Below are 57671 nucleotides of genomic sequence, written 5' to 3'. Positions count from 1 at the left end.
AAAATCTGATGAAAAACCTTTCATTTCACAGGACGGATTTGTAATTGAACCTGATGCACTTTGGGCAAAAAAACAGATCATCAAATATTATTCGAAAGAAAAATTAAATGGAAATGACCTGAATAAAACCTTCCATAAATCGTGGGAGAAAATTAAAAACAGTACAAGATTTGAACTGTTAATGGAACAGATTCTTCACTATTCTTCTACGTACGGAAGTCATTTTCAGGATGAGATCTACATTCCTGATGAAGTGTTGAACGTTCCTGGAATGAAGCTTAGTTTTAAAGTAATCAAAGCCTATTCTCCTGATGAAATGACAGTAAAATGCCTGTCATTATTACAGTCAGGGATAGCTTTAACTGAAGAAACCATTGATGACCTGTTCTATATTTTAACGGAAGAACTTGAGTATGAATTTACCGGAAAAGAAAATATCAGAAACAAAGAAGCGATGGTAAGAATAGCTGATCTTTTTGAGATCTATCCTGAAAATCCTGTCGAATTTCTGAGATATGTTATTTTTAAAACAACAGATACCAGTCTTTTGATTAAAAATCAGGAACTGATTGAAAATATCAAATTAAGTAAATTTGATCCATCTGACCTGTTTGAAACATTCGGAACTGAAAAGCTTGCCGGAATTTTCAATAGATTCAAGCCCTTATTTCTGGCCTACAAAAACAGGTCGTCAAAGACGGTCAATAAGATTTCAAAACTGTCAAAAATATATCATCAGCCTTTGGTTTCAAACCCATTGAATGATGCAACAAGTACTTTATTGATAGAAAGTGATAGACACTGGCTGGAACATGCAACACCGTTTGCATTGTTTAAAGCATTATCGGCTTGTTATCAGAGAATGTATGGTCAGAATACTTTCGTCTATAGGATAAGAAACGGGAAATCATGGGTAAAAAACGGGAAAAACACGGATGTCAATGAGATGAATTATGATTTTATCCTACGGTATTTACAATCCAGATTTGATTTCTCAGGAAAGAAATTCTATTTCCCAGAAAATGTAGATTACGGACTTCCCACCTCTGAGAAAATGTTTGTAGGAAATTTCCCGACAGGAACAAGATTTACAGGGGAAAAACTGGCAGTGGGAATATACTGGGAAAATGCATGGGGAGCCTATGACCTTGACCTTTCCGGCCTGAATATCTCAGGGAAAACCGGATGGAATGCCGCCTATAATCAGGGAAACGGAAGTTTAATGTACTCGGGAGATATGACCTCCGCGCCTAAAGGTGCTGTGGAATATCTCTACGCCAACAGAGGGCTGAATACTCCTACGCTGATCATGAACAATGTTTATTCGGGAGCATCGGATTGCGGATATAAAATTGTTGTGGGAAAAGGAGATGATATTTCAAGAGACTATATGATGAATCCTGATCATCTGTTTGCTGAAGTGAAATGTAAGTCGGTACAGAGACAAACAATTCTAGGAATGCTGCTACCAAAAGGTGAAAACCAATGCTTTGTGCTGTTGAATTTCGGTTCAGGCCAGGCTCAGGTTTCCGGAAACTCTAAAGTGGCAGCTATGGCAACAGAAGCTTTGTATCAGCAATGGTATGAGCCTCTGTCTTTCAATGAGCTGATCAGAGAATTAGGAGCTACAGTGACCGCAGAAAAGTCAGAAGCCGATTTTGATTTTTCTCTTGAAAATCTTGAAAAAGATAGTTTTACTAAAATTTTCAGATAATAAATGCGCCATTTAATTTTATTGAATGGCGTTTTTATATTGATCCTTTAAACGACATAACCAACTCACAAACAATCTATCAGCATTTGTTCAGCCGGGGATATTTTTATACCTTTGCCGACCTTAAATAATAAACAAAAAAACTTTTAATCATGAAGAAAATAGTATTCGTAATGTTAGCCGTTCTCACGCTCGCGTCATGCGGATCAGACGGAGGCAGGGATAATGACAACGGGTCAAACAATACAGCCAATGCAGCTCCGAAAGTTGTCACAGGCACTCCCATCATCGCGAACGCCCAGTTCAAATTTGCAGGAACAGTAACTTCCACGGGATCTGGTTATTCAAAACGTGGGTTTTGCTGGAGCAAAAACATCAATCCGACGATCGGCAATTCAAAATACATTGAGGAATTTACCAATACTACAGGTGATTATCAGCTGATGGCTACTTATAGTACAGATTTTGATAAATCGACCACTTATTATGTAAGAGCTTATGTTCAGGCCTTTAACGGGGAGGTCATCTATGGAGATAATGTATCGTTCATGACTCCTGCAAAAATGGATATTACCTTCAAGATGGCTAAAGAGATATACACTACTTCAGCCACTTTAGTTACAGAAAAGATTTCTGTAAATTATCTTGAAAGTTTCTTTCCGAACGAAAAAGGTTTCTGCTACAGAACCAGTACCGGAGTGGATATTGCCAACGGTCAGACTGTCAAAGTTGACAATCCCGGTAATTATTCACCGTATGAGCTGGAAGTGACAGGATTGCTTCCGAACACAACCTATTATGTAAAATCCTATGTAAAAGAAGGGTCTAATGTATATTATTCAGCTGAAAAAACCTTTACCACAGCCGGAGCGATAGGAGCTTCAGGCGGATATATTTTCTATGATAAGGGAGAAGCTACGGATGGCTGGAGATATCTGGAGGCCGCACCTGCCAATCTTACTTATAACGGCTCGGTTAAAGTACAATGGGGATGTCCTTTCGACGTTGTGAATCAGACACAGTCGGTGATGGGATCAGGACCGGCTAATACGGCAAGGATTATTTCTCAATGTTCCGAAGCCAACTGTGCGGCGAGACTATGTGCCAATTATACTGTGAATGGCATCACAGGCTGGTTTTTACCATCTGTAGAAGAACTTAAAGCATTTTATAAAAGTTCAAAGAATGTTTACACGATCGCTACCATTCAATGGAATGACTATTACTGGAGTTCTACCGAAGTACCGGGCCTGAACAAAGCGACCCTGATAGACGGATTTAACGGATACCTTTCAAATTACGAAAAAGATTATAATAAAGTGATGGTAAGACCTGTCAGAAGGTTTTAAAAAATACTCTATAAAAATGAAACCGCCGGTATGGGCGGTTTTTTTATTTTAAAACATAGATGTTTCTAAACATTTATTGTGTGAATTGAAAATACCTCTCCCTCCAGTTTCACAATACCTTTTTTCCCATAATCAATTCGGATATTAAACATATTTTCCAGAGGAAACTGAAGTATCGACTGGATAACCAGACGAATAACTCCGGCATGGGTGATGATCAGAATTTTATCAATATTCTGGGTTTTTATCAGTTCACTCCAAAAATTGAGTACCCTGGCCTGCATTTCAAGCAAATTTTCTCCTTCCGGAGTTTTTATACTGACAAAATCTTTATACCAGGGATTAATTTCCTGCTCAGGAATTTCAGTCCATTTTTTCAGTTCCCAGTTTCCGAAATTCATTTCCCGGATTCTTTCATCAGTTTTATAATTAAACTTAAAATGCTCTGCCATAAGGCAACAACGCTGTGACGGACTTGAAATTACCAGATCAAAATCATGATCAAGATCAAGGCTTTTAAAGTCTTCATCATAGCTTTGTTTTAAAGGCATTTCAGCAAAACCGTAACATAGGTTGTCAGGATTGTCGACAGCTGTATGACGAATCAGATGAATTTCCATGCGATAATTGTTCCCAGATAAAATAATACTTCACAAACCTGTTGTACAGCACCCAGACAATCTCCGGTATAGCCACCGATATGTTTTTTAAAATACCATCCCATATAGATTTTACCGGTATAGGCCAGAGCAAAAGCAAAAACCAGTCTCCAGTCCGGAATTAAGGCAAAGGAAATCAAAACACTTAGAAATCCAACAGCCAACGCTACTCCATCCAAAGGCTTATTGGCCAGCGGTTTGGATTTGCTGACATCTATATCCGTTACATACTGATGCGTGTAGATCATGGTGCCAGAAATAAAACGGCTTGTCGTATGAGCCAGAATAATAATTGCTAAAATTTTACCCAAATCAGCAGTTCCCAAAGTCTGAATACTGAAAAATTTCAGGGCAAAGAGCAGAATAATCCCAATGGTTCCATAGGCTCCTACCCTGCTGTCTTTCATAATGGTAAGAATCTTTTCTTTTCCGTAGCCACCACCAAAACTGTCACACATATCTGTAAAACCGTCTTCGTGAAAGGCTCCGGTCAGCAAAACACTGATGATCATCATGAGGACAATTCCAATTTCAAGGTTAAAAAGCTGAGCTGAAAAATACAAGACTACTGCATTGATCAAGCCCACCAGCATACCCACCCACGCAAAATATTTTTGAGATTTATTCATAATCTCCTTGGAATAAGGAATTGTAAATGGCACCGGAATCCTCGTGAAAAACATCAGAGCCGTTGCAAAATAAATCAGTTCGTTTTTCAGGATCTTCATTTATTCTTTATTGGAAACATGAGCATCTTCAAAACTGGACATTTCATTCAGGAAACCAACTGCACTCCGGATAATCGGATAGGCTAATGCACAGCCGGTTCCCTCTCCCAGCCTTAAATTCAGGTTGAGTAACGCTTTCTGCCCCAACAAATCTATCAGCTGAAGATGGGCATTTTCATCACTTACATGGCAGAAAATACAATTATTGAGGACTTCAGAATTCTTTTTCCAGACAGCGGCAACGGCAACACTAGCAATAAATCCATCCACCATGATCAGCATATTCTGATCGAAAGCCTCTTCCATAGCGCCCATCATCTGTGCGATTTCAAGTCCGCCAAAAATCCGGGCAACTTCATCCGGTGTTGCTATGTCGGGATATTTTATAATGGCCGTGGAAAGAATATTGACCTTGTTGTGTAACTGGTCATCATTCAAACCGGTACCTCGTCCGATACAACTGGCAACTGGTAAACCAAACAGCTGGCTCATCATCAGTGAAGAAGCAGAAGTATTTCCAATGCCCATTTCTCCAAAACCGATGATATTACAGCCTGTTTCTGCGATCTCTTTCACGACCTGCCTTCCATTTTCAAGAGCTTTCAGGTATTCTTCAGGCGTCATTGCAGGCTCTTCCAATATATTACGGCTGGACTTCCGGACTTTTTTATCTATCAAAGCAAGGTCTTCAGGAAAATCAAAGTTTACCCCGGCATCTACAATCTTAATTGCAATACCGTTTTGCCGGCAGAAAACATTGATGGCTGCCCCGCCACCCAGAAAATTCATCACCATTTGGTAAGTAACTTCCTGCGGATAAGCACTCACACCTGCTGTAGCAATCCCATGATCAGCTGCAAAAACAACCATATGGGGAGCTATCAACTGAGGGGAAGTCGTCTTCTGGACCATACCTATTTTATGGGCTAAGTGTTCAAGATATCCTAATGCTCCTAAAGGTTTCGTTTTAAAATCAATTGTATGCTGTAATTCGTTTGATAACATGGATGTATAAACTTAGTAATATTAAAATAGAGAAAGTACAATATTAGTGAAATAGGCCGTTTTATACAATGTAATGGGAAGAAAAAGGTATAAGACAGATAGACGAAAGACGAAGAGATAAGGGACAAGCAACCAGCAAAAAACTTGGACCCGATGCAGCTTTACATCTTAAACCTGGAACTTTAAAATCCGGTTACTGCAGAATCCTGCAACTCAAAGCAATCTATTATACTTTTCTTCGTTTACAAACACTACGTAATTACACTGCGTACTTCTTTATTTACTTTGCATTATAAATCGAAAACAATGACACCGAAAATACTGAAAAAAATAAAAGAAGTTGAAACGTCGAAGGGCGTAGAAGTCCTTTTGGCTGTAGAATCAGGGAGCAGGGCATGGGGTTTTGCATCTCCTGACAGCGACTATGATATACGCTTTATATACAGGCATGAAAAAGACTGGTATCTTTCGCCCTGGGATAAAGATGAAACTATAGAATTTATGACGGAAGATGATCTCGATGGTTCCGGATGGGACCTTAGGAAAACCTTTCATCTTCTCCTGAAATCGAATGCGGCTTTGTTAAGCTGGTTCTATTCTCCTATTGTGTATATGAAAAACGAAAGATTCGTAGAACTTTTCAAACCATTGGCAGATGCCTGTTTTTCTCCGATAGCTGTTTCTTACCATTATGTAAGCATGAGTAAAAAGTATCTTGAAGGCTGCAGAAACGATGAAGTAAAGCTGAAAAGTTACTTTTATTGTCTTCGGACGGCATTAACAGGAAAGTGGATCATAGACAAAGGAACAATTCCTCCCGTATTGTTCAGTGACCTTCTTGTCTTAACAGATGATGCAACCAGACGTAAAATAGAACACCTGGTTGCTTTGAAGGCCACCAAGGGAGAGGCTTACTTTCATGCTAATGATTGGGAATTGTTTGACTTTTTAGAAAAGACCATACAAGAAAACGAGAATAAATCAAAAAGTCTGCGAGGAAGTAATGCGGATAAAGTTGAGATGGAAAGGATTTTCAGGGAGATATTAAAATAATTATCCAATAGATCAGGAGGCCGGTAAAGCTTTTTTGTTTCACCTCTCTCTGCTTTTTATTAACAATTATTTATTCCAAACCGGTAATAACAGCCATTGCGGATCAGAAATTTATCAATACCTTTAAGTAGCCTTATCAAAGAACATAAATATGGAAAACAAAAACTTTACGCCTGTAGAACAATCATTTGTAACAGATCTTTCGAAAAACAGCAGTACCCATATCGCTTATATTGCGGTCGATAATTTCCCTAATCTGGGGATGCTGACAGCCCTTAGATTTCTGGAATGGGTATCTCTAAACCCCAAAGGGGTCATCAGTTTACCAACAGGAAAAACTCCGGAATATTTCATTTTCTGGACAAAGCATATCCTTGAAAACTGGGAAAAAGAAGAGATTGCCGAGCTTAGAAAAAAGCATCGTTTAGGGAATGTTAAACCTTCACTCTCCGAGCTTCATTTTGTGCAGATCGATGAATTCTACCCTATCAGATCATCTCAGGCTAATAGTTTTTATCATTATGTCAATAAATATTACATCGAAGGCCTGGGGCTGAAAAGAGAAAATGCGATCCTGATCAATTGTGATGAAATTCCTCTGGCTGAAGGTAAAAGCTTTGAAGAAATTTTTCCTGATCATAAGGTCAATCTTGAATTAAGGTATTATGAACCGGAAACCCCCTTCGAAAAACTACAGAAAGAGTCTATTTTTCTCATCGATAATTGGTGTTCGGAATACGAACAGAAGATCCGTAACCTGGGTGGAATCGGTTTTTTCCTTGGAGGAATAGGTCCTGATGGCCATATAGCGTTCAACATCAAAGGTTCTGATCCTTTTTCGACCACCCGACTGACCTCAACGAATTTTGAAACACAAGCCGTTGCAGCAGGTGACCTTGGAGGAATTGAAATCTCCCGGGAACGGCTGGTCATCACAATAGGACTTGAAACCATTACCTATAACAAAGATGCGGTTGCCATTATTTTTGCCGCTGGAGAAGCCAAAGCTCCTATGATAAAAAATGCGTTGGAACTTCCGCCCTCCAATTTATACCCTGCATCAGTTCTTTCCAAACTGCCCAACAGCAGGTTTTATATCACGTTGGGAGCAGCGAGTATGCTGAATGATTTTATTGACGATTATTATCAATCCGGAAGCTGGTCCCAGGAAAAAACGGATAAAGCTGTCATGCAGCTGACTCAAAAACTCAACAAATATGCAGAACATCTTACCATCGGGGACCTGCGATCTGATCCCCATACCCGGCTCATTCCAGGCCTTGATGAGAGTACGGTGCAATCTGTCATCACTTCCATTGAAAATAAAATAAAAAAAGGGACGGAGCAGCTTACGCACGAAGTTTTTTATCACACAGGGCCGCATCATGATGATATTTCACTCGGGCTTTTACCTTATATCCATTACCAGTCCCGTAACGAAACCAATACCTCTCATTATTCTGTACTGACATCAGGTTTCACGGCTGTAACGAATAAATTTTTAACGGATATCCTTAGAGATACCCTCTCTTTCATTCAAAAAGGAGACGTGGAAATGATTAATTATCCAGACTTTTTTGAAGTGGGATACAAAAATAAAAGGGATAAAGATGTCTATCATTACCTCATCAATATAGCCTCTGAAAATGCAACAGAGAGGTCAAGAGCAGTATCTCACAGAATGGTAAGAAACATTGTTGAGCTTTGGAATATTACAAGTCAGCAGGAACTGGAAGAGAGAATCAATGGGATTATTTCTGTGGTCAGATCAAGCTATGACGGTCAGAATCCGGAACCGAAAATCCAGACCCTTAAAGGAATGATCCGCGAATATGAGGAAGAACTGGTATGGGCTCATTTTGGGGTAAGAACAAAAAATGTATCTCACCTGAGACTTGGTTTTTACACGGGTGCTATTTTCACTGAAAAACCCAACAGGGAAAGAGATGTATATCCCATCCTGCAGGAGTTGAGAGCCATCAATCCGACCGTTATCAGTCTGGCATTTGATCCTGAAGGAAGCGGTCCGGATACCCATTACAAAGTTTTGCAGGCTATTGCGGCGGCAGTACGGGAATGGAGTAAAGAAAAAGACCTGTCACAGCTTAAAATATGGGGGTACCGAAATGTCTGGTATCAGTTCAATGCCGCTGATGTCACTCATATTTTCCCTGTGTCACTGAATGCCATGAGCACAATGGACGAAAGCTTTACCAATAGTTACCTGAGCCAGGTGAATGCCTCTTTCCCGAGCTACCGGTATAATGGAAAGTTCAGTCACCTTTCTATACAAACATGGGTAGAACAGCTTCAGGCTTCCCAGTTGATATTGGGAAAACCATACTTCTACGACAATGACAGTCCACGGTTAAGGGCTACCCACGGATTACTTTTTTTTAAGGAAATGGATGTGGAAGAATTCCTGCAGACAGCCCGGGAACTGGAACAATCAACAGAAGGAGTATAAGTAATTCAGATCCAAACTAAAATACAATGCCGGAGAAACAAATAATATTTTGTTTCCGATATAATCATGACAATACAAGACTTAAAAAATAAAAACCTTATTCTCTTTGAAGCTATTTCCGGAAGCCGTGCTTTCGGACTGGATACTGAAACCTCGGATACCGATATCCGCGGGGTATATTATCTGCCAAAAGAAGATTTCTTCGGACTGAACTATATTCCGCAGGTTTCTAACGAGACCAATGATATCATCTATTATGAAATCGGAAGATTTGTGGAACTGTTGCAGAAAAACAATCCCAATATTCTGGAAATTCTGGCGAGCCCTGAGAATTGTATTCAATACAAAAATCCTGTAATGGATCTTTTAAAACCTGAAGATTTTTTATCCAAATTATGTAAAGATACTTTTGCCGGATATGCCATTTCTCAGATAAAAAAAGCGAAAGGTCTCAACAAAAAAATTGTAAATCCTATTGAGAAGGAAAGAAAATCTATTCTTGACTTTTGTTTTATTCTTAAGGGACAAGGCTCCGTACCGTTAAAAAACTGGCTTTCAGAACAGGGAAAAACTCAGGATCTTTGCGGATTGGTCAATATCGATCATACCAAGGGAATATTTGCTTTATTTTATGATGCTTCCCAAACATTAAACTACAAAGGAATAGTTCAAAATGAAGAGGCTAATCAGGTTTGCGTATCATCTGTTCCAAAAACTGAAAAGCCCTTAGCTTATCTCTTCTGTAATCTTGATGCCTACTCTACATACTGCAAAGATTACAGAGAATACTGGAAATGGGTGCATGAACGAAACGAAGACCGTTATCATGTAAATCAGGAACACGGACAGAATTACGACAGCAAAAACATGATGCACACCATCCGTTTATTGCAATCGTGTGAGCAAATTTTTAAAACCGGTTCGCTTAGTATTCGGGTAGACAATCGTGAAGAACTGCTCAATATTAAAGCCGGAAATCTCCCGTATGAGATGCTGATGCAAAAAGCAGAAGCTCTGATACAATCCATCGATTCCTACCATACTACATCCGATCTTCCCGATGCGCCCAATTTACAAGAAACAACTCAAATTCTGGTTCAAATAAGAGAAAAACTATACAGAGATCAATAACGAATAACAGAGTGGAGAGTCACCATGACGGCCTCCCACTCTCATATTCCAATCTAGGATATCCAAAGACTTTTCATACTTACTTCTTCTTCGAAGCTTTTGCAACCGGATTATAATCAAGGCAGATTTTTATCCAATATTCAAAATCATCAGGTTGGCGAAATCCGGCAGGCTCTACGTAGCAATAACCCGGAAGCTGCTTGCCCCTCATGATCATAGGCAGAAAACCTTTTCGTTCCGAGACCACATCTTCCAGTTCAGGGTTATAACGGCACATAAGATTTTCATGACTGATATTAATGCACATTTTACCATTAATCAAAAATGATAAACCACTGAACATTTTCTTCTCTTCCACTTCAATATCAGGAACTTTCGCCAGCCGTTCACGAACTCTGTCGGCCAACTCAATATTGTAAGCCATGGTTTTATTTTTTTATCAATTAAAATTACTTAAAAACAACGTTCAACACTGTCTTTTACCCATATTTTTTTAATACGTCTATCTTTCTGAAATAATATTTTATTTAAATTAATTATTGTTTTACGATAATTAATTATACATTTGCAATATAAATAATGATCATGACATGAACCAGACCAAAATTATTTCAAAGATTTTATTTTATATCTGCACCCTACTTTCCGTTGGATATTTAATAACATTTGTGTATTCCATTCTCTGCCTGGCTACAGACTTTTCGGTTACCCCTTACCAAGGCGGGCAATATCTTCATATCAATTATCCGTTTACAGAAAGTCCTTTTCTGAATATTGAGAACAATTATCCATATATTTTCTTTTCATTTCTCCTGGTTTTAGCTTCTTATGGCATCTTTTTCTGGCTTTCCGCTAAAGTTTTCAGGGTATTTTTTCAGGATAAGCTATTCACCAGAGAACATATACAAAAGCTCAAGAGATTTTACCTGTATAATATTTTCATTCCGCTTCCCGTAGTTATGATCGCGAGTTTCTTTGTAGAAGTGGAAATTTTTATATGGGGCCTGGTGTTTATTCACTTTATGCTTGGAATTTTCTGTCTGTTTCTTGCTAATATCTTTAAGCAAGGGCTACATTTGCAAAACGAACAAGACCTATTTATATAAAATGCCAATTATAGTCAACTTAGATGTGATGCTTGCCAAACGAAAAATGCAGAGTAAAGAATTGGCAGAAAAACTGGGAATCACCCCTGTAAACCTTTCTATCCTTAAAACCGGAAAAGCCAAAGGTGTCCGTTTTGATACGCTGGAAGCCATCTGTAAAATCCTTGAATGCCAGCCCGGAGATATTCTTGAATTTAAAGAGTAATTTACCCTGAAGGACCTTGAGATTAAATCATCTTCTCTTACCTTTTAACTTCCGGCCTTAAGTTTCAGACATCACAAGAGATCCATTAAAAATGAGCTGCCAAAAGGTGGCCGGTCATTCTATTCCCCAAACACAACCTTATGAATACATTAACCATCAACAACCTAAGCCTTACCTACAAAAATGGCTTTCAAGCTATTAAAAATATTTCTCTGGAAATCAACAATGGCATGTTCGGTTTATTGGGTCCCAACGGAGCCGGAAAGTCTTCTCTGATGAAAACCATTGTCGGGCTTCAGAAACCTACATCGGGAACACTGCTTTTCAATGAGGTAGATATTATCAAAAATCCTGATTATATCAAACAGAATCTTGGATTTCTTCCTCAGGATTTTGGAGTCTATCCAAAAGTATCAGCTTATGATCTATTGGAACATATAGCCATATTAAAAGGTATTACCGACAAAAATAATCGTAAAAATCAAATTCTGGGCCTGCTTGAGAAGGTCAATCTTTCTGATTTTGCTAAAAAAGAAGTACACACCTTCTCCGGAGGAATGAAGCAGCGTTTCGGCGTAGCTCAGGCATTATTGGGAGATCCGAAGATTATTATTGTGGATGAACCTACTGCAGGACTGGATCCTGAAGAACGAAACCGTTTTAATACATTGCTCAATGATATCAGTCAGGATGTGATCGTTATTCTGTCCACTCATCTTGTTGAGGATGTCAGAAATCTTTGCTCAGAAATGGCGGTGATGAATCACGGACAAATTCTCAGAAAAGGAAATCCTGGAAAATTAATCGCAAAGCTGGAAAATAAAATCTGGTCAAAACCGATTCACAAAACCGAACTGGAAACCTATAGTTCCAGCTATGAAATCATCAGCAGACAGCTTCTCGAAAGAGAGCTTCATATTACTGTATTTTCTGAAGAATCTCCGAAAGATTTCAGTTCCGTAACTCCTTTATTGGAACACGTTTATTTCCATACACTCACCCTAAAACCTTAATCATGAACACTATATTTTTATTTGAAGCCGGACGCTCTTCCAAGCACTGGCTCACCTATCTTGTGGCCTTACTTCTGATAGCTCTCGGTATTTTCTGCGGAAATCAGTTCAATCTTTCAGTAGGAGAAGGAATTTATTTAAACTCGCCCTATACCATCAGTTTTATGACCGGAATGCTGAGTCTTTCCATTATTTTATTTGCCACAGTCTATGCTTTGCAATTGCTTTTTAAAGATCATGATACCCGTTTTGCAGTGATTCTCTTTTCGTTTCCTGTGTCAAAGCTGACATATCTAACCGGAAGATTTACCATGTATTTTCTAAAGACCTTCATTAGTTTCTGTCTCATGATGAGCGGGTTTATTATTGGTCAGCTCCTTCGCACGGGAAGTGAAATGCAAGAAGGGTTCAGGATCATCTACTATCTCTATCCGATATTGATTTTCGGCCTTATCAACAGCCTTTTAGTCTGCAGCTTTCTTTTTCTGATTGCCCTTAGTGTTCGTAAAAAGTTATTCGTCGTTATATCCGGTTTATTTCTATACATACTTTATATGATTGTTTTACTATTTTCCAATTCACCTTTTATGACCGGAAGTATTCCACAATCATTGGAAGCGCAGCAATTTTCTGCGGTAGCAGATCCATTCGGGCTTTCTTCTTATTTTTTTGACGCAAGAACAACCACTGTTCTTCAAAAGAACACAGAGCCTGTTCATTTATCAGGGTATCTGTTATTAAACAGAATACTATTCGTACTCATATCCGTAATTTTTATCTCCCTGTCTATCCGGCTATTTTCTTTCAGCAGTTTCGCCGGAAAAAAGGGAAAAAAGATATTGAAAGTTTCAGATCTTTCATCAAGATCATTGGTTTCAAAATATCAACCTATTGTTCCTGACTTCGGTTTAAAAGCTTTTATAGCCTCTATATTTTCTTATGCAAAAATTGATCTCATTTACCTGTTTAAAAGCATTACCGTACCTGCGATATCGATTCTCTTACTTTTTTGCATTGGAATGGAGCTGTATGCGGAAATTGAAAAAGGCATTCGTATTCCTCAAAAATATGCAAGCTCGGGTCTTATGGCAACCACGATCTCTGAGAATTTTCCTTTATTCGGATTACTGATTTCCGCTTATTTTCTCAATGATCTGTACTGGAGAAGTCATTCTTCAGCATTCTGTATGATTGAAAACACTGCTTTTCTCCGTAAGAACAAACTTTCCGGGCATTTAATTGCGATCAGTATCCTGCTATTCCTCCTGACAGGAATTCTGATTGCCCAAGGGATTATTTTTCAGGCGGTATATCAGTACTTTTATATTGACTGGAACGCTTATCTTCCCGTCTTTCTTTTTACTACTTTTCCTCTCATCTTATTTTCCGGCTTTATTCTGTTGATCAATGACAATTTCCGGAATAAGTTTGTTGCCCTGGGAATATCTGTTTTCGCTGTTTTAGTGTTGGCAGGTCCTGCTTCCGGCAAAATCCTTCCTTATCCCCTTTTGAGGATTTTTTCAGACTTTAAGGGCAGTTACAGTGATTTTAACGGGTACGGAACTTATATGTTGGCTTTCACTCAAAGACTGGTCTTTGGAGTTGGTGTAATTGCTTCTTTATGGACGATCAATACATTCATTATCTCCAAAAGACGAATTCTTCTTCATGCTGTACTTATCACTATTTTGCTAATTTTCGGATTGTTCGCAGGAATGTATTTCATGAAAGGTTACCTTCCCAAAGATGAGGATAAAATAGTGATGGAATCTGTTGAATATGAGAAAAAATACCGCAAATATGAAAATCTGCCACAACCTGATATTACCGATGTTACTACAGAAATTAAGCTTTATCCTTCAGAAAATGCCTATCAGATTACCGGAAAATATACAGTGCGTAACCAAACCGGCCAGCCTGTTCATAAAGTTCTCATCAACTTTCATCCTGATTTACATGTGGAAAATGCTACGTTTATATTGGGTAATGAAGTTATAAAGGTCAATGCTGCCACGGCAGAGATTATGCTAAAAAATCCTATGCAGCCCAATGATACAGGCCTACTTAATTTTAAATTATTTTATAAATGGTATGCAGTCAATGGTCATCAGTCTTTCAATGCGATCATTGGTGACGGTTCTTTTATGCGCATCAGCAGGTATTATCCGACCCTCGGTTATCAGAAGCACAACGAGGTTCAGGATCAACAACAGAGAAATCACTTCCAGCTGGGAAAACTCACCCCAATGAAAAGCCCTGAAGATCCTGAGGTATTTAAAAAAGACTTCATCAATCTGGATATGACCATTTCTACAGAGAAAAATCAAACCGCCATCGGAACCGGAGATCTGGTAAAGAAATGGACAAAATCAGGGCGTCTTTATTTTAAGTACAAAGCAGATCAAATTCCCTTTCGTTTCGCAGTCTCTTCAGCTAACTACAGAATAAAAAGTGAGCGCTATAAAGGAATTACCATCAATATCTTTTATCACCAAAAACATTTTGAAAATGTAAATCATCTTCTGAAAAATGCAAAGCTTACTTTAGATTACTGCCAGCAAAATTTCGCAAAATATCCTTTTAAAACCATCAGTTTTGCAGAAATTTCTTCATTTACAAGAGGTTTTGCCGCTACAGCTTATCCTTCTGCGATCTTTATGCCCGAGGATATGATTTTTCACGCCAATATCCAGGCGGATAAGAAGCAGGATGTCATCAATGAGCTTGCAGGACACGAACTTTCTCATCTTTGGTGGGGTAACAACCAGATTGATCCGGATGAAAGAGAAGGATCAGTAATGCTTACCGAAACACTGGCGATGTATACAGAAATGATGCTGTATAAAAAAATGTATGGCAGGGAAAAAATGATGGAAAGAATACTGGTACATCAACAAATTTACAATAATGAAAAGGGCCTTTCTGAAAACAGGGCTATTTACAAAGCAACCGGAGATGTTCCACATATCGCATATTCAAAAGGAGCCGTTGCTATGGTACGATTGAGTGACCTGTTAGGTGAAGATAAACTCAATATGGCTCTCAAAAATTTTCTTAACAACAACCGGTACCCTAAGAAACCGACATCAGTAGATTTACTTAATGAATTCTATAAAGTCTCACCTGATCCAGATATCAGAAAACAGATTGATTTTCTATTTAAAACCACCAGAGATACACCTGCATCCAGCACATCTGAAAGTGTTTCCGTAAAAGAAAAAATGAACAGTCCTATCGACAGTTTTTAATCATTGTACAGAAGATTTTATAGTAAAAAAAGATTCCAGTGTGGGTCATGCCAAATACTTTCTGAGATTGCTTTACCTTCGGTTTGCAATGACTTATAAAAACAAGAAATCCCTCGTATTGAGGGATTTCTTTATACTAAGAATTCATCTTATGCTTCTGTAGAAGGAGTTTGGCTTTCCGCAGGTTTTTCACCCTGTGGTTTTTGTCCTTCCGGTCTTCTTTGTCCGTCCGGCTTACCCTGACCTTCTGGTCTTGGTTTTCCTTCTGGTCTTGGAGGTCTTGGTAATAGAACTTTACGGGAAAGTTTCATTTTCTTACGATCATCGTAACCCATAAATTTAACTTCTACTTCATCACCTTCTGCGTAAGGAACTTTGTCTAAACGGGCCCATTCAATTTCAGAGATGTGAAGAAGTCCTTCAGTTCCCTTAGCAATCGCTACGAAAGCTCCGAAGTCCATTACTTTTACCACTTTACCTTTGTATACTTCACCTACAACCGGTACGAAAGTAATTTCGTTGATTTTGGCAACAGCAGCATTGATTTTCTCTCTGTCTGTTCCTGCAATCTCGATACGACCGATCTCACCAATTTCTTCAATAGCAATAACGGTATCCGTATCTTTCTGCATCTGCTGAATGATTTTTCCTCCAGGTCCGATTACCGCACCGATGAAGTCTTTAGAGATCTCCATTACTACCATTTTCGGAGCGTGAGGCTTCACATCTGCTCTCGGCTCAGAAATAGTTTCAGTGATTTTATTTAAGATGTGTAATCTTCCGTCTCTAGCCTGCATCAAAGCTTTTTCCATGATATCCATAGAAAGTCCCTGGATTTTAATATCCATCTGACAAGCTGTGATACCGTCTGCAGTACCTGTTACTTTGAAGTCCATATCTCCAAGGTGATCTTCATCTCCTAAGATATCGGAAAGTACTGTGAATTTACCTGATTTTGCATCCGTGATCAATCCCATTGCAATACCTGAAACAGGTTTTGTAATTTGTACTCCGGCATCCATCAATGCTAAGGTACCTGCACAAACTGTTGCCATTGAAGACGAACCGTTTGATTCAAGGATATCGGAAACAACTCTGATTGTATATGGATTTTCTTCAGGAATAACTGCCTGTAATGCTCTTTGAGCAAGGTTACCGTGTCCAACTTCTCTTCTTGAAGTTCCTCTTAAAGGTCTTGCTTCACCTGTTGAGAATGGAGGGAAGTTATAATGCAGGAAGAATTTTTCGTCGTGTTGCGTGATGACGCTGTCTACCATGTTGGCATCTTTTACAGAACCTAACGTTACTGCCGTTAAAGACTGAGTTTCACCTCTTGTAAACACTGCAGAACCGTGAGCTCCCGGAAGATAGTCAATTTCTGACCAGATCGGACGGATCGTCTGAGGATCACGACCGTCAAGACGGATATTGTCTTCAAGGATCATCTGACGCATCGCTTCTTTCTCTACATCATGATAATATACTTTTACAAAAGGAGTTACTCTTTCCAATTCTTCTTCGTTATCAGCATACTGAGCAAGGAATTCTTCACGAACCGCTTTGAATTTTTCACCTCTCTCCTCTTTTCCGGATGGAGTTCTTGCTACTTCATATACTTTATCGTAAGTTTCTTTCCAAACTTTTTCACGGATTTCTTCGTCGTGAGTTTCGTGGGAATATTCTCTTTTAGGGAAAGCTTTACCAACTTTTTCTGCCAGTCTTTCCTGAGCTTCAATCTGCTTTTTAATTTCAGCATGACCGAAATTAATAGCTTCTAACATTTCCTGCTCAGAAATTTCTTTCATTTCTCCTTCTACCATTACGATTGAATCTTTAGTAGCTCCAACCATAATATCCAATTCAGAATCTTTTAGTGCTTCATAGCTAGGATTGATAGAAAGTTTTCCGTCAAATCTTACAACTCTTACTTCAGACATTGGTCCGTTGAAAGGAATATCAGTAATAGCAATCGCTGCAGAAGCAGCTAAACCTGCTAAATCATCAGGAATTGTTTTTCCGTCATAAGAAATTAAGGAAATCATCACCTGTACTTCCGCGTGGAAATCTTCAGGGAAAAGCGGACGCAGTACTCTGTCTACTAAACGCATTGTTAAAATTTCCTGATCAGATGGTCTTGCTTCTCTACGGAAGAAATTGCCGGGAATTCTTCCGCCTGCGTAGAATTTTTCTCTGTAATCTACTGTTAATGGTAAGAAATCTACACCGGGATTTGCTTCTTTATTGGCTACAACAGTTGCTAAAAGCATTGTTCCACCCATTTTTACTACCACAGATCCATCAGCCTGCTTGGCCAATTTACCTGTTTCAATAGTGATTTCTCTGCCATCAGCAAGAGTAATCAACTCTGTAAACGCTTGAGGTATACTCATAAATTTGTCTTCTTAATACTCCGTATTGAGTATGAATTAATATTTAAACTCTTTAAATTTCGTGTGCAAAGGTACTATATAATAATGATATATTAAATTTTTCGATTGCATAAATAGGCTGTCAAAATACAAAATTTTGGCTATCAGTTTTATGAAAGTTTAAAAACTTATCATTATTAATTTAAAAAACCGGTTCTTTATTATAAAAATAAAAACCGTTTTTTTGAATATATCTTGTTGATAAATCATGTTGTTTTTGTATTATTGTCTCAAAAAATGGAAATAATGTTTTTATATGATAAAAAATATACATTTCATTATAAAAGCCTTTAAAATAATTGCAAAAACAGGGGTTGATCCCTATATTTGCCCTACTTCACAAAATACAATGCTGTAGTAAAAAAGATAAGGACTTATACATCCTTACCACAGATAAATAAATGTTTATGAACAAAGAAGTACAACCGCAAAGCAGGAATTACACGGTCCCGTTGATTACCATCACCCTGCTGTTTTTTATGTGGGGATTCATTACCTGTATGAATGATATCCTGATCCCCTATCTGAAACAACTTTTCAATCTTACCTTTTTCGAATCCATGCTGGTACAGTTCTGTTTTTTCGGGGCTTACTTTATAGGATCGCTTATTTATTTTCTGATCTCTATTTCCAAGGGAGATCCCATCAATAAATTAGGATATAAAAAAGGAATTCTATTTGGAATTTTTCTTGCAGCTTTCGGCTGTATCCTGTTTTATCCGGCCGCTACTTTCTCCTACTATCCTTTGTTTTTAGGAGCATTGTTTATTCTGGGGCTTGGTTTTACCGTCTTACAAATCACAGCGAATGCTTATGTTTCTTTATTGGGTAGTGAAGAATCTGCTTCCAGCCGTTTAAATATGACCCAGGCTTTTAATGCCTTCGGAACAACAATTGCTCCGGTATTGGGAGGACATCTGATATTTGAATTTTTCTCATCTCCGGATGGCTCATTCAGTGCTGTAGCGACCAGAATTCCTTATCTGATTTTTGCGGGAATTCTTTTATTGGTTGCTTTATTGATTTCCAGGGTAAAGCTGCCGTCATTTCAGATAGGAGAAGAAGAAATCGTAAAAGGCTGGGGAGCTCTGGAATTCAGTCACCTTAAATTCGGAGTATTTGCGATGTTCTGCTATGTAGGCGGAGAAGTTGCAGTGGGAAGTTTTATCATCAGTTTCCTTGAACAGTCCCAAATTATGGGTTTTAACGAAATTATCAGCAAAAACTATCTTTCCCTATATTGGGGAGGCGCGATGATCGGTCGTTTCCTGGGAGCTATTTCTCTCAATCAATCATTAAGTCAGGGGAAAAAAGCAGTTTATATGTTGGGGGCAGCTGCAGCAGTTTTCCTTGTGATTTTCAGCATTGTGAATCTTACCTTTGCCCAGATCAGCTTTTTCCTGGTTTTTATTGTTCTTAATTTCATTGCCTTTTTCATCGGTAAAGCCGCTCCGGCAAGAACGTTATCTATTTTTGCAGCTATCAATGTTATATTGTTGATCTCAGCCATGGTGAATCATGGTGAGCTGGCTATGTACAGTATTCTGGGAATCGGAATTTTCAACTCCATTATGTTCTCTAACATTTATACGTTGGCCATTTCAGGCTTAGGAAAATATACGAGTCAGGGTTCTTCATTGGTTGTAATGGCTATTTTGGGAGGGGCTATCGTTCCTATTTTCCAGGGGTATCTTGCAGATCAGTTTGGCGTACAACATTCATTTATTATTCCTGTATTCTGCTATCTTGTGATTCTTATCTTCGGTGCTTATTGCACAAAATATCTAAGTCATGTAGAAAGTACGGAGGCCAAATCAGGGCATTAATATTACATAATATTTACTAAATATATTAACAGGCTGTTTCCACCGGGAAACGGCCTGTTGTTGTTTTTAACCACACAGGCAAATAGGATAGAAAAACGCTTTTTTATTCGTGCATTCGTGGCAAACCAATATGCTGATCACATATTTTATTGAAGATAAAACCCTTGCGCTTAAAAAATGAAGCTTAAAAAACTTTGTGTCTTTGCATTTTCCAATATTTTAGAGCTTCAAATTCCTTTAGTATACATTAGTGTGTAACTTTATTCCCAAAATCCCGACTTACCCTACACATCACCTAAATACCATAACCCTTATGAAAATCCAGTTAAATCTTGAATACGTGGCATTTTTAGTTCTTGGAATTGTAGCTTTTGCCCATACAGAATATTCCTGGTGGTGGTTTGCCGGATTTTTCCTTGCTCCTGACATTTCCATGTTGGGTTATACGGTTAACAACAAAGTAGGTGCTTTTTGCTACAATTTATTTCATCATCTCGGTGTGGCTATTATTGTTTATCTTGCCGGTGCGGCCTTATCTCTACCTTATTTACAAATGGCAGGAGCCATTTTATTTTCACACTCGGCTTTTGACAGGATATTGGGATATGGTTTAAAATACCCGGATAGTTTCCAGAATACCCATTTAGGGAAGATCGGGAAAAAAATATAAACTACGGACTCTTCTCCAGAGAAGTAAATTTACAGTTGACTGCTATAATTTCGGTATAATAAAAAAAGCAACCTCTTTCGAAGTTGCCTTGTTTTTGAAAATCTTTGTAGATTATTTTCTTAAACCTAGTTCAGCGATGATCGCTCTATATCTTGCGATATCTTTATTCTTAAGGTAATCTAGTAATCTTTTTCTTTTACCTACCAATTTCACCAAAGATTTTTCAGTTGCGAAATCTTTGTGGTTACTCTTTAAGTGAGCAGAAAGGTGGTTGATTCTGAAAGTGAAAAGAGCAATTTGTCCTTCAGCACTTCCTGTGTCTTGTGCAGATTTTCCGTGTTTTGCGAAAATTTCCTGCTTTTTGTCTGTTGTTAAGTACATTCCAATATTGTTTAATGATTATTATGTAACGGGTGCAAAATTACAACTATTTTTTGATTCTGCAAACATCTTCTCACATTATTGATTTCATAAATCAAATTTGATAGAAAAAAATGTTAAAAAATTCTTAATAAATTTTACAAAATTTAACGAAAAGGCAGTAATTTTGCATTCGAATTACAAATGAGAAAAATTATATTTTTTACAGCAGTTGTTAGTTTCTTATCAGTGGGCTTTACTTTGGTGAAAGCACAAAAAAGCGCTGAAGACAAAATAAGAAAGGTTCTATACTTCAATCCCGAGGTAGAGCCTGATATTGACGAAATAAAAGAGCCTACCAACAACGCCTTTTTCAGTGCTGTTTCTGATAATTTCAGTGGAAGAAAAAATAAAATGCTCCGGGCAGAAGTTCAGGTTGCATTTGATAGTATAGATAAGCAGACTATCACGGATTATTGTGTCAATAATGATGCTGATTTTGCTATTGTTTCCAAAGTTCGTTATTTCAAAGTGGGAATCGGAAAATATGTTTTCTCAAACCAGGTAGTTGTAAGCATGAAGCTTTTCGGTGCTGACGGAAATCTGATTACCGAATCTGACTATGATACCTACCGAAAAAATATGCGTTTACTGGGATCAACAGTAAATTCGATTAAAATAGGCACTGATGGAGCCATTAAAGATATCATCAAAAAACTCAGAAAACTGAAACCTGCAGAAACTGAACTTTAACAGCTGAAAATTTATAATATTTATCACGTATGGTTTGTGAGTAGTTTTCACCTTACCTATCAATTTTCTATTAAACTTTACATCCTTCCCGTTATCATCTTTTGCCGTTGATAGCCTCTACCCTGCTGAATATATCCAACCGACACCTGCCCGTTGAATCCCTTTTTAGATTTGATTTACAAAATATGTCATCATTATGAAAAATTCAAATTTAAAGAAGCTCAACAGAAATCAACAGAAACAGATTTCAGGAGCGGAAAGAGGTCTTCAAAAATGTACATATCCTTTTGAATGTCCCGGCGGATCATGTTGTTTCAGAGTGTGTATTTCTACTGCATGTCCGGATTTATAGACACTTCTCCCCGGATTTAGCCAAATAGTATTTTTTTAAAAACAATACAACCAACTGTATATCAGGTAAATATTTTCACCAATAAAGGAATAATTGAATATTTTTTACTATTTTGGTCTGATATTAAAACTAAATCATATGAAAAATTTAAAGAAGCTTAGCAGACAAGCGGCAAAACAGATCAACGGAGGAGCTCTTGCAAGATGTAGTAATACCAGACCATGTACCGTAGGTTGGTGTTGTGAGGGAATTTGTAGTCCACAAAGGTGTCCTATCAATTAGAAAAAATACATTTCAGCATCTGTTTTTAACAGGTGCTTTTTTGTCATACAAATTAAAAAACACACTACAATAATTTGATTTTCAATTAAATATTTTCACCAAACAATGAGTAATTAAAAATTATTTACTATTTTAGTACAAACATTAAAATCTAAATCATATGAAAAATTTAAAGAAACTCAGCAGAGAAATGACAAAGCAGATTAAAGGCGGAGGATTTCAAAGATGCAGCGATACAGATCCTTGTCCAGTAGGATGGTGCTGCAATGGTATGTGTAAAGAGTTTATCTGTATAGAGTAAGATGCAGTTTATCATTTTATTAAATTATCATTTCATCAAAAACCATATCGTATGAAAAACCTTAAAAAGCTCAGCAGAGAAGAGCAAAAAGAGATGAAAGGAAGCGGAATAATCAGAGGATGTACAGAACATTTTGAATGTCCGGGTGGATCATGTTGCAGAAACAGATGTGTTTTATACCCTTGTCCTCTGGAATAAATGCATAAGAACAACACCTGTTTATTACAAGTGACTTTTATGGCAGGTATTGCAATACACTCCATAATAATTTGATTTACAGTCAAATATTTTCACCCACCGTTGAATACATGAAAAATATTTATTATTTTAGTCAAACATTAAAACTAAATCATATGAAAAATCTAAAGAAGCTTAGCAGAGAAGCAGCCAAGGAAATTAAAGGTGCAGGACCAAAAAGATGTACAGAACATTCACAATGTATTTATGGAATGTGCTGCAAAGGAGTTTGTATGGAATATGCATGTTTTGAGGATTAAAAATTATATTCTTAATTGTTAAAAATCAATAGCCATGAAAACTTCAAATTTTAAAAAACTGAGCAGGCAGGTACAAAAAGAAATCAAAGGAAGCCTTCAGATGCAAAAATGCAGAAGCACTGAACCAAAGTGTGATCCGGGTACATGTTGTACCGGAGGATTCTGCCTTCCTTCTCCTATTACAGAATGTGAGCCTATTTTTTAGAATAAATAGACATACATAAATTTTTAAAATTTAATTTTTTTAACATCCGCTCCGGCGGGTGTTTTTTATTATTATTACATGGCATTGCACTTTAATTAATCCTTAATTTTCCCAGTTTGTTCGTCAGTCTTAAAAATTTGAATTATTTTTGCATATCCTAAAAAATTTCACGTTTTGAATTCTAGAGACGAACTTATCTTCAACCCTGCCGATATTGCCGAAACTCTCAGCGAATTACCAGCTGATGAGAGGCTGCTCGCGTTCCTGAAAGTTCCGAAAGAGTATAAAGCGGAAGTATTCTCTCACCTTGACCCTGATTTCCAGGAAGATACCATCAGAAGTATTGGAAGTGATGATGTTTCGGAAATCCTGAACGCCATGACTCCTGATGACAGGACTGCACTTTTCGAGGATTTTCCTGATGAACTGATCAAATATTCCATCAATCACCTGAACCCTCAGGAAAGAAGAATTGCCTTAAAACTTTTAGGATACAACTCAGATTCTATTGCCCGTCTGATGACTCCTTATTATATTCAGATCCGTAAGGAATGGACTGTAAAGAGATGTCTTCAGCAAATCAAAAAGGTCGGAAGAAGAGTGGAAACCATGAACTATCTTTATGTGGTAGACGAAAGGAACCGACTCATTGATGACCTTGCTATCGGAACTTTACTGCTGGAAGAAGAGGATACTCTTGTTTCTGACATTACAGATAATCATTTCGTAGCTATAACAACGACCACTTCAAAAGAGGATGCGGTAACATATTTTGAAAAGTATGACCGTGGCGCTCTTCCCATCATTACAGAAGCCGGCGTCCTGGTAGGAATTGTAACAATAGATGACATCCTTGACCAAATTGAGCAACAAAACACCGAGGATATTCAGAAATTCGGGGGGTTGGAAGCATTAGACCTTCCCTATACCCAAACTTCATGGACGGAAATGATTAAGAAAAGAGCCACCTGGCTGATTATTCTTTTTGTTTCTGAAATGCTGACCGCTTCCGCTATGGGATATTTTGATAAAGAAATTGAAAAAGCGGTTGTTCTTGCCTTATTTGTTCCTTTAATTATTTCCAGTGGAGGAAACTCGGGATCACAGGCTGCTACCCTGATTATCCGTGCTATGGCTCTTCAGGAAATAAGCCTTAAAGACTGGTGGTATGTCATGAGGAAGGAAATCATTTCGGGATTATGCCTGGGTGCTATTTTAGGAATCATTGGTTTTGTAAGGATCATGTTGTGGCAAAAAATAGGTCTGTTTGATTACGGCCAGTACTGGGCATATGTTGGATTAAGTGTTTCCGTTTCTCTTATCGCCATTGTACTTTGGGGTACTTTATCGGGATCTATGATTCCGTTTGTCTTAAAAAAATTAAAACTTGACCCTGCTACTTCTTCAGCTCCATTTGTAGCCACTTTGGTGGATGTGACAGGACTTATCATTTATTTTACCGTAGCCGGACTTTTCTTAACGGGAAAACTTTTGTAATTTTAGGCATCATCTAACATGCCAATATGAAAATTGTATCTCTTGTACCCTCTATTACGGAGGCCTTATTCGATCTGGGACCGGGCGAACACGAAATTATCGGAAGAACAAAATTCTGTATTCACCCACATGAAAGTGTAAAAAATGTAACAATTATAGGCGGTACCAAGAATATCAATATTGAAAAAATAAAAGCTTTGCAACCGGATCTTATTCTCGCCAATAAGGAGGAAAATGTAAAGGAACAGGTGGAGGCCTTAATGGAAGATTGTAAGGTTATAGTGACTAACGTAGAGACGATTGAAGACAACTATTACCTGCTTAAAAACCTTGGAAAAATCTTAGGAAAAGAAGATAGAGCGCAACTTTTCAATCTTAAAATTTATGAAATTCTCAACCAGGCTCAACTTGAAACAAAGGTAAAGGCAGCCTATCTTATCTGGAAAAATCCTTATATGACAATAGGTGCAGATACTTTTATTCATAAAATTTTAGCCGAAATAGGTTTTGAAAATATTTTTAAGGATAAAACCCGTTATCCTGTGATTGCCCCAGAAGATCTGGCGGACGCCGATGTCATTATGCTCTCCTCTGAACCCTTCCCTTTTAAAGAAAAACATATTGAAGAGCTGAAAGTTTTTTATCCTGATAAAAAAATCATTATTGTCGATGGTGAAGCCTTTTCATGGTATGGAACGCATATGGCAAAATGTGAAAATTACTTTAAAGAACTATTGGCAGAGATAGACTCCGCGCAGATTGATCTTAACCGCAAAACCTCTTAACTATTTCAACTGATACCAAACAGTTGTGGAATACACTTGGATTCCTAAGAATGTGATTTTTATAATGGCTAGATATCCGAAATTCCTGTTAAGATATCTTTAATTTAATAGAAAACATTTCTGATAAAAATGCAGCTTGTCTTATTCTGTAATTTTTGGTAAATTGGTCTGAATAATATTAAAAAAACACATGTCCGGAACTATTATATTGTCTGAAGGAGCAGAGTTTGACCACGTTATACAAGAAGTTGCAAAGTATATCAACCTCTATGTAATGCCATTTGAAAAGGACGAAAGAAGCTTTACACGTATTGATAAACGTGAAAGTATGTATGGTGGTTACGGAACCGTCTATATGATTCAGATGTTTGATCAGAAAGAGCTGGCCAATAACCGTCTCGCTGCCTATATGGTTTTACTGAATAAAGGTGATGAATCAGGGTTTCATACTCATAATGAAAGAAACGAGCAGGAATTATATGTCGTAGTACACGGAACCGGAGAATACCGGGAAAGAATGGGAAAAGAAGGGCCAATACGCAAAAAAATGCTTCAGAAGGGTGATATTACCGCCATTCATTCGATAGGCTATCATTCCATTGAAAATACCGGTCAGGAACCTTTAATCATGTTTGTGATTACGACAAACAATCCGTAAAAAGTTCTTATCTATATTGATAAAAAACTCCGGCTCAAAAGCCGGAGTTTTTATTATATTTTTGTCAGATTCTGATTATAAAATCCTGGAAACTTCATTACAAAGCCATTCCAAAAGCTCACGATCTTCTGCTGTAAAAGGATCAATCGTATGAGAATCAATATCTATCTGGCCGATATTTTTTCCGTCTTTAAAGATGGGAACTACAATTTCAGCTTTTGTATCGATGGAGCAACTTAAATAATTGCTTTCTTCGTGTACATCAGGCACCACAAATGTTTCATTGGAAACTGCAACCTGACCGCAAATACCTTTTCCATACGGAATAATGGTATGGTCTGTAGGAGCTCCCACATAAGGCCCAAGGATCAATTCATCCTTATCTCCGTTTTTGAAATAAAAACCTGTCCAGTTGAAATAAGAAATTTCCTGATCCAGCAGGTGGCAAACTTTTTCAAGTTTTTCTTCTGTATTATGCTTAGGACTTTCAAGAATTGAGGAAAGTCTTTTCTTTAGTTCTGACATTATATTTATTTTTTTAAGAGAATTGTTTTAGGGAAAGCTCTTCTTTATACCCAAACATTCCACGTTCTTTAATCATTTCTGCAACGCCTTCCGGAACCTGAGTTTCCCAGCCTTTAACGCAACATGCAATTTTTCTTAATATTTCTCTGGAATAGATTTCAAGAAACTCCGGATTATAGTTGGTAATATCCACAATACGCTCGTTTCGTTTGAAATATTTATATAATTCTTTAAGATTTTCTTCTACTTTAAGATTCGATGAGTCTAATAACTCATGGGTTTCAGGATCTTTGTACGGATACAGGTATACCCGCATTCCGTTTCTGAAGAATTTCCCGAATGCTTCCAGGATTCCCCCCGATAAATCTTTATAATATTTCTCGTCAAATACCATCAACAGGTTATTCACTCCCATCGCCACCCCGATATCACCTGTCGTGTAAGAAGCGAAATAGTCAATGAGCCTGTAGTATTCCGAGAAGTTTGAAATGATAACAGTATATCCCAACTTACCTAAAATATCTACCCTGTCAAGGAAATCTCTCTCATCAATATCCCCATCTGCTCTAAGATTGGAAATGGTAATTTCGATAAGGACTTCAGTTTCTTCGTGGGTACAGATGGCGTCTTTAAAAAACATATCCATTCCGTTCTGAAGCATATCTATATTAACTTTCGTTACGGGTCTGAAACTTCCTCTTACTGCAAAAATATTTTTCTTATACAATACGTCTGCCGGAAGCATATTACTCCCTTGTGAATTGAAAATAACAGCATCTGTCATTCCGTTTTTCACAAGCTGAAGAGACATCAGTCTGTTATCAACATAGGCAAAAGCCGGCCCGCTGAAGTCAATCATATCGATCTCCAGATTGTCTTTTGCTACGTCGTCGTATAAGGATTCTACTAAAGTTCTTGGATTGTCATAATAGTTGAAGGCTCCGAAAATAAGGTTTACCCCTAAATTTCCTAACGTTTCCTGTTGTAAGGTCGCGTCGTTTTCCTTGAATTTCACATGAATAACGATCTCGTTGTAGTCTTCATTTTCTTTGGTCTGAAAACGGATTCCTACCCAGCCGTGGCCTCTTACCGTCTTATCAAAGTTGATGGTGGTAACCGTATTGGCATAAGAAAAAAACTTTCTATCAGGGTTATTATCCCTTGAAATTCTTTCTTCGATCAAAGCTACCTCATAACGGAGCATTTTTCGAAGCCTGTTTTGGGTGACGTACCTGTTTTTTACTTCTTTTCCGTAGATAGCATCACTAAAATCTTTGTCATAAGCAGACATTGCCTTGGCAATCGTACCGGAAGCCCCCCCTGCTCTAAAAAAGTGCCGAACAGTCTCCTGCCCTGCTCCAATTTCTGCGAAAGTACCATAAATAGTAGGATCTAGGTTAATTGTTAATGCTTTTTGTTTGGGAGTTAGTTTCTGATACATTAGGACATGAAATTTTTTGTAAATTTACCAAAATTAAACCAACCTCAAAACAAAATGAAGTTGAAATTTTTAGGAACGGGTACTTCGCAAGGTGTGCCAGTTATAGGCTGTACATGTGAAGTGTGTACTTCTCAAAATCCCAAAGACAAACGTTTACGCTCTTCCGTTATGATTACTACGGAAGAAAATAAAAAAATACTGATCGACTGTGGTCCTGATTTCAGGCAGCAGATGCTTACCAATCATGAGCATACGGTAGACATCACCCTGATTACCCATGAGCATAATGACCATGTGATCGGGCTGGATGATATGCGACCGCTTATTTTTAAAAGTGGCAAGGATGTTCCGCTGTATTGTTACCAGAGAGTGGCTCATGAGATAAAAAACCGTTTTCCCTATGCTTTTGCGGATGTAAGATATCCCGGAGCTCCGGCTTTTGAGCTTCATGAGATTGAAAATAAACCGTTTGAAGTATTAGATACCGTCATTACACCAATTGAGGTCATTCATTTTAAAATTTCCGTTTTTGGATATAAGTTTAAAAAACTGGCTTATATCACAGATGCCGGCTTTATTTCTGAAACGGAAAAGGAAAAATTAAGAGATCTTGATGTTTTAATTTTAAACTGTATCCGGAAATTTGATCCGCATCCGGCTCATTTTATTCTTCCGGACGTTATCAAACTTTTTGAAGAGCTGCAACCTAAAAAATTATTTCTCACTCATATCAGTCATCATTTAGGATTGCATGATATTGAAGATAAGGAGCTTCCGGACGGAATCCACCTTGCCTACGATGGTTTGGAACTTCTTTTTTAAAAAAATTATTCAAAAAAGCTTTTGAACATTGAAAAAAGTTCCTATATTTGCACACCAATTTGAAACAAACATCACGTTTGAACTCAACATCAAGCCCAGGTGGCGGAATTGGTAGACGCGCTGGTCTCAAACACCAGTTCTTAGGAGTACCGGTTCGATCCCGGTCCTGGGTACAAAAAATCGGCAAACTAGCTTTAAAACTATGTTTGCCGATTTTTTATTATTGTCTAATGCACTCCATTTTTAACGTGTAAAAATAAAACGAATCATGTACATTCTAAGTCCATTCTATGGGATCAGGTGCAAAAGTTGAAGGCTAGGCTAAAAGTTTGCTTAATATCTGAAGAAAAAAACGTTCTTTCTTTTACACCTGTAAGCTGAAGTTTTACAAAACGCAAAGGCAGGATGCGATTGTTAATGATAAGTGAGCTAAGAAGCGAAAAGGTCACTGATGAGGATTTATGGATATGCATATGCTTAGAAAAAATCAATAAAGTTGATTCCAACCTTTGTTTCCTCAAAATATAAATAATCCTAGCTGTTACACTGCATATTGATAAAAAACTCCTTTTCATAAAATAAAGGCACAGCAAACAAATAGTATATATATAAACCATAAACAATTAAAAAAATAAAAAAACTTCATTAAAAAATGAAGTTTAAGTGTGTGATTAATTATAGAAAAATGATGTGGTGTTGAACAGGATTCATTTACAAACCCTCATCAATACTAACAATACACGTGCCAATACACTCACCGTTTAATGAAATTCTTATATTTGTGGTCCATTCAAAAAAATAGTTCACAAATAAACCTGAAATACAATAAGATACATGCTATAAAAAATCCCCGGATTTCTCTGGGGATAAAAACTAATAACCATAAAAACTCAAAAAATGAGTAGTATGTTGATATACGAAACATTTCATCATGTGGTTTTATTTCGTATAAAAAACCTCGTTATAAAAGGACAAAAACAAATTAAGCAGTTGCTGATTCCAGCTGCCGATACTTAAAATATACACGGCCCCCTCATCGGGGACAGAATACACAAAATCCGAAATTAAATAATCGAACGTTTAAATATACAAAAAATATATCATCGAATAGTGATATTTATAAGCATTTATGTCCGTATTCATTTGTTTGGTAAATGGTAATAAAAACCTCCCAAAGCATTAGGAGGTTAAGGTATTCTTTTATTTTAAAGCACTAATAACATGGTAGTTCTTGTCAGTTTCATACTTTATTTATACTATTTTTTCCAATTTGAACTTACACCAGATAACGGTATCATTAAAAGCATCAATATTTAATGAGAATAAACTTTCATATGCTTTTGTATAATTTCCGTTAAATTTTATGACCTCCAGGTAACAGCAGGATTTATCGATTGAAATGAGCCTAACTTAATTCTCACTCCCTGCAGCTAAATACAGAAGGGCTTCTTCAGCTTCCTTTTTTAAACTGGGATGATCAGATTTTAAATTATTCTGATAATATAAGATTTGCTGGTAGACTTCATCTTTTGAGCCCCTAACAACTTTAATATTGAAAGTACCATGGTAAGCTGAACTTTTCGGGGAGCCTCCATCTGCTGCAACAAACAGATCTAAATTATATTGCATGCTGATCTCTCCTTCTTGAAGAAAATTAAAGTATCTGTTTAAAAAATACGTTGCCTGGTATGACTTTCCAGCCCCAATTTTAATAGGAGCCGAGCGCTCACTGTCGTTCCATTGTCTATCTTTTATTTTTATCAACGGAGATGATGATGTAAAAGAGAGATCATTCGGGTTAGGGTAAAATAATAAAATACTGATATCCTGTGAAGAATTATTAGTAATTGTCAGGATGGAGGATACTACTCCATTAAACAGATTTTTTCCCTGACCTGGTGTAATATTAACGCTTATATTGTTGTTACTGTTCATTTTAGTAGTATTTTGTGAAGCACATTGTGCATTAATGAATAAGATAATGATAATTAATAAGTTTTTCATAATACTATTTTTAAGGCAAATTATGATCCTGACTTGTTACATTTGCATTTCCTGCACCGGTTATATACCCACCTATTGTTACTGCAGCTCCTATTTTTCTTGTGCGATGTTTCCATTGTGGTGCGCTGGCAGTTCCTTTATTATATACTTCATGAATTCTTTTAAAACCGGAATTCGGATGAACAATATCAACAGCTCCACAACATTTACATTTATATATACACAATTGATTGGCTTCTGAAATTCCTGCTCTGCCCAACGTAATATTTGCTCTCGCCATTGAATGGGTATCCTGAGTCAGCTGATCCCCGGCCAGATATCCTGAATTATCAGCTGACCCGCCTCTGGCAGGAAAAGGGGGATTATCATTTCTACCTACATAATCAACCACCTCTTTAATTTCAATTTCCTTTAAATCTGCAAAAACACCATTATCAGAACTCCACCCATCCTGAACAATTACTCCCAGTCTTGTGGAAGTATTCACTTCGCCAACATAGGTGTCTGTATAATTAATAGGATGGCAGCACACGCTGAAACCCTGGGAAGTGGCCTTTCTGGCGTTTCCTACTTTAGCTTCGATCTTAAGTTGTCCTCCATGTCCCGGTTTTGTCATAGCCGTTCCTTTTATAGTTACTTTAGTGGTAGCTGTAATAGTAGAAGGTGTAATACTGGCATTTCCATTATCTGGACTTGAGTTTATTATTGATAAATTAACGGAACCTGCTCCGGTTACTGTAACTTTAAGTTCGTAAGTCTTATTTAAAGGAACACTATCAGGCAGCCCTGTCACGGATGTTGCATTTTTTCCGACATATGGATTTCCTCTGATTACCCTGCCTATGCTTACCTGAACAGGAGCAGGAGGTACCGGAGCTCCTTTTGTATCAATACTGTCAGGTATATTCATCTGTCCGGAGTTTACGAATTCAACTTTCCCGGTTTCAGGAGGTGTCCCGGGTATAGCACCTACTCCCGGTAAAAATGACTGTTTCAGCAAAACTTTGCTGTCCTGTACTTTTACTGTTCCAAAATTTTGCCATTCCGCAGGTTGTGTCAGGATAAAACCATCATCAAAAATAAAATTGGGAACTTGTTTTTCTACGACAGTTCCTGTAAGCTTATCCTGCGTGGTCGGTACATCATTTAAAACTTTAAATGTCCCCAGATGAGCATTGAATTTTATCTTAGCCCCGTCTATGGCCAATAATAAACCTTCTTCTTTTTTCTCTTTCTCGTCATTTTCAGCACGCTTTTCCTCCATCTTTTTACTATTGCCGGCCTTCATTTGCTCAATATCCTGAGCAGCTGCCTGATTCTGAGTTTCAGGAGTATTTCCGACTCCTTCGTTCTTTACTCTATCCATAGTAATGAATGTGTTAAATTATAAAATATGATGTAGGTTAAAAAGTAAAATCATTATGCCGCCGGACTACGATTTCGTTTGATTTTAATAAATAACCTAAAAGATTACTTTGAGACGGCTCACTTGCCCTGAAGATGAAAACAGTAAAAAAAATTATTGTTCATCTGGAAAAATTCACTGATTTACTCTTAGCTACTAACTTGTACATTCCAGTAATCAATTTCATCAAAATATTATCTTTCCATCATTTATCCATCTGTTTTGTTTGTTCCAATGACCACCACAATCTCCCTGCAATTCAGTAACCACTTTTCTTTTGGCAACATCAACAATAACACATAGATAATTCTCATATAATGTTTTATTGATTCCATCATCCACATATCCTTTCGAAATATAATCAAGGACTATATATTTTTTATCTGGTGAAATACTGAGAATCTTTCCACCGGAGTAATTAGCATGATTATATCCTTTTATACTATATTTTTTTCCGTCGTTCAAAATAAAAGGATTCTGATACATGTTAAATTCCTTATCATAAGTTTTGAATCCTAACTTAAAGGATCCGGATATTGTAATAATAGGAGACGTTTTTCCGGATTGAGCAAACGTTGCTTGGAAAAGCAGTAAAATCAATAGCAGTATATTTTTCTTATTGGTTGTATCCATAACTGTTTTTCCTGAGCATTTCATATTATTTTCTATTTTCCCATTTCCCTCTTTATAAAAAGTCTCATCTTCGGTTAATATACAATTTTTATATTTAGAAGAATAAATATATTCCTGTGCATTTCCTATATCAGTTGAAACATCATACAATACATTCAGCACCATAGTTCTGTCAAATTACAAGATATGATTTTGACTAAAAATACTTCCCTCCTCAAATGATAGAAAAAAATTTCTTATTTTATTCTTTCCCCGACATATTTTGGAATTTTATTAAGGTCCTTCTTTTGAGATTTCATTAAAGAGTAATATGTTTTGTAATTTTCTATGGCTTTTTCTTTTTCACCTACATTCCAATAGCTATTTGCGATATTGAGATAAGCAACGATCCGATCCGGATATTTTTGAAGTATTTTTTTTAGCACTGTAATTGAAACTTCCGGATTAACATTTTCGAGCTTAAAAGCAAGATCATTAATCTTAGTAATATTATCAGCAGAAATATCGACATGATCTAACCAGCTTTTGTTGGCTACCCAATCATAATAATTAAAATTTACCTTCAGAAAATCCTTTGTATCCAGTACTATTGTTGCGTCATCATCAGATTCTGTAGCAAAGTAAGTTTCTTTATATTGATGAAGAACAAAATTATTATTTGAGAATTGTAGCTTAAAGTCGATTACTGAATATTTATCAGAAGCAAAAGGCGCAACTGATGTCGTATATGAGAGTAATTTATCTTCAAATTTAACCTGTTCAATATTTCCGTCTGACTTACCACTACATTCCTTACATGGAAAAATATTATCATTTTCATATACAAGTTCTGTATTATTTTTATTTTTGAAAACAATGATGAGCTTTCTTTTGGTAAGGTCTTGAGGCTGCTTTTTATTATTTAATGTTAAAACATATAAATCGTCACGCAAACCATCATTATTAAAATCATTATGCAGTTGAGCTACAATTTCGTTTGTTTTTAATAAGGAATATAAATGATTACTTTGAGAGTGACAACTTATCCCCGATAATAAAAGCAGTAAAAAAAATTTATTGTTCATCTTTAAATATTTTAACCGTTCTGTCAAATGCATCTCTTCTGTTACTATATGATTTAGTTGCATAATTTACTTTTGCTGTAATTGAATTCACTACTTCATGGGTTGCCCCATTTTTAGACAATGTATTAGCCTTCTTTAAAATCCAGTCTCCTAATCCAGCAAAAACAGCTTCCTTTGCTGTAAACATTGATTTACCTAATGACAGATCAATTCCGGAATCGGGCAATCGTGAGTCAATTATTTCCTGAATACTCTTGTAATTACTTCTTCCCGTAATTTGCATTAGCCCCCTTCCTCTAAATTTCCATCCATCACCTTCTTTTACATTTCCTAACTTATAATCCTTTCCCCGATTCGTATCATCGTAAGCAATATTTGCAATTTTCTCCTGATCTGCAGCATGCACAATTTTTTTCTTTTTAGTTTTAGGATCAACTTCACTTTTCCGCCCTATTTCATCAGCATAATCATAGTATTTTTTATTGTTTTTGAATACGGAAAAGGGGTAGCCAGATCTTAAAGCTTCAACAGAATAGTTTAAACTTTCCCCATTAAACGCTCCCGATAAATCATCACTACTTTCAACAAAAGCCTGTGCAAAAAAATGAGCTCTATTAAGGCAAGTATTAAGTTCAAATACTTCATATAATTTTTTAGATTCGCCTTTTACTATATATGATTTATTTAATTCATCTACTATACCTTGTAACCAAGAAGTATTGGAAGCATTAGGCCAGACTTTTTTTATTTGTAATAGAGTAAAATCATCTGAACACGAACTCTTCTTCTTTCCCTGTTCCGGCACCGGTGCTCCCTTCGCATCTATACTTTCCGGAGCATGTACCTGTCCGGAGGTTACAAATTCTATTTTGCCTGTTTCAGGCGGTATGCTTCCCGGCATTTTTCCTGTTCCCGGTAAAGTAGATTTTTTTAGCAGCACATAATTGTCCTGAACTTTTACTGTTCCAAAATCCTGCCAGTCCGCCATGGAAATCATCTGAAAACCATCATCAAAAATAAAATTCGGAATTTGTTTTTCCACAACAGTTGCGGTAAGTTTATCCTGAGTAGTCGGTACATTGCTCAACACTTTAAAGGTTCCAAGGTGGGCATTGAATTTTATTCCGGCACCATCTATGGCCAGTAATAAACCTTCATCCTTTTTATCTTTCGCCTCATTTTCCGCCCGTTGATCATCCATCTTCTGCTTATTTTCCGCCTTCTGTTGATCATTATCCTGAGCCGGAGCCTGATTTTGAACTTCAGGAGCTTCTCCTACTCCTCCATCCTTTATCCTATCCATAATAATGAATGTTTTAAATGAGAATTCTGTTTTTTGATTTCTATAAAACCTTCTTCATACAGGTCTCCTTTGCAGACAAACAGTCCTGTAAAATGATCAATGTCTGTTTCCTCCAGATTTTGGGCGGAAATTTTTAAAATCATTTTATCACCCACCTTTACAGGAGTCATTATTTCTGTAAATCCTTCTGTCGTTTCTCTTTTTCTCTTAGTCTCAAACGACTGTAGCAGCCCGTTAAAGAGTAATCCGAACATATTATATCCTCCTAAAAAATCAATCAGTTTTGCTTCATCTTCAAGCAAACTGCTTATGTGACTGAAGTAACTTTCTACGGCTTCTCCCTGATGTGTTTTTACTAATTCATCCTGAATCTTCACCCATCTCAGACGAAGGAAAAGCAGATTGTCAATGGCTGTAATATTCCCATCTTCATCCACTTTACATTCGATTTCATCAAATAAATAACTGATCTTTTTTAAAAATTTTCCCATTGCATCTTCATCATCAGAAAAATCAAAATCAACCACAAGGACCTGGAACCTGTATTCTTCCTTTGCTTTTCCCAGATAGTATATCTCAATCTGCCTTGCAAAGCTCTTTTGGGTCGTATAGAACGAATTTTTTTGTTCTATAACAATCGTTTCGTGTCTGTATGTTTTCCGGTGAAGATTCTGCAATATGTTGTAGGTCATTCTTAATATATTCTTCTTTGATAATCATTGTTGGGGTCCATTCCCATCCAGTCTCTGTTGGCAGACCAGTGAAGGTATTGCTTACGCATAATTCGTAATAGAGTTTGGGGATGATAAGCAGTAACCGTCACTTCTTCCAATGTTGTGGTTTTCATTTTATTCCCGTTTTCATCCAGTTTCTCTTCGGGAGATTCTTCATGAGCAGGTTCCTGTACGGGCTCAGGATGCAACAGTCTTTGCAGGGCTTTCTCCTGTTTTTCTTTTTCTACCACCTCATCTGTTTTGAAATCCCATTTACCCTCATTTTCAAATACATACCCGTGTAAAAGATCTTTTGCATGAGGCAAATATTTATCATTTTCTATGGAAAAGGTGATTTCTGTTTTTGTCATTAACTGATGATTGTAAAGATTTTCACCAAGTTCTTCCATAAAATGCAGCGGGATATAGCTGTATTCTTTCCTTAGAAACCGGGTTCCGGTAATTTTACGGTACACTCCTCCCAAGGTAAGGACATTCAGGAAGCTATTATTGATCTCGATCTGCTCACTATCAAACCAGCATTCATCAATCAGTTGTTGCCGGCGTTTATTCAGGAACCATACGGGTTTATGATTGGAAGTTTCTATTTCATCCACTCTTTCCGTTCCGTTCTCATAAGCACCACCAATATCACAGTGCACTCCGGGAAATTCTTTTTCAATACTCCCCGGAAATCTCGTTAATGAAAAATTTTCCCGATGTTCATTGGCTGCAGTAAAATGAACAGCTTTAAAGTAAGGTCCCGGATTCTTAAGCTGTAACTGCTCTACATCATCTCCGAAATTATAATTTGGTCCTAAAACAGAATGCTTCATTCCTTGCCAGCCTACTCTTTTCAATGTTCCCATATCACCAAACTCTTCATAAGAAGATACCGTATCATACACCCCTATAAAACGAACATCAAGATCTAAGTCTTCAAGTTGTTGTTCTGATAAGATTTTTTTACTTAAAAGATAGTATCCCAAAAAGCCAAATTTTGGAAGTTTACCATCTTTGATATATTTCGGATCTACCTCAATATTGTCTTTATCTATCCAGAAATCTCCATATTCGGGAACCGATACCGGACCATAAGGAGAATAGGTCTGGGTATATCCTATTACTTTTCTGATTTTTTTGATCTCAACATCTTTGGGTCTTTTATTTCCGTTGATTTCGTAGGCAAAATTTCTTGCCGCAGCGGCTCCTCTGCTAAATCCGAAGGTATCAACGATTATTTTAACCAATTTTTTTTTATCGCGTTGTTGTTTTTTTAAATCGCCAATCCTATCGGCCACCATTTCACACCCTTTCCTTACTTTCCCCCGTACTCCGGTTTTACCGGAACCATACTGGAAACCGTCATCAACATCCCGATTGTTATTGAGCGTCCCAATACCCTCCACATAAATGCCATATGCATTTTGCTCACAGCATTGGTACATCCTTGCTACATTCGTATAATCGTTGCTGAAACTGTTATCCACCCCCTGTTTGTCCAGCCATTCCTGATGACTAGATTTAAGATAATGGTGGTATTCAGAATTATCATCCAGCAGCTTTTTCTTTTTCAATCTTTCATATTCTTTTTCCTGCAGGATCCTTGTGTCTTTGATTGCCTTTTCTTTTTCCCTGATCTGATCCTCTGTATCAGTACTTGTCATTTTATTCTTTCCATCTCTGTACTTCATTCTTAATTCGCTGTTTTTCAAATTATTCAAAGTACCATCAAAGAATACTCCTATTTCCAGATGCATTTCATCTACAGGAGTTTTAGGATTGCCCGTGTTGTATACAAAAGTTTTTCCCATAGTTCTTGTTTTTAGAAAACCTCTACTTTGTCAGTCTTTATAAAGGCTTCTTTGCCATTTTCACCCTTCAATAAGACGGTAAAGAAGCTATATGCCTCATTTACTTTAATAAAAAGATTTGCCTTTGTTGATTTAGGATCATCACCAAATACTTTAGCAAAGGCCTCAAAAGCCGATTTCTCATTCAGATCACAATCTGCCCCGTATTTCTTCTTGTCTGCGCCAATAAAATCAAAACCGATGCTTCTCGGTATTGTCCTCATTTCATTTTCACTTAGAGAAATTTTCGCCGCATCGAGCTGTTCCTGTTCCCCATTAAGTGATGACATACCAACATCTGTCAAAGGATTGAGACCTGCATTTTCCGGAAGTTCAAAAACAGGTTTCCAGCTGTATCGTATTCTATATTGATCCCACAAGCCGAAAGGAATAGGTTTTCCTTTATTTTCTTCCCTTATCCTTGCCGGAATAATCTGTTCGCGGGTCTGCACCATTTCCAAATAATCTTTCCTCCAAAAGCGGTTTTCATGACTGTCCAATGTCGCAATTTCAGATTCCGGAATGGTTACTTTTTTCGCCTGATACCTTCCCACTTCTTTCTGAACTCCAACACCGGCTACCCAAACGACAACTACTCCTCCCGGAGCCATTCCTACACAAATTTTATTATAATTTAAATGTTCTGTTTCACCACTGCCATTAGTTACTTTTACCTGATATCCTTTACTAAAGTATTCTTTAATTTTAGCGGTATCGATAGGTGTATCAACCATATAAAACTGGTTTTCCATATAAGACATCCACACAAAATCCAACCGGGAAGGGAGGCTTTTAAAACCATTTCCCATCCCATTGTTGATGGTACCCCAACGGTTACCACCGGGAGCTATCCCAAAACCTAAACTTACCCATTCCCCGCCTTCGCATTCAATTCCTCCTTTGTATACTTCCATGGGATATCCTAAGGAAGCAGAAGTTGCTTCAGTCCATTCATATTTTGTCATAGTTTCAGTTTTTTTAGGAGCTTTTTTTTCCTGACACGACATCTGGGTAAAAAATAAAAAGCTTAGTAGATATTTTAATATTTTATTCATTCTTACAATCTTATAAAGTCATTATGACACCATTTTAGTACAACAATGTTTGTCTTCAGGAGCATAATCGGGGAACTATAATCAACAGGATCACGGATATGATGATAAAACCGATACCCCCTGAATACATACCAAATAATGTAAAATCACCTATTGCATCTTTCTTCTTCTGAGCTGCTATTATAAACGGCAGAAAAAACAATACGGGCAAAAAAGCACCGCAGAGCCATACAGCCAGCCAGCCGCAATCGCCGTCACCATATCCTGTACAATCCATGACACTTAATGTAATGATACCAGTGAGGATGACGGAAACTAAAGATAACAATAGAGCAATAAGTCCTTTTTTCAACATACATTTAGCCTTTATTCACTTTAGCGTCTATTTTCCCCAGCATTTTGGCAACCCCGGAGCTTTGTAACAAGATATCGCCATTTTTTGCTTTATGTGTTGTGGTAGACGTTGTTTCCTTTAAATCACCTGTCACATTAATAGTTTTATTCTCGTTCACAGTTTGTTTATAATTTTTTGAGGTAAATTTATGATCATTGATAATATGGGTGGTATTATCATTTCCAACGCTTGTTTTCATGTCTTTTCCGACGTTGATGTTAAGATCTTCTCCCGCATTGAATGTCATATTTTTAGGGGCAGTTACGACAATATTACCTTTTCCGTCCATATAATAGTTGTTTCCGCTGGGATCTATAATATTGACACTTCCTTCTGCATCATTCATCAGAATCCTGATTCCGCTTCGGGTTTGTATGGATTTTAAGTGATTATTCACTCCGCCACCCAAAGCAACACCTCCGTGAAACATTCCTCCCATCACAAAAGGGCGGTCCGGATGATTATGTACAAATCCTACCATAACCTGATCTCCTACTTCCGGTATTGCTACATAGCCTCTGTTTTGAGTAATCTGATCTGTTCCTCCCGCATCAGGGGCCATCATCCTGATAAAATTGGTGGTATCATGCAGCTGCCAGTCAAATTTCACCGTTACTCTTCCCTGGCCCAGCGGATCTGTATTGGAAATAACGGTTGCAATTTGTGGCTGTGCAATAGGAAGGGTAAAATCAGGAGTAGGAATATATCCGGTGTCCGAAGCTATAGCTTCAAATCTTCCTGCGTAGCGTCCCAGTGCATCTATCTCGTGAATGATATCCGTCATCATAAGTTTTGTAAAATAAGCTGTTTTGTTGGTATCATTCTTTCTCATATTGATGTCAGCAACACATCCCGGATATAAAAACGGAATGGTAGTACCTCCCGAAACGGTAAATACTTCTACAGCCCTGCTTCCTGCCTTGCTGGTCTGAGAAATAACCACATCCATATCAGTCGCGGCTTTTATGGGGGCAACCTGTAAAGACGGTGTTTTGAAAATTCCGTCATTATTTTTATAAGCAGTCTGTGCCAAATTCCCCACATGCTTTATGGGCGTTTCTCCTGAAGTCAGTTTAGCATTGGAGCTGCTGTTGTATCCGTAAAAATTAGGTTTGATATGCACAGCTTTCAACTCAACATTGATATCAGAGACATTACTTCCGTAGATAAGTTCAAGTGCTTTGTTCTGTGGAGGCATATTTCCGAAGTGCAATACTTCGCCGTCATAATAAAACTGCTCTCCGTAAGCTTCTGCCATCCGGCAGAGATAGTTGTAATGGGTTTCGTTATACTGGGCACTGTACAGAATCTGAGCGGATGCTTTAGCGTTTATTTTCACGTCAAACTTACTGCTTTCAATCCCCTGTTTAATTACTTCGGCAGCAATAATTCCCATGTTGACAGGCTGTTCTCCACCAAAGCTTTGTGTATGGGGAGCGGCATCCAATAAAATAGTTGGGCTCTGTCCTTTTAGTACAATATTTCCCAGGCTATGGTGTTCCTGGCTGAAGCCCACTTTTGTGATTACTCCCACAAAGGTTCTTTCAGGGCTGCCTTCTACATCTTTATACTTAAAAACTACAGTTAGGCGTTTTCCTAAAAACTGCTGAGCTTCTTCGAGATCATGGTTTTGTATTCCATCAAGTGTATCGTGGGCTAGAGTCAATTCAAAGTCATGGTGTTTTTTTACGCTCTGCTGTAAACGGAAGTGTTTGAAGTGCTTGATTATTTTCCCTTCAATCACAATATCCAGTTTCACCACGCGGTTGATTCCGGGAATATGATTTTCCGAAATCTTTTCAGAATTCGAGGTATTTTTATTCATAGGAGATGAGGTGTTTTTGAAAGGTTTTTATTTTTAAAAATAATTCTAAAAATAAGCGTCCTTTTATAAAGTTATAAATTTTTCACAATATAAAACCAATTAATATCCATCATATTTAAAAAATAACAGCAATTTATACAAGACATTTAAAAACATAGATTTGATGATCATTGGAGACAAAAAAACAGAACAGCGTCCTGACGGATGAACTATTCTGTTTTCTTATGTAAGTTTTTAAAGTGATCAGATTCTTATGCAGTAGGCCATGCTCCGTGATAAGAAGAGGTTCCCAGATCAATCTGTTCAGCACTTATAACAAAAGAAATGTACATACTGTTTTCATCCACGGCATCAAAATCCACTTCATGCTGAATCACGTACCCGTTTTGCCATTTCAATGTTGTTAAAGTTCCTTCTTCATGAGACTTGTTGAAAGTTACTTCGCCCACTGTAGGCTTGTACTTTCCGTTAAGAAGACTTTCCAGAATATCTGCTTTTTCTGTAGCTTCTACTGTAATTTTGATTAACGCATTGGAAGGATCTGATGCTACACGTCCTGAAACGTCTGTAGATCTTGATACGCTGTAGTTAAGCTTTAACAGCTTCTGACCTTCCCCGTTGTTGAATTTTAAGATTCCCCTTGAATTTCTTTCTGCCATGATGGTAAATTTTAATCGTTAATATTTGATGATTGATGGTTGGTTATATCACCAAATTTAGATGTAAATATTTGACCGGAAGAATATTTTTATCTAAATATGAAAAAGTGTCGTATTTCTACGACTAACACTTGTTAGGTATAATACAATCTGTAAATCAATTATTTATAAATTCCAAAAAAATCACAAACTAGATGTAAAACGAAAAGGTTACCTCATTGAGATAACCTTTTTCCATCAGACATAAAGCTTCAGGTAGTTTGCCCCTGATGGGCCGATACTCTGTGTTTATGATTATTTTTTGTTTCTTTTTTCTTTTTGGATTTATTTCTTCTTCCCCACCAGATCAGGAACCCGGTAATAGGTAATGAAGTAGCGATGATACCGGCCAGAAATGTAGATAATTTTCCGATCTGTCCCCACCATTGCCCCATATGCAGTTGCCAGATTATATTTTCGGTCTTTTCATGTTGCAGATATTTTCTTCCGATATGTATCTCTTTTCCTGAATACATATCATAAATACTCAAAGAGGCATGCTCAATACTTTTAAGTCCTACTTTTCCTGAAGTGAAAATATAGGCTCCCAGTTTCTTTCTTTCAAAATTCCAGATACTGACTTCTTTTTCACCACTTTTGTTCAGTACTTCATAAGCGAACGGAACAATATCCTTTGCTGTTTTCGTAGAATCCTGCCTGGGTAGAATGTCCATTAAATGTTCTGTAGTCCCGTTGGTCATCTTTACAGTAGTATTCATCAGAGGTTCAAAGAAAATAATAAGCCCTGTCATTCCCAGCATGAAGCACACAAGAAGCGAATAAAAGCCGTATACATTGTGAAGATCATAATTAAATCTTTTGAATCGTGCTTTCCATTTTATCGTAAAACTCGCCTGCCTCGTGGTTTTATTCCATTTTTTGGGCCACCACAAGATAAGCCCCGTGACTGTGCTGATCACAAAAATAATCGTAGCGAGGGCCACCACCCAACCTCCTGTCTTTCCCGCCAGAAACGAGGCATGAAAATGAGCCATGACAAAGAAAAACTGGAGTGATTCATCTTTTTTGAGAATTTTACCTGTGTACGGATCTGCGTAGACCATGGCCAACTTTGGCCCTTCGGGACTGAAAGCCCTGATACGGACGCTTCTTTTCGGATCTTTAAAGAACACAAACTCTGAAATGTCGTACCCCGGATTAGCTTTCCTGAAATTCTGTTTTAGTACGTCAGAAGATACCCGCTCTGCATTGTCGGGAACAGCGACGTATCTTGCCTTGCCGGCACTCCAGTCCATAATTTCGTCGCAATAAACAATAATGGTTCCTGAAAGAGATACCACGACCAGAATCACTCCTGCAACAATACTTGGCCATAAGTGAAGCCATGCTACAATCCTGCTGAAAAGAGATTTTCCTTTTTTCTTTCGAATTTTCGCTTTATCATTCATGTTTGTTTTTTTCATGATGGATAATATTGTTTTTCCAGCCTTTCCAAGGCTTTTACCGATTCCGGTGTACCTCTTTCTTTGGCGATGTTAATTATCTTTTTAAAGAATAATTCGGTAGGCTTAAAAGTATGATTCAAATCTTTGGAAAATGCCTGATAATGCTGGTTGATAAGTGCAGGATCTTTCAGAGCCTCCCTGAAATTCCATTTATTTGATTTGAATATAAAGCGTAGCCCGTCATTATTACCGGGTAAAGGAACTGTTCCATGGTCGTCATTTTGATAGAATTCATATTTCCAGCTGAGGTTTTTCAGCTTTTGCTGCTCCAGCAGGTTTTTGAATTTACCAATGGCGATTTCATGTTCATCGTCTTTAACATTTCTTGCCTCTGCATTATTGGCCTGAGCGAGGAAAAATTTAATATTTTTAAAATCTTTTGTCGAGTTCTCTGCTTTTCTGACCATCAGCTCTTTATCCCACCAAAGGCTTGGGTCATTGGCTATATAAGCATTAAAAAACGGATCTGACAAAAGGTTATTGACTGCTGTAAGTCCTCCGAATGAATGACCTATCAAAACTTTGTAATCATTTGAACGATATTTCTTTTCAATGAACGGATAGAGCTCTTCTTTGATAAACTTCATAAATACTTCATTGCCTCCGCTTTCTGTAAACATTGTCTGTTTTTTACCCGCAAAGTTTATTTCTTTCGAAGCTTTTGTAGGTGTCAGATCCCTGGTACGGTTTGTATTGGCTATCGCTACCAGAATGGCTTGTGGTAAAATGCCAAATGGCTCTTTACTCAAATACTGATATACTGAGGAAAGGTAGTTGAAATTATTTTCAGCATCCAATACATAAATCACGGGATAGCTTGTTTTGGTATACTGATCATATCCTTCAGGAAGAGACACGTAAACGGAACGTTCTTCATGAAGAAACTCCGATTTCAATGGAATTTTCATTCCTATACTGATATTTTCAATCTGAGTTGCCTGTGCTTTGAACTGTAACAGTCCCGCCCATAGAACTATAAATAATAATCCGGTTCTCATTAGCAATTGTTTTATTTATATAGTTAGAATTTATAGTTTAATGAAAGTAAAAGCTGGCGTGGATTCTGCACATACGTCCAGGAATCGCCAAGGTAATACTGCTGATTGGTAAAATTGTTTAGTTTGAGGGCAATTCTGTATGATGACTGATCATAGAAAACAGAAGCATCAAACTTTGCATATCCTTTAGATACGACATCAGAACTGTCTACAAGATAGAACTGGGATTGTGCATTTCCCCCTGCGCCGATACCAAAACCTGAGTATTTCCCAGAAGGAATGGTATAACTTAACCAGAAGTTTCCGGCGTGTCTTGCCTGTCCGGCCGGTCTTCTTCCCTGTACATCTGCTTTTGCTTTTTCATAGACACTGTCATTATAGCCGTATCCCAGAATAATATTAAATCCATGAAATGGGGATGTGATCAGATCCATTTCCACTCCCTGACTTCTTTGGGTTCCATCCTGGATGGTAAGGGTGGGGTCTTTTTCTGTAGGTGTACTGCGTACTTTATCTTTTACCTGAATATTATAATAACTTAGAGTTCCGGAAAGCTTACCGTCCAGTAACTCATATTTCACACCTCCTTCCCATTGATTTGCCTGTTCCGGTTTATAAGTTCTTATCTCACCTAATGAGCTGCTTGGCGCTATATTTTTAAAACCGTTCATATAATTTCCAAACAAAGACACCTTATCTTTTATCACCTGATAAACCAATCCGAGTTTTGGAGACCACGAGTTTTGAATATCTTTATCGGAAACACTGTTGAAATGATCATATCTAAGGGAAGCCATCGCAAATAAACGGTCCGAGACATTGATCACATCAGAAACATACACACTGAAGTTTCTGTAATCACGCTTATAGCCTCTATAGTTTGTTCGCCCCAATATATCCTGATAGGCAGCCTGCGAAATATAAGGTGAGCTTTCATCATTAAACATAACCGGAACAAACTTATCCAGATTACCAAATTTATTTTTATAAATCTGCTGGTCAATATCCTGTACTACCCCTCTTTTATCTGTCGTTTTGGTAGTAGTATAATCAAATCCTACCAATATTTTATTTTTAATTTTTTCCGAAATATTGAAATTACCGATAAAGTTTTGCTGAATTTCATTCAGGTTAAACGTGCTGGGGATATGGTAATAATCTCTCCTTATAGTTCCTTTGTTGGATAAATTCAGGAAAAGATAATGGGCATCATTCTCTGTTTTGGCAGAAGAGAAGCTGGTTTGAGAAACCCAGTTATCTGATATTTTATAGTTTGCCGTGGCAAAAGTGTTGAATATTTTAGCTTTACTCTGGATTTCATCACTTGCGTATGATATTTTTTTATCCAGATTAAAATCATTGATACTTTTATCTTTGAAGACAATATCTTTTCCTGTTATCAGCCCCATATAAGTAGTATTACGGCTAATATCAAAATATTCAAAATCAAGGTTAATATCCAGGCGGTCATTTACTTTAAAGGAAAAAGAAGGCGCAATGGCCACGGATTTTGATTTTCCGAAGTCCTGGAAACTTCCGTCGTTATTATAGGCGGCATTGATACGGGCCAGAAAAGTCTTGTTCTTATTAAGTGGTGTACTCACATCTACCGTGACACGGTTGCTGCTCCAGCTTCCCGCAGTATACCCTATTTCACCTTTGAAATGGTGTAATGGTTTTTTGGTTACTCTGTTAACAAATCCTCCGTAGCCTACCAATAATGCAGACCCGAATAAGGTTCCGGACGGCCCTTTGATCACTTCAATAGCTTCAAGGTTTACAGGATCGGATAGAGAGACAAAGTTTGTCGCCATACCATTTCGCAGCGCTCCTGCCGAGGCATTCGAACTGAATCCGCGCATGGTAAGACCGAGGCCTACCCCTCCGCTTCCTACACTTACGGATACGTTATTTACTCCGGGAAGGAGATTCAGTGAGCTCTGGAGGTCGGTCGCTACCTGCTGTTGTATTAATTCTTTGGGAAGAACGGTATAAACCTGCGGGTTTTCCAGGTTCTTAAGAGGCATTTTGGCAACATATTCAGATTTTTTCTCGGCATATTTTTTTACCCCCGAAACAATAATCTCTTCAATGTGTTTTGATTGAACCGTTGTGTCTTTTTTGTGTTGTGCAACGATCAATACTCCCGACAATAAGGGTATTGAACACAATAGCTTCTTCATAGTTTATTTTTGCTGCAAAGGTATTTATTTTTATTAATTCTAAATAATAATTAATAAAAACATTTTAAAACCTGCATAATTTAAACCATGTATTTGTCGCTATTTTTACATTATAGACAATAGCAAAAACACAAACACCTAATCCACATGAACGCCAAAAAAATGTCCTACCAGTGCTGTGATTCCCATTGCTACAGTACCCCAAAAACAGATTCTCACCATGGCGATCCCCATATGTGAGCCTCCCGTTCTTGCTGATACAGCTCCTAAAAGCATCAAAAATATAATTGAAAAACCATATTGAAAATAAACCATTTGTTTAATCGGAGCCAGGAGGGAAACCGTAAAAGGCAATAGGGCTCCTACAGCAAATGATGCGAATGAAGCAATAGCTGCCTGCAAAGGTTTTGCCTGTGTTATTTCATTGATTCCCAGTTCGTCTCTTGCATGGGCCTCCAGGGCATTATGTTCTGTAAGCTCTGTAGCTACCTGCAATGCCGTTTCTTTGCTGCATCCTCTTTTTTCATAAATTTTAGCAAGTTCCCGCAGTTCTATTTCCGGCATTTCTTCCAATTCACGTTTTTCACGGATAAGGTCTGCTTTTTCGGTGTCTTCCTGGGAACTTACGGACACGTATTCACCGGCTGCCATAGACATTGCCCCGGCAATCATTCCGGCTAATGCGGCAAGAATAATAATATGACGTGCCGGTTCTGCTGCGGCAACACCAATGACAATACTTGTTGTAGATAATAACCCGTCATTTGCTCCCAATACAGCCGCACGGAGCCATCCCACTCTGTTTACGTAATGCTTTTCTAACTGATGATGCATATTTACTTGTTTCGGCGTTGATATTGTTATTAAAGTTATAAAATGTTTCTTCAAGAATCATTTTAAATTACCCGGGTTTGGGAAAGAAAGTAAATTGTACAATGAGGAACTTGGAAGACTTAGAAGCAAGAAACTTCTGTACATGCATAAAATCCTATGAAATAACGTGATGAATAGTAAAAAAGAAATAGTATCCTGATGGATTATTTATATCTGTAATAGGTTATACTTTCCTCTGTCAGACTGGCTTCATTGTCCCTCTTAGTTTCAGGATCTTGCTCATATGACGTTTTTTGGAGCGTAATATCGTCTTTTGGATCATCCAGGGTATCATGCTTACTTTTTTCAATAGCCGCAATCAGCTCATCAAGTTTCAGCTGCAGCTCTTTTGAATCTTTTTGTGCATTACGGATCATCATTACCGCAAAAGCGGCAATTCCCAGAACTGCACTTCCTTTAACAAAAGCTCCAGTGGTAACACTATTCAACATATCTTTTATCATAACATTATTTTTTAAAATTACTGAGCTTACAACAGGTTGCAACAACCCGTATTGAGATTGATTTTTTCCAGCAGTTATCTTTCAATCAGAAATAAAGCCTTTACGAAAAATGTGGTAGGTTTAGAAAGCAACCCTTGCAGAACATATCTGACCGAAGGTAAAAAAAATACAGTTAACACTTTATGATTCAGATCATAGAACCCGATATCTACTGTCTTATCACGTGAAAGTTCGTATTTTCTTATATTTGCACAATGAGTTTATTATACATTGACTGGAATGTCAATCCCGAAATTGCAAATATTCTGGGAATTCCTTTAAAATATTACGGTCTATTATTTCTTGCAGGCCTTGTTTTATGCTTCAACATTTTAAAAAGTGTTTATAAAAAAGAAAATTTGAGTATGCAGGCACATGAAGCGCTGTTTTCATATGCTCTGATCGGAATATTATTAGGAGCACGTCTGGGCCATTGTTTTTTTTATGACTTTGATTATTACTCACAACATCCTTTAGAAATACTTTTACCCATCCAGAAAGGCCCTGATGGAGCTTATCATTTCACAGGTTTTGCCGGGCTTGCCAGCCATGGTGGTGGTATCGGTTTGATTATTATGCTGCTGTTGTACGCAAGAAAGTATGCGATCCCCTTTATGACCATACTGGATGCTATCGCTATTGTATTACCATTGGGAGGTACCTTTATCAGATTGGCGAATCTGATGAATTCAGAAATTATAGGTGTACCAACGAATGTTCCGTGGGCTTTTATCTTCAGACAGGTAGACGACCTTCCAAGGCATCCTGCCCAGCTCTATGAAGCGATCTCTTATCTGATCATATTTTCCGTTGTTTACTTGATGTATAAGAAAAACTTCGTCAAAATCGGAAAAGGCTTTTACTTTGGGATAAGCATTCTTTTAATTTTCGTCATGCGTATCCTGATTGAATTTATCAAGGTAGATCAGGTTGAATTTGAACATGGTATGAGCTTAAATATGGGACAACTCTTAAGCATTCCTTTTATTATCCTTGGCTTATTTTTTATCATCAAAAGTATAGTTGAAAAAGGGAAAATGAAAACTTCATAATTTCCACTTTTCTGTTAAATAAAAAAAACTCATTGAAAATGGCTTCAATGAGTTTTTTATGGTATTTCTTACCTATCTTGTGGTATATCCTCCGTTGGCAAAGATGGTCTGCCCCGTGATCCACCATCCGTCGGTTACTAAAAACTCTACCAATGGGGCAATGTCTTTGATATCGGTAAGGCCTCCTAATGCAGCTGCTGATTTATGATAAGCAACGGCGTCGTCTGTTTCCTGGCCATAGAAAAAAGGAGTATCCATAGGGCCCGGAGCTACAGCAGTTACCGAAATACCCCTTGAACCAAATTCTTTTGATGCAGCCCTTGTGAAGTGTTCTACAGGAGCTTTTGCCCCCGCATAGGTAGAATACAATCCGGTATAGGCAGCCAGCAATGAAGTGACAATTGTACATATTCTTCCGTTGTCATTCAGTTTTTTGCCGGCTTCCTGTAAGAAAAAGTAAGCAGATTTTGAATTGACATTGAACATGGTATCATATTCTGCTTCCGTAGTATCGGTGAACGGCTTTTTCAAGACCATACCTACGGTATTGATAGCTATATCGATTCCTCCAAAACGGGAAATCGTTTCATCAAAAAACTTTGTAAGATTTTCTACTTTGGTGAGATCTCCCTGAAACAGGAATGCTTCTGCACCTAATGCCTGAACTTCTGCAAGAGTTTTTTCACTTTCGGCCTTAGAACTTTCACTGTTGTAATGAATGGCCAGCTTTGCTCCTTTTGCGGCAAAATCTTTACTTAATAATCCTCCAAGATTCTTGCCTCCACCGGCAATTAAAACAACTTTTCCCTGTACATTTTGTGTTGACATTTTGTAATTTTTAAATGTTAATACAGCAAAGATGAACAATAAAACGCACCACAGTATGGTGAATTTTTCGGAAGTTGTCTAAAGTATCAGTTACCGTTTCCTGAATCAGGTCAAAATAAAAATCAAAATTTTATCACAAACAATTTTATCATTATGGTATTATTTACCAGACAGATACATTTTAAGAGACCAGGATAAAATGAAATTTACACTGAAAACCCCCATCAATAAAGAATTTTAGGCACAGCATTTGATACTTTGGCGAGTATCGCACACCACATTCATACAAAAATATATTTTTTTTCATAATCCTCAGGTTTCTGGGGATTTTTTGGTAAATCCTTTTGAATACTCCATCATCATTACTATAAAATGATTTATAAAATTCTTAATAATAACCTTTTCTGATAATCAATCATTTAAAACAGGATTATTCATTTTATTGTTGTATATTTGCATATTATAATCAAGTCACTACTTTGTTTTCTGTAACGACTCGAATAATTCATTCAGTCATTGCTTTTTGAGCAGCCATATTTTTAACTTTTATTCTTCTATTAAGAACAATACTTGTCGGAATTTTAAAGCTCTGGATGATTGGAAAAAAATCCAAGGACAGGAAACATCGACGGGCTTTAAAGGTCTGCAAGAGACCAGATTGAACTTAACAATTTATAGAAACTAAATACTAAAAATAATTTATGGCAGATTCTTTTTCTAAAAAGGAAAATTTCAAGAAAAAAATTCAAAAGCAAAAAGAAAAGGCGCTAAGACGCGAAGAACGTAAAACGAACAACAACAAAGGGAAGGATATGGAAGATGTATTCATGTACGTAGATGAATTCGGAAGATTAACATCTACTCCCCCTGAGCAAAGACAGGAAATCAACCTTGAAGATATTCAGCTTGGTGCAGCTCCTATCATTGAAGAAGATCCAAGAAAAACAGGAATTGTTACGTTCCTGAGTGAAAAAGGATATGGTTTTATTACAGAAGATAATTCCAAAGAAAATATCTTCTTCCACAACAACAACTGTGCGGAACCTGTGAAAAAAGGAAACAAGGTATCTTTTGAAAAAGAGAAGTCTCCTAAAGGGTTTTCAGCTGTTGAAATTCAGATTGTCAAATAATATTTACCGATAAAATATTTCTGTCATTCAAAGCAGATTTATTGTAAACAATACAGAAAGAGACTGCCCGTGGGCAGTCTCTTTTTTATATCCGAATCATATAGTTATAAATATTCCGGATGATATTTCACAAAAAAGAAAAGAAGCCACCTGAAAAGGCAGCTTCATCCATCGTAAAAAAGTATAATCAATCCAGTTTCCCTCCGAGTGCTTTAAACAAAAGGACGTTATTCCTGGTATTCTGATGCTGGAACTGTAATAAATCCAGTTCAGCAGTTAATTTGCTCTTTTGAGAATTGATCAGTTCAAAATAATTCGCATATCCTGTCAGATAGAGGTCATTAGAGACTTCTACTCCCCGATCCAGAAATCCCACTTCTTCAGATTTTAATTGTAAAACCCTCTCGTAGATTTTAGTTTGCTTCAGAATAGACTGCAATTCATTGAATGCGGTGGTAATACTTTTCTGATAGTTCAGAAAGGCGATTTCCTGTTCTTTGCTGGCTACTTTAAATTCGTATTTCAATTGTCCTTTATTAAAGACGGGCACCATAAGCCCACCAAGCAATTGCCCTGCTAAGGAACTTGGTTTGAATAACGTTTCCACGGAAAAAGAATTCAGCCCGAAACCGGCACCAAGGTCTATTTTAGGGTAGAAGGCAGCTCTTGCCGCTTTGGCGTCGGCCTGCGAGGCTTCCAGCACATAATAATTGGCTGCAACATCAGGACGAGAGTGAATAACAGCTTCCACATTAATATTTTTATTTAAAACATCCATATTGGTAGGCATCAAGGTCTTTCCTCGTTTTACATCACCACCATAGCTTCCGGTGAGGGTAGTAATGGCTTGCTCAACGGTAACAATCTCAACTTTGATGTGTTCAATTTCAGCCAGCCAGTTATTATTCTGAGCTTTAAACTGCTGTACCGCCAGTTCTGTAGCTTTTCCGACTTCACGCTGGGCCAAAACAATCTCAAAGGCGCGCTGCTGAAGGTTATAATTTTTCTGATAAATGGCAAGACGGTTGTCTAAAGCCACCAGTTGATAGTATAAATTGGCGATATCAGTAAAAAGCTCTACCTGTAAGAGCCTTAGCCCTTCCGCAGAAGCAAGAAATTTCTTTTGAGCTGCAATTTTTTTATTTTTTAACTTACCCCAGGCATCAATTTCCCAGCTGCTCCTTGCCCCCAACCAATAATTGGGTGTAAAGTCTCTGTTGATCTTTTGTTCCTCAGTGATATTAGGAGAAAGATTGGTATCATAATTTCCTACTCCTTCCATGGTATATTTTCCGTAACGGTTGCCTGAAGCCTCTACTCCCACTTCCAAAGAGGGCAACAGATCCATTTTGGAACGCTGAAGAAAGCTATTGGCAATTTCTACTCTCTGTTGGGCAATCTGAAAATCAGGGTTAGCCTGAACTACTTTATCAAAGAGCTCCAACAATTGTGGTTCTGTAAAATACTCTTTCAAATTGAGTTGTTGAAATTCCTCTGAATTTGTACTATTCCCTTTTTTGAGAATTTCCTGCGGCAGCTCCCGGGCTTTTTTTACATCAGCCACTTTAGGTACTGCGCAGGAACTAAGGCTTATGACAGCAATTCCGAATACTATATTTCTATGATTTAGTCGTTTCATTTTTCTTCTTATTTTCAAGTTTTGCAAAGAATATATACAGCCCGGGGATGACTACCAATCCGAAAATAGTTCCGATCAGCATTCCTCCTGCTGCTTCCGTACCAATCGACCGGTTTCCTATCGCACCGGCTCCTGATGCAATACACAGAGGAATAAGACCTGCCACAAATGCAAAAGAAGTCATCAGGATAGGACGAAGACGCTGTCTTGCCCCTTCAATAGCGGCCGGAATGATATCAAAGCCCTGTTTATTCCTGGCTACGGCAAATTCTACAATCAGGATGGCATTTTTAGCTAAAAGCCCGATCAACATGACCAGAGCAACCTGTGCATAGATATTATTATCCAGTCCGGCCAATACCAATGCGATATATGAACCAAAGATCCCGGTTGGCAGGCTTAAGAGTACGGGCATAGGAAGAAGGAAACTTTCGTACTGCGCCGCCAGCAAAAGGTATACAAACAATAGACAGATCAGGAAAATATAAACGGTTTGGTTTCCGGACAAAATTTCTTCTCTTGTCATTCCCGACCATTCTATGTCGAAACCTCTCGGAAGTACCTCTTTAGCTACGCGTTCTACGGCTGCAATGGCATCACCGGAACTATACCCTTCCGCAGGTTCCCCGTTGATCATGGCCGACATATACATATTGTACCTTGTCAGCACTTCGGGACCATATACTTTTTCAATAGTGATAAATGTTGAAAAAGGGACCATTTCGCCTTTGTCATTCTTTAAATATAAATTCAAAATACTCTCTGGGGTATCCCTGTGCTCGGGACTTGCCTGAACCATCACTTTATACATCTGACTAAAACGGATAAAGTTCGTTGCATAATAGGAACCTAACATAGTCTGCAGTGTTGACATTGCATTGTCTACAGAAATTCCTTTCTTCGCGGCCATATCGTAATCTACATTGATCATATATTGCGGGAAGGTAGCATCGAAACTGGTAAAGCTGTTTTGGAGTTCCGGTGCTTCATTCAGTTTTTTAACAAAATCCTTCGTGATCTTATCGGTATTTTCGATTGTTCCGCCGGTTCTGTCCAGTAAACGCAATTCAAAGCCACTGGTATTTCCAAATCCGGGAACGGTTGGTGGAGCAAAGATTTCTATCTGGGCATCGGCAATACCTTTTGTTTTTTCTGAAAGTTGAGCAATCAGATCATTCACTGAAATACTTCGTTGTTTCCAGTCTTTAAGGTTGATCATTGCCATTCCGTAGGAGGAACCTGCAATTTCTGTTACAATACTGTATCCGGCAAGTGTTGTTACGTTTTCCACACCTTCAATTTTTTTAGCCATCACTGTCACTTCGTCCAGTACTTTTTCTGTTCTTTCCACCGTGGCTCCCTGTGGTGTGGTAACACTGACGTACACCATTCCCTGGTCCTCCATCGGAATAAATCCGGTCGGAAGGAATTTACTGGTTACAAAAGTTAATGCTATAAATAAGAAAAGTAAGCCGAACGTAACGGTTGTTCTTGTGGCAAATTTTGTTAATATACCTACATATCCGTTAGTCAGTCTTTCAAAACCTATATTAAAGCTATGGAAAGCCCTGTCGATAATGGTTTTCTTTTTATCATGGGCATGAGGCTTTAAAATAATAGCACACAGCGCAGGCGTAAGCGTTAAGGCATTCACCCCTGAAATCACAATACTGATCGCCAGCGTCAGTGAAAACTGACGGTAAAAAACACCAACCGGCCCATCCAGAAATGCTACGGGAATAAATACGGCAGACATTACAATGGTGATTGCTACGACCGCTCCCGCTATTTCTTTTGTAGCACTTACCGTGGCATCCATGGCATTCATTCCTTCTTCCATTTTAACGTGAACGGCTTCCACGACGACAATTGCATTATCCACCACAATTCCGATGGCGAGGACGAGGGCAAATAAGGTCAACAGGTTGACGGAGAAATCAAGCATATTCATAAAGGCAAAAGTTCCTACCAATGCTACCGGAACCGCCAGTACGGGAATCAATGTTGAGCGCCAGTCCTGAAGGAAGATAAATACCACAATTCCTACCAGAATAAATGCTTCGATCAAAGTTGTCAATACCGCACTGATGGATGCGTCAAGGAACCTGGACACATCATAAGCCATATTATACTCCATTCCCGGAGGGAAAGAGGAGACTTTCAGTTCTTCCATTTTGGCTTTTACACTTTCAATCACTTCAGAAGCATTGGACCCGGGACGTTGTTTCATCATAATGGACGCAGAAGGTCTTCCGTCTGTTTTGGAAACCATTCCGTAATTCATTGCTCCGAATTCCACTTTCGCAATATCTTTCAGTTTTAAGATCGTTCCGTCTATATCAGCACGGATAGGAATTTCTTCGTACTGCTTAGGTTCGAAAAATTTACCTTTATATTTGATTACATATTGCAGCTGACTGGAAGTTTTTCCTGAGGTCTCACCTACTTTTCCGGGTGCTGCGGAAATATTCTGCTTCTGGAGTGAGCTGATCACTTCATCTGCAGAGATAGTATAGGCTGCCATCTTTTGGGGATCGAGCCATACCCTCATAGAATATTCTTTCTGTCCCATGATCTCGGCACGACCTACTCCATCAATACGTTTCAATTCCTGAAGAACGTTGATGTCTGTAAAGTTGTAAATAAACTGTTCATCCTGGCTTGGGTCAGTACTGGTAATATTGAGGTACATCAGCATACTGTTCACCTCCTTTTCAGTGGTAACTCCGGCCCTGATTACTTCTTCGGGAAGTTCATCAAGGATTGTAGTTACCCTGTTCTGTACATTGACTGCTGCTACATCAGGATCTGTTCCGACTTCGAAAAACACCTGGATAAGGGTAAGCCCATCATTTGAAGTAACCGTAGACATATAGGTCATGCCCGGCACTCCGTTGATGGCCCGTTCGAGAGGAAGTGCTACAGCATTAGCTGACACTTCCGCATTGGCTCCTGTATATTTTGCTGTTACCGTTACAGAAGGCGGTACAATATCGGGAAACTGGGTAATCGGCATCTTCAGCAAGGCCATAATTCCCAGGAGTACAAATACTATGGAAATAACCAACGAAAGAACCTTTCGTCTTATAAACATTTCTACCATTATAAATTGATTTAAAGATTATGAAAGCTTACACCTTCTTTTTAATTTTAATGGCATCACCATCTTTTAAAGACTGAGTACCTTCATAAATGATTAAATCTCCTTTTTTAAGACCACTTTCCACCAAATAGGAATCCCTCAGAGTATTTCCGATCTTAATATGGGTCATTTTCACCTTGTTCTGCTTATCGAGTACAAAAACGTAGGTTTTATCCTGAATAGAGAATGTAGATTTTTGCGGAATAAGAATGGCATTATTCTGTTGTTCGGAAATGATAAGCTTCCCGGAAGTACCATGTTTGATCAGACGGTCCGGATTGGGAAATAAGGCTTTATACCGGATGGAGCCTGTGGCCCTGTCAATTTCTCCTTCTGCTGTTTTCAAGGCTCCGTTAAACCGGTAATTTACGCCATTGGGTAATGTCAGTTCAATCTTCTGATGATTACCTATCTTATCATTAGCCAAGAGTTCAAAGTATACATTTTCCGGAATGGAAAAATAGGCATACACCTCATTCAGTTGAGATAGTGTTGTCAAAAGGGTACCATTTTCTACCAAACTTCCGTCTTTGTGGGGAATAACATCAATAACTCCATCGAAAGGGGCTGTAATTTTTGTAAAGCTAATCTTCTGCAATACGGTTTTCTTCTCAGCATCAGCAAAGGCATGCCTGGCTTTGGCGGATGATAATTTTGCTTTTACCATCTCCAGTTCGTTATTGGCCACAAATTTTTTGGCGTGCAGGCTCTGGATCTGTTTCAGTTCCACTTCAGCAATACGGACGTCAGCCTCTGTTTGCTTTAAGGCTGCGTTGGCTTTAAGTAATTCCATCTGAAGTTCGGCATCATTAATTTTAAAGAGAGCCTGGCCCTGGCGTACAAACTGACCTTCGTTAACGTAGATATGCTGTATAATCCCTCCTATTCTGGAACGCATTTCCACGTTCTTTTTGGCCTGAATATCTGTTACAAAATGGTTACTTACTAAAGTATCTTTTTCTTTGATTTCAAGTACCGGGACTTCTTTCTCGTTCTGATTGTTTCTTTCCTTGTTTTTACTGCATGACACAGCGAATAATGTTGCAAAAGTGCAAATTATTACATTTTTAAAATACATCTTACAATGTTTAAGTTATAAAAATTTCGTTAAAATAAAACTGGTTTTCAATACCTTAAACTAATAGAGCTGGAGGAGATGGAGAAAAGATCTGACGCCGCAAATGGTAGAGAGTGAAATTTCAGGAAGGCTGATTTTCGGGCTTAGTTTTAGAACTGCCGAAAAGTCTCCCGGAGCATCTTCTTCTTTGCGTACGGAGTGTTTTACAATTTTTGAGGCTGCGGGCAATGCATGTGTATTCATATCAGCCTCCTCGTAAACATCCAACAGGTGGATATTGCTTACATGGGGAACATGAGGAATATTATTTAATGATTTTTCTGCCCAATTCGAATTGAAAAGGGTAAAAACCAGTATAATATAAAATATGATAAATGACCTCAGACCTGCCATGTCAACAAGAATACGTGCTTTGTGTAAAAACGATAGTGCCGCAAAAATAGGGATTTTTGTGCGGAAAAGCGGTCTTTTAATTGTTAAAAAAACTTAAACAATGGCTATGTATCATCATGGAATCCTTAGCTTGTATAAAGATTTCAGGCTCTGGCAAATTTTAAGGTGACGAATTACGGTGTTTAAAACAACTTACTCAGTATCCTGAAACGGTAATCAAAGATATACTCCAGTTTCTTTTTAACAAACAGTTTGTGGGCGATTTCCCCCAGGAATCCCACAGGAAGCTCATATTCTATAGTATCGCGCATTAATACTCCATATTCATTAGGAATAAACTCATGATGGTGATTCCATA

The 57671-nt window shown here is 37.7% G+C and carries 53 protein-coding genes and 1 tRNA gene (2 of these 54 running past the window's edge); 24 read left to right on the top strand and 30 right to left on the bottom strand.

Annotation, left to right across the window (positions count from 1 at the left end):
* Positions 1-1714, top strand: the 3' portion of a protein-coding gene (locus M030_RS0120215) for a hypothetical protein (protein WP_027375062.1). Its footprint begins 38 nt before the window's first position; the window shows 1714 of its 1752 coding nt (coding positions 39-1752); its start codon lies beyond the left edge, outside the window; it ends in the stop codon at positions 1712-1714.
* A gap of 152 nt (positions 1715-1866) precedes the next feature.
* Positions 1867-3063 carry a DUF1566 domain-containing protein gene (locus M030_RS0120210; protein ID WP_027375061.1) on the top strand — a complete coding sequence of 399 codons (1197 nt, stop codon included), beginning with the start codon at positions 1867-1869 and terminating at the stop codon, positions 3061-3063.
* Between the two features lie 65 nt (positions 3064-3128).
* Here M030_RS0120210 and cobC read toward each other — a convergent pair whose 3' ends face one another.
* From cobC to cobT, 3 genes are read right to left on the bottom strand one after another with little or no spacing between them, the layout of a single operon-like run.
* Positions 3129-3683 (bottom strand): alpha-ribazole phosphatase family protein, encoded by a 555-nt coding sequence (gene cobC / locus M030_RS0120205; RefSeq protein ID WP_027375060.1) that lies wholly within the window; start codon positions 3681-3683, stop codon positions 3129-3131.
* Positions 3668-4450, bottom strand: coding sequence for an adenosylcobinamide-GDP ribazoletransferase (locus M030_RS0120200; RefSeq protein WP_228375306.1), 783 nt, complete (start codon positions 4448-4450; stop codon positions 3668-3670). The genes cobC and M030_RS0120200 overlap by 16 nt, the downstream gene beginning before the upstream one ends.
* Positions 4451-5455: a nicotinate-nucleotide--dimethylbenzimidazole phosphoribosyltransferase gene (gene cobT, locus M030_RS0120195; RefSeq protein WP_027375058.1), complete on the bottom strand. Its 1005-nt coding sequence runs from the start codon at positions 5453-5455 to the stop codon at positions 4451-4453.
* Between the two features lie 306 nt (positions 5456-5761).
* On the opposite strand from cobT, the gene M030_RS0120190 reads away from it, so the two are divergent.
* The 3 genes from M030_RS0120190 to M030_RS0120180 all read left to right on the top strand — a co-directional run bounded on the left by M030_RS0120190 (position 5762) and on the right by M030_RS0120180 (position 10106).
* A complete protein-coding gene (locus M030_RS0120190) occupies positions 5762-6508 on the top strand; it encodes a DNA polymerase beta superfamily protein (protein ID WP_027375057.1) in 747 nt (248 codons plus the stop codon).
* Positions 6509-6659: 151 nt separating this feature from the next.
* Positions 6660-8975, top strand: a complete 2316-nt coding sequence (locus M030_RS0120185; protein WP_027375056.1) for a glucosamine-6-phosphate isomerase — start codon at positions 6660-6662, stop codon at positions 8973-8975.
* Positions 8976-9041: 66 nt separating this feature from the next.
* A complete protein-coding gene (locus M030_RS0120180) occupies positions 9042-10106 on the top strand; it encodes a DNA polymerase beta superfamily protein (protein ID WP_027375055.1) in 1065 nt (354 codons plus the stop codon).
* A gap of 79 nt (positions 10107-10185) precedes the next feature.
* Here M030_RS0120180 and M030_RS0120175 read toward each other — a convergent pair whose 3' ends face one another.
* Positions 10186-10530, bottom strand: a complete 345-nt coding sequence (locus M030_RS0120175; protein WP_027375054.1) for a TfoX/Sxy family protein — start codon at positions 10528-10530, stop codon at positions 10186-10188.
* Positions 10531-10696: 166 nt separating this feature from the next.
* Between M030_RS0120175 and M030_RS0120170 the strand changes: the two genes are divergently transcribed.
* The 4 genes from M030_RS0120170 to M030_RS0120155 all read left to right on the top strand — a co-directional run bounded on the left by M030_RS0120170 (position 10697) and on the right by M030_RS0120155 (position 15678).
* Positions 10697-11212, top strand: coding sequence for a DUF2975 domain-containing protein (locus M030_RS0120170; RefSeq protein ID WP_027375053.1), 516 nt, complete (start codon positions 10697-10699; stop codon positions 11210-11212).
* Between the two features lies 1 nt (position 11213).
* Entirely contained in the window at positions 11214-11417 is a 204-nt protein-coding gene (locus M030_RS0120165) for a helix-turn-helix domain-containing protein (RefSeq protein WP_002980904.1), read from the top strand.
* A gap of 140 nt (positions 11418-11557) precedes the next feature.
* Positions 11558-12430: an ABC transporter ATP-binding protein gene (locus M030_RS0120160; RefSeq protein ID WP_027375052.1), complete on the top strand. Its 873-nt coding sequence runs from the start codon at positions 11558-11560 to the stop codon at positions 12428-12430.
* Between the two features lie 2 nt (positions 12431-12432).
* Positions 12433-15678 (top strand): M1 family aminopeptidase, encoded by a 3246-nt coding sequence (locus M030_RS0120155; RefSeq protein ID WP_027375051.1) that lies wholly within the window; start codon positions 12433-12435, stop codon positions 15676-15678.
* A gap of 149 nt (positions 15679-15827) precedes the next feature.
* Here the strand turns inward: M030_RS0120155 and M030_RS0120150 are convergent, their stop codons facing one another.
* Positions 15828-18068, bottom strand: coding sequence for a polyribonucleotide nucleotidyltransferase (locus M030_RS0120150; protein ID WP_027375050.1), 2241 nt, complete (start codon positions 18066-18068; stop codon positions 15828-15830).
* Positions 18069-18514: 446 nt separating this feature from the next.
* On the opposite strand from M030_RS0120150, the gene M030_RS0120135 reads away from it, so the two are divergent.
* Together M030_RS0120135 and M030_RS0120130 are read left to right on the top strand one after the other, a co-directional pair.
* Positions 18515-19933 (top strand): sugar MFS transporter, encoded by a 1419-nt coding sequence (locus tag M030_RS0120135; protein ID WP_228375304.1) that lies wholly within the window; start codon positions 18515-18517, stop codon positions 19931-19933.
* A gap of 313 nt (positions 19934-20246) precedes the next feature.
* Complete coding sequence (locus tag M030_RS0120130) at positions 20247-20603, top strand: DUF4260 domain-containing protein (RefSeq protein WP_027375048.1); 357 nt, start codon at positions 20247-20249, stop codon at positions 20601-20603.
* A gap of 111 nt (positions 20604-20714) precedes the next feature.
* Here the strand turns inward: M030_RS0120130 and rpsO are convergent, their stop codons facing one another.
* A complete protein-coding gene (gene rpsO / locus M030_RS0120125; RefSeq protein WP_027375047.1) occupies positions 20715-20984 on the bottom strand; it encodes a 30S ribosomal protein S15 in 270 nt (89 codons plus the stop codon).
* 183 nt (positions 20985-21167) lie between these two features.
* On the opposite strand from rpsO, the gene M030_RS0120120 reads away from it, so the two are divergent.
* The 9 genes from M030_RS0120120 (at position 21168) to M030_RS0120085 (ending at position 26293) form a co-directional block, all read left to right on the top strand.
* The gene (locus M030_RS0120120) at positions 21168-21716 is read left to right on the top strand and encodes a hypothetical protein (RefSeq protein ID WP_027375046.1); all 549 of its coding nucleotides are present in this window, start codon (positions 21168-21170) and stop codon (positions 21714-21716) included.
* A 196-nt stretch (positions 21717-21912) separates the two neighbouring features.
* On the top strand, positions 21913-22068 hold the full coding sequence (locus M030_RS25660) for a hypothetical protein (protein ID WP_155857854.1): 156 nt from the start codon (positions 21913-21915) through the stop codon (positions 22066-22068).
* Positions 22069-22206: 138 nt separating this feature from the next.
* On the top strand, positions 22207-22350 hold the full coding sequence (locus tag M030_RS25655; protein ID WP_155857853.1) for a bacteriocin-like protein: 144 nt from the start codon (positions 22207-22209) through the stop codon (positions 22348-22350).
* Between the two features lie 352 nt (positions 22351-22702).
* Positions 22703-22849, top strand: coding sequence for a bacteriocin-like protein (locus M030_RS25650; RefSeq protein WP_155857852.1), 147 nt, complete (start codon positions 22703-22705; stop codon positions 22847-22849).
* Between the two features lie 155 nt (positions 22850-23004).
* The gene (locus M030_RS0120105) at positions 23005-23148 is read left to right on the top strand and encodes a bacteriocin-like protein (protein ID WP_155857851.1); all 144 of its coding nucleotides are present in this window, start codon (positions 23005-23007) and stop codon (positions 23146-23148) included.
* A gap of 34 nt (positions 23149-23182) precedes the next feature.
* Positions 23183-23353, top strand: coding sequence for a hypothetical protein (locus tag M030_RS25645; protein ID WP_155857850.1), 171 nt, complete (start codon positions 23183-23185; stop codon positions 23351-23353).
* Between the two features lie 174 nt (positions 23354-23527).
* A complete protein-coding gene (gene mgtE / locus M030_RS0120095; protein ID WP_027375044.1) occupies positions 23528-24850 on the top strand; it encodes a magnesium transporter in 1323 nt (440 codons plus the stop codon).
* Positions 24851-24876: 26 nt separating this feature from the next.
* Positions 24877-25635, top strand: a complete 759-nt coding sequence (locus M030_RS0120090; protein WP_027375043.1) for an ABC transporter substrate-binding protein — start codon at positions 24877-24879, stop codon at positions 25633-25635.
* Between the two features lie 190 nt (positions 25636-25825).
* Positions 25826-26293: a cupin domain-containing protein gene (locus tag M030_RS0120085; protein WP_051585194.1), complete on the top strand. Its 468-nt coding sequence runs from the start codon at positions 25826-25828 to the stop codon at positions 26291-26293.
* Between the two features lie 75 nt (positions 26294-26368).
* On the opposite strand, the gene M030_RS0120080 is transcribed toward M030_RS0120085, so the two are convergent.
* On the bottom strand, positions 26369-26818 hold the full coding sequence (locus M030_RS0120080) for a GAF domain-containing protein (RefSeq protein ID WP_027375041.1): 450 nt from the start codon (positions 26816-26818) through the stop codon (positions 26369-26371).
* A gap of 13 nt (positions 26819-26831) precedes the next feature.
* The gene (locus M030_RS0120075; RefSeq protein ID WP_027375040.1) at positions 26832-28259 is read right to left on the bottom strand and encodes a nicotinate-nucleotide adenylyltransferase; all 1428 of its coding nucleotides are present in this window, start codon (positions 28257-28259) and stop codon (positions 26832-26834) included.
* A gap of 54 nt (positions 28260-28313) precedes the next feature.
* Between M030_RS0120075 and M030_RS0120070 the strand changes: the two genes are divergently transcribed.
* Positions 28314-29081 (top strand): MBL fold metallo-hydrolase, encoded by a 768-nt coding sequence (locus tag M030_RS0120070; protein ID WP_027375039.1) that lies wholly within the window; start codon positions 28314-28316, stop codon positions 29079-29081.
* Between the two features lie 93 nt (positions 29082-29174).
* Positions 29175-29254: transfer RNA gene (locus M030_RS0120065), tRNA-Leu, on the top strand.
* A 1237-nt stretch (positions 29255-30491) separates the two neighbouring features.
* Here M030_RS0120065 and M030_RS0120060 read toward each other — a convergent pair.
* The 16 genes from M030_RS0120060 to M030_RS0119985 all read right to left on the bottom strand — a co-directional run bounded on the left by M030_RS0120060 (position 30492) and on the right by M030_RS0119985 (position 48012).
* On the bottom strand, positions 30492-31085 hold the full coding sequence (locus M030_RS0120060; RefSeq protein ID WP_027375038.1) for a hypothetical protein: 594 nt from the start codon (positions 31083-31085) through the stop codon (positions 30492-30494).
* A 10-nt stretch (positions 31086-31095) separates the two neighbouring features.
* On the bottom strand, positions 31096-32451 hold the full coding sequence (locus tag M030_RS25105) for a hypothetical protein (RefSeq protein WP_051585193.1): 1356 nt from the start codon (positions 32449-32451) through the stop codon (positions 31096-31098).
* 225 nt (positions 32452-32676) lie between these two features.
* A complete protein-coding gene (locus M030_RS0120050; protein ID WP_130868062.1) occupies positions 32677-33273 on the bottom strand; it encodes a hypothetical protein in 597 nt (198 codons plus the stop codon).
* A gap of 86 nt (positions 33274-33359) precedes the next feature.
* Positions 33360-34250, bottom strand: coding sequence for a tetratricopeptide repeat protein (locus tag M030_RS25100; protein WP_123861902.1), 891 nt, complete (start codon positions 34248-34250; stop codon positions 33360-33362).
* Positions 34177-35490 (bottom strand): glycoside hydrolase family 19 protein, encoded by a 1314-nt coding sequence (locus M030_RS25095; RefSeq protein ID WP_051585190.1) that lies wholly within the window; start codon positions 35488-35490, stop codon positions 34177-34179. The genes M030_RS25100 and M030_RS25095 overlap by 74 nt, the downstream gene beginning before the upstream one ends.
* Positions 35478-36182 carry a hypothetical protein gene (locus M030_RS0120035; protein ID WP_027375036.1) on the bottom strand — a complete coding sequence of 235 codons (705 nt, stop codon included), beginning with the start codon at positions 36180-36182 and terminating at the stop codon, positions 35478-35480. Before M030_RS0120035 ends, M030_RS25095 begins: the two co-directional genes overlap by 13 nt.
* A 2-nt stretch (positions 36183-36184) precedes the next feature.
* On the bottom strand, positions 36185-38017 hold the full coding sequence (locus M030_RS0120030) for a phospholipase effector Tle1 domain-containing protein (RefSeq protein ID WP_027375035.1): 1833 nt from the start codon (positions 38015-38017) through the stop codon (positions 36185-36187).
* A gap of 11 nt (positions 38018-38028) precedes the next feature.
* The gene (locus M030_RS25090; protein WP_051585188.1) at positions 38029-39063 is read right to left on the bottom strand and encodes a DUF2931 family protein; all 1035 of its coding nucleotides are present in this window, start codon (positions 39061-39063) and stop codon (positions 38029-38031) included.
* A gap of 103 nt (positions 39064-39166) precedes the next feature.
* The gene (locus M030_RS24590) at positions 39167-39466 is read right to left on the bottom strand and encodes a hypothetical protein (RefSeq protein ID WP_027375034.1); all 300 of its coding nucleotides are present in this window, start codon (positions 39464-39466) and stop codon (positions 39167-39169) included.
* Positions 39467-39470: 4 nt separating this feature from the next.
* Positions 39471-41330 (bottom strand): type VI secretion system Vgr family protein, encoded by a 1860-nt coding sequence (locus M030_RS24585; protein ID WP_155860289.1) that lies wholly within the window; start codon positions 41328-41330, stop codon positions 39471-39473.
* 251 nt (positions 41331-41581) lie between these two features.
* A complete protein-coding gene (gene tssD / locus M030_RS0120010; protein WP_027375033.1) occupies positions 41582-41989 on the bottom strand; it encodes a type VI secretion system tube protein TssD in 408 nt (135 codons plus the stop codon).
* A 251-nt stretch (positions 41990-42240) separates the two neighbouring features.
* The gene (locus M030_RS0120005; RefSeq protein ID WP_228375302.1) at positions 42241-43452 is read right to left on the bottom strand and encodes a PepSY-associated TM helix domain-containing protein; all 1212 of its coding nucleotides are present in this window, start codon (positions 43450-43452) and stop codon (positions 42241-42243) included.
* Complete coding sequence (locus tag M030_RS0120000; RefSeq protein ID WP_027375031.1) at positions 43449-44492, bottom strand: alpha/beta hydrolase; 1044 nt, start codon at positions 44490-44492, stop codon at positions 43449-43451. The genes M030_RS0120005 and M030_RS0120000 overlap by 4 nt, the downstream gene beginning before the upstream one ends.
* Positions 44493-44515: 23 nt before the next feature.
* Positions 44516-46675: a TonB-dependent siderophore receptor gene (locus M030_RS24580; RefSeq protein WP_051585186.1), complete on the bottom strand. Its 2160-nt coding sequence runs from the start codon at positions 46673-46675 to the stop codon at positions 44516-44518.
* A gap of 138 nt (positions 46676-46813) precedes the next feature.
* A complete protein-coding gene (locus tag M030_RS0119990; protein WP_027375030.1) occupies positions 46814-47509 on the bottom strand; it encodes a VIT family protein in 696 nt (231 codons plus the stop codon).
* 203 nt (positions 47510-47712) lie between these two features.
* Complete coding sequence (locus M030_RS0119985; protein ID WP_027375029.1) at positions 47713-48012, bottom strand: hypothetical protein; 300 nt, start codon at positions 48010-48012, stop codon at positions 47713-47715.
* Between the two features lie 254 nt (positions 48013-48266).
* On the opposite strand from M030_RS0119985, the gene lgt reads away from it, so the two are divergent.
* Positions 48267-49103: a prolipoprotein diacylglyceryl transferase gene (gene lgt, locus M030_RS0119975; RefSeq protein WP_027375028.1), complete on the top strand. Its 837-nt coding sequence runs from the start codon at positions 48267-48269 to the stop codon at positions 49101-49103.
* A gap of 72 nt (positions 49104-49175) precedes the next feature.
* On the opposite strand, the gene M030_RS0119970 is transcribed toward lgt, so the two are convergent.
* Positions 49176-49931 (bottom strand): SDR family oxidoreductase, encoded by a 756-nt coding sequence (locus M030_RS0119970; RefSeq protein WP_027375027.1) that lies wholly within the window; start codon positions 49929-49931, stop codon positions 49176-49178.
* A gap of 701 nt (positions 49932-50632) precedes the next feature.
* Between M030_RS0119970 and M030_RS0119965 the strand changes: the two genes are divergently transcribed.
* Positions 50633-51061 carry a cold shock domain-containing protein gene (locus tag M030_RS0119965; RefSeq protein WP_027375026.1) on the top strand — a complete coding sequence of 143 codons (429 nt, stop codon included), beginning with the start codon at positions 50633-50635 and terminating at the stop codon, positions 51059-51061.
* A gap of 187 nt (positions 51062-51248) precedes the next feature.
* On the opposite strand, the gene M030_RS0119960 is transcribed toward M030_RS0119965, so the two are convergent.
* From M030_RS0119960 to M030_RS0119940, 5 genes are all read right to left on the bottom strand, one after another.
* Positions 51249-52700, bottom strand: coding sequence for a TolC family protein (locus M030_RS0119960; protein WP_027375025.1), 1452 nt, complete (start codon positions 52698-52700; stop codon positions 51249-51251).
* Entirely contained in the window at positions 52681-55803 is a 3123-nt protein-coding gene (locus M030_RS0119955) for an efflux RND transporter permease subunit (protein WP_027375024.1), read from the bottom strand. Before M030_RS0119955 ends, M030_RS0119960 begins: the two co-directional genes overlap by 20 nt.
* 28 nt (positions 55804-55831) lie before the next feature.
* Positions 55832-56872, bottom strand: coding sequence for an efflux RND transporter periplasmic adaptor subunit (locus tag M030_RS0119950; protein WP_228375299.1), 1041 nt, complete (start codon positions 56870-56872; stop codon positions 55832-55834).
* Positions 56873-56980: 108 nt separating this feature from the next.
* A complete protein-coding gene (locus M030_RS0119945) occupies positions 56981-57313 on the bottom strand; it encodes a hypothetical protein (RefSeq protein WP_027375022.1) in 333 nt (110 codons plus the stop codon).
* A 182-nt stretch (positions 57314-57495) separates the two neighbouring features.
* Positions 57496-57671, bottom strand: partial view of an SRPBCC family protein gene (locus tag M030_RS0119940; protein ID WP_027375021.1) — the 3' end only. Its footprint extends 277 nt past the window's final position; 176 of the gene's 453 nt are visible here — the last part of the coding sequence; its start codon lies beyond the right edge, outside the window; the stop codon is at positions 57496-57498.

It is taken from the genome of Chryseobacterium sp. UNC8MFCol, assembly GCF_000482305.1.
GTDB lineage: Bacteria > Bacteroidota > Bacteroidia > Flavobacteriales > Weeksellaceae > Chryseobacterium > Chryseobacterium indologenes.
This window is presented reverse-complemented; position numbering and strand designations above follow the sequence as displayed.

Coding starts and splice junctions, on each gene's coding strand:
- M030_RS0120210 (WP_027375061.1), top strand. CDS start 1,867: ATGAAGAAAATAGTATTCGTAATGTTAGCCGTTCTCACGCTCGCGTCA.
- cobC (WP_027375060.1), bottom strand. CDS start 3,683: ATGGAAATTCATCTGATTCGTCATACAGCTGTCGACAATCCTGACAAC.
- M030_RS0120200 (WP_228375306.1), bottom strand. CDS start 4,450: ATGAAGATCCTGAAAAACGAACTGATTTATTTTGCAACGGCTCTGATG.
- cobT (WP_027375058.1), bottom strand. CDS start 5,455: ATGTTATCAAACGAATTACAGCATACAATTGATTTTAAAACGAAACCT.
- M030_RS0120190 (WP_027375057.1), top strand. CDS start 5,762: ATGACACCGAAAATACTGAAAAAAATAAAAGAAGTTGAAACGTCGAAG.
- M030_RS0120185 (WP_027375056.1), top strand. CDS start 6,660: ATGGAAAACAAAAACTTTACGCCTGTAGAACAATCATTTGTAACAGAT.
- M030_RS0120180 (WP_027375055.1), top strand. CDS start 9,042: ATGACAATACAAGACTTAAAAAATAAAAACCTTATTCTCTTTGAAGCT.
- M030_RS0120175 (WP_027375054.1), bottom strand. CDS start 10,530: ATGGCTTACAATATTGAGTTGGCCGACAGAGTTCGTGAACGGCTGGCG.
- M030_RS0120170 (WP_027375053.1), top strand. CDS start 10,697: ATGAACCAGACCAAAATTATTTCAAAGATTTTATTTTATATCTGCACC.
- M030_RS0120165 (WP_002980904.1), top strand. CDS start 11,214: ATGCCAATTATAGTCAACTTAGATGTGATGCTTGCCAAACGAAAAATG.
- M030_RS0120160 (WP_027375052.1), top strand. CDS start 11,558: ATGAATACATTAACCATCAACAACCTAAGCCTTACCTACAAAAATGGC.
- M030_RS0120155 (WP_027375051.1), top strand. CDS start 12,433: ATGAACACTATATTTTTATTTGAAGCCGGACGCTCTTCCAAGCACTGG.
- M030_RS0120150 (WP_027375050.1), bottom strand. CDS start 18,068: ATGAGTATACCTCAAGCGTTTACAGAGTTGATTACTCTTGCTGATGGC.
- M030_RS0120135 (WP_228375304.1), top strand. CDS start 18,515: ATGAACAAAGAAGTACAACCGCAAAGCAGGAATTACACGGTCCCGTTG.
- M030_RS0120130 (WP_027375048.1), top strand. CDS start 20,247: ATGAAAATCCAGTTAAATCTTGAATACGTGGCATTTTTAGTTCTTGGA.
- rpsO (WP_027375047.1), bottom strand. CDS start 20,984: ATGTACTTAACAACAGACAAAAAGCAGGAAATTTTCGCAAAACACGGA.
- M030_RS0120120 (WP_027375046.1), top strand. CDS start 21,168: ATGAGAAAAATTATATTTTTTACAGCAGTTGTTAGTTTCTTATCAGTG.
- M030_RS25660 (WP_155857854.1), top strand. CDS start 21,913: ATGAAAAATTCAAATTTAAAGAAGCTCAACAGAAATCAACAGAAACAG.
- M030_RS25655 (WP_155857853.1), top strand. CDS start 22,207: ATGAAAAATTTAAAGAAGCTTAGCAGACAAGCGGCAAAACAGATCAAC.
- M030_RS25650 (WP_155857852.1), top strand. CDS start 22,703: ATGAAAAACCTTAAAAAGCTCAGCAGAGAAGAGCAAAAAGAGATGAAA.
- M030_RS0120105 (WP_155857851.1), top strand. CDS start 23,005: ATGAAAAATCTAAAGAAGCTTAGCAGAGAAGCAGCCAAGGAAATTAAA.
- M030_RS25645 (WP_155857850.1), top strand. CDS start 23,183: ATGAAAACTTCAAATTTTAAAAAACTGAGCAGGCAGGTACAAAAAGAA.
- M030_RS0120090 (WP_027375043.1), top strand. CDS start 24,877: ATGAAAATTGTATCTCTTGTACCCTCTATTACGGAGGCCTTATTCGAT.
- M030_RS0120085 (WP_051585194.1), top strand. CDS start 25,826: ATGTCCGGAACTATTATATTGTCTGAAGGAGCAGAGTTTGACCACGTT.
- M030_RS0120080 (WP_027375041.1), bottom strand. CDS start 26,818: ATGTCAGAACTAAAGAAAAGACTTTCCTCAATTCTTGAAAGTCCTAAG.
- M030_RS0120075 (WP_027375040.1), bottom strand. CDS start 28,259: ATGTATCAGAAACTAACTCCCAAACAAAAAGCATTAACAATTAACCTA.
- M030_RS0120070 (WP_027375039.1), top strand. CDS start 28,314: ATGAAGTTGAAATTTTTAGGAACGGGTACTTCGCAAGGTGTGCCAGTT.
- M030_RS0120060 (WP_027375038.1), bottom strand. CDS start 31,085: ATGAAAAACTTATTAATTATCATTATCTTATTCATTAATGCACAATGT.
- M030_RS25105 (WP_051585193.1), bottom strand. CDS start 32,451: ATGGATAGAGTAAAGAACGAAGGAGTCGGAAATACTCCTGAAACTCAG.
- M030_RS25100 (WP_123861902.1), bottom strand. CDS start 34,250: ATGCAACTAAATCATATAGTAACAGAAGAGATGCATTTGACAGAACGG.
- M030_RS25095 (WP_051585190.1), bottom strand. CDS start 35,490: ATGGATAGGATAAAGGATGGAGGAGTAGGAGAAGCTCCTGAAGTTCAA.
- M030_RS0120035 (WP_027375036.1), bottom strand. CDS start 36,182: ATGACCTACAACATATTGCAGAATCTTCACCGGAAAACATACAGACAC.
- M030_RS0120030 (WP_027375035.1), bottom strand. CDS start 38,017: ATGGGAAAAACTTTTGTATACAACACGGGCAATCCTAAAACTCCTGTA.
- M030_RS25090 (WP_051585188.1), bottom strand. CDS start 39,063: ATGTCGTGTCAGGAAAAAAAAGCTCCTAAAAAAACTGAAACTATGACA.
- M030_RS24590 (WP_027375034.1), bottom strand. CDS start 39,466: ATGTTGAAAAAAGGACTTATTGCTCTATTGTTATCTTTAGTTTCCGTC.
- M030_RS24585 (WP_155860289.1), bottom strand. CDS start 41,330: ATGAATAAAAATACCTCGAATTCTGAAAAGATTTCGGAAAATCATATT.
- tssD (WP_027375033.1), bottom strand. CDS start 41,989: ATGGCAGAAAGAAATTCAAGGGGAATCTTAAAATTCAACAACGGGGAA.
- M030_RS0120005 (WP_228375302.1), bottom strand. CDS start 43,452: ATGAAAAAAACAAACATGAATGATAAAGCGAAAATTCGAAAGAAAAAA.
- M030_RS0120000 (WP_027375031.1), bottom strand. CDS start 44,492: ATGAGAACCGGATTATTATTTATAGTTCTATGGGCGGGACTGTTACAG.
- M030_RS24580 (WP_051585186.1), bottom strand. CDS start 46,675: ATGAAGAAGCTATTGTGTTCAATACCCTTATTGTCGGGAGTATTGATC.
- M030_RS0119990 (WP_027375030.1), bottom strand. CDS start 47,509: ATGCATCATCAGTTAGAAAAGCATTACGTAAACAGAGTGGGATGGCTC.
- M030_RS0119985 (WP_027375029.1), bottom strand. CDS start 48,012: ATGATAAAAGATATGTTGAATAGTGTTACCACTGGAGCTTTTGTTAAA.
- lgt (WP_027375028.1), top strand. CDS start 48,267: ATGAGTTTATTATACATTGACTGGAATGTCAATCCCGAAATTGCAAAT.
- M030_RS0119970 (WP_027375027.1), bottom strand. CDS start 49,931: ATGTCAACACAAAATGTACAGGGAAAAGTTGTTTTAATTGCCGGTGGA.
- M030_RS0119965 (WP_027375026.1), top strand. CDS start 50,633: ATGGCAGATTCTTTTTCTAAAAAGGAAAATTTCAAGAAAAAAATTCAA.
- M030_RS0119960 (WP_027375025.1), bottom strand. CDS start 52,700: ATGAAACGACTAAATCATAGAAATATAGTATTCGGAATTGCTGTCATA.
- M030_RS0119955 (WP_027375024.1), bottom strand. CDS start 55,803: ATGGTAGAAATGTTTATAAGACGAAAGGTTCTTTCGTTGGTTATTTCC.
- M030_RS0119945 (WP_027375022.1), bottom strand. CDS start 57,313: ATGGCAGGTCTGAGGTCATTTATCATATTTTATATTATACTGGTTTTT.